Annotated in this window: 39 protein-coding genes and 2 pseudogenes; 20 read left to right on the plus strand and 21 right to left on the minus strand. The window is 67.4% G+C overall.

The features are described from left to right. From A5711_RS08495 to A5711_RS08515, 5 genes are all read right to left on the minus strand, one after another. On the minus strand, positions 1–1201 hold a 1201-nt coding region (locus A5711_RS08495; protein WP_231971987.1), incomplete at its 3' end, for a sigma 54-interacting transcriptional regulator. Positions 1202–1242: 41 nt separating this feature from the next. Further along, on the minus strand, positions 1243–2826 hold the full coding sequence (purH, locus tag A5711_RS08500) for a bifunctional phosphoribosylaminoimidazolecarboxamide formyltransferase/IMP cyclohydrolase (RefSeq protein WP_067945423.1): 1584 nt from the start codon (positions 2824–2826) through the stop codon (positions 1243–1245). Further along, positions 2823–3470 (minus strand): phosphoribosylglycinamide formyltransferase, encoded by a 648-nt coding sequence (gene purN, locus A5711_RS08505; RefSeq protein WP_067945425.1) that lies wholly within the window; start codon positions 3468–3470, stop codon positions 2823–2825. Before purN ends, purH begins: the two co-directional genes overlap by 4 nt. A 21-nt stretch (positions 3471–3491) precedes the next feature. Then, positions 3492–4865 (minus strand): DUF6350 family protein, encoded by a 1374-nt coding sequence (locus tag A5711_RS08510; RefSeq protein WP_082975683.1) that lies wholly within the window; start codon positions 4863–4865, stop codon positions 3492–3494. A gap of 39 nt (positions 4866–4904) precedes the next feature. Continuing rightward, on the minus strand, positions 4905–5789 hold the full coding sequence (locus A5711_RS08515; protein WP_067945491.1) for a DUF5336 domain-containing protein: 885 nt from the start codon (positions 5787–5789) through the stop codon (positions 4905–4907). Positions 5790–6034: 245 nt separating this feature from the next. Between A5711_RS08515 and A5711_RS08520 the strand changes: the two genes are divergently transcribed. Next, positions 6035–6883: an LLM class F420-dependent oxidoreductase gene (locus tag A5711_RS08520; protein ID WP_067945429.1), complete on the plus strand. Its 849-nt coding sequence runs from the start codon at positions 6035–6037 to the stop codon at positions 6881–6883. Positions 6884–6968: 85 nt separating this feature from the next. On the opposite strand, the gene A5711_RS08525 is transcribed toward A5711_RS08520, so the two are convergent. The 3 genes from A5711_RS08525 to sucC all read right to left on the minus strand — a co-directional run bounded on the left by A5711_RS08525 (position 6969) and on the right by sucC (position 10641). Further along, a complete protein-coding gene (locus A5711_RS08525) occupies positions 6969–8489 on the minus strand; it encodes an acetyl-CoA acetyltransferase (RefSeq protein WP_067945431.1) in 1521 nt (506 codons plus the stop codon). A 73-nt stretch (positions 8490–8562) separates the two neighbouring features. Next, positions 8563–9465: a succinate--CoA ligase subunit alpha gene (gene sucD / locus A5711_RS08530; RefSeq protein ID WP_067200182.1), complete on the minus strand. Its 903-nt coding sequence runs from the start codon at positions 9463–9465 to the stop codon at positions 8563–8565. Between the two features lie 12 nt (positions 9466–9477). Beyond that, entirely contained in the window at positions 9478–10641 is a 1164-nt protein-coding gene (gene sucC / locus A5711_RS08535; RefSeq protein ID WP_067945433.1) for an ADP-forming succinate--CoA ligase subunit beta, read from the minus strand. 323 nt (positions 10642–10964) lie between these two features. Here sucC and A5711_RS08540 point away from each other — a divergent pair, with 323 nt between their 5' ends. Both A5711_RS08540 and A5711_RS08545 read left to right on the plus strand, forming a co-directional pair. Beyond that, positions 10965–12011: a M23 family metallopeptidase gene (locus A5711_RS08540; protein WP_067945493.1), complete on the plus strand. Its 1047-nt coding sequence runs from the start codon at positions 10965–10967 to the stop codon at positions 12009–12011. A 1-nt stretch (position 12012) separates the two neighbouring features. Further along, complete coding sequence (locus A5711_RS08545; protein WP_067945435.1) at positions 12013–12579, plus strand: hypothetical protein; 567 nt, start codon at positions 12013–12015, stop codon at positions 12577–12579. A 114-nt stretch (positions 12580–12693) separates the two neighbouring features. On the opposite strand, the gene pcrA is transcribed toward A5711_RS08545, so the two are convergent. Continuing rightward, positions 12694–15027 (minus strand): DNA helicase PcrA, encoded by a 2334-nt coding sequence (pcrA, locus tag A5711_RS08550; protein WP_067945437.1) that lies wholly within the window; start codon positions 15025–15027, stop codon positions 12694–12696. Positions 15028–15584: 557 nt separating this feature from the next. Here pcrA and A5711_RS08555 point away from each other — a divergent pair. Continuing rightward, positions 15585–15917 (plus strand): chorismate mutase, encoded by a 333-nt coding sequence (locus tag A5711_RS08555; RefSeq protein WP_082953264.1) that lies wholly within the window; start codon positions 15585–15587, stop codon positions 15915–15917. Positions 15918–16063: 146 nt separating this feature from the next. Then, positions 16064–17728, plus strand: coding sequence for a glucose-6-phosphate isomerase (gene pgi, locus A5711_RS08560; protein WP_067945441.1), 1665 nt, complete (start codon positions 16064–16066; stop codon positions 17726–17728). On the opposite strand, the gene A5711_RS08565 is transcribed toward pgi, so the two are convergent. Continuing rightward, complete coding sequence (locus tag A5711_RS08565; protein ID WP_067945495.1) at positions 17729–18304, minus strand: TetR/AcrR family transcriptional regulator; 576 nt, start codon at positions 18302–18304, stop codon at positions 17729–17731. Between the two features lie 93 nt (positions 18305–18397). Here A5711_RS08565 and A5711_RS08570 point away from each other — a divergent pair, with 93 nt between their 5' ends. Continuing rightward, positions 18398–19717: an oxygenase MpaB family protein gene (locus tag A5711_RS08570; protein WP_067945443.1), complete on the plus strand. Its 1320-nt coding sequence runs from the start codon at positions 18398–18400 to the stop codon at positions 19715–19717. Position 19718: 1 nt separating this feature from the next. On the opposite strand, the gene A5711_RS08575 is transcribed toward A5711_RS08570, so the two are convergent. The 4 genes and pseudogenes from A5711_RS08575 to cobF all read right to left on the minus strand — a co-directional run bounded on the left by A5711_RS08575 (position 19719) and on the right by cobF (position 22122). After that, positions 19719–20468 (minus strand): SDR family oxidoreductase, encoded by a 750-nt coding sequence (locus A5711_RS08575; RefSeq protein WP_067945445.1) that lies wholly within the window; start codon positions 20466–20468, stop codon positions 19719–19721. Positions 20469–20509: 41 nt separating this feature from the next. After that, a complete protein-coding gene (locus A5711_RS27510; protein ID WP_231986929.1) occupies positions 20510–20977 on the minus strand; it encodes a zinc finger domain-containing protein in 468 nt (155 codons plus the stop codon). Positions 20978–21130: 153 nt separating this feature from the next. After that, a pseudogene (locus tag A5711_RS27515) lies at positions 21131–21373 on the minus strand (DNA-formamidopyrimidine glycosylase family protein); the annotation flags it as partial. Between the two features lie 5 nt (positions 21374–21378). After that, a complete protein-coding gene (gene cobF, locus A5711_RS08585) occupies positions 21379–22122 on the minus strand; it encodes a precorrin-6A synthase (deacetylating) (protein ID WP_067945450.1) in 744 nt (247 codons plus the stop codon). A 119-nt stretch (positions 22123–22241) separates the two neighbouring features. Here cobF and A5711_RS08590 point away from each other — a divergent pair, with 119 nt between their 5' ends. The 4 genes from A5711_RS08590 to A5711_RS08605 all read left to right on the plus strand — a co-directional run bounded on the left by A5711_RS08590 (position 22242) and on the right by A5711_RS08605 (position 26545). Further along, positions 22242–23150 (plus strand): diiron oxygenase, encoded by a 909-nt coding sequence (locus tag A5711_RS08590; RefSeq protein ID WP_067945451.1) that lies wholly within the window; start codon positions 22242–22244, stop codon positions 23148–23150. A gap of 242 nt (positions 23151–23392) precedes the next feature. Continuing rightward, a complete protein-coding gene (locus A5711_RS08595; RefSeq protein WP_231987444.1) occupies positions 23393–24379 on the plus strand; it encodes a DUF4873 domain-containing protein in 987 nt (328 codons plus the stop codon). A 445-nt stretch (positions 24380–24824) separates the two neighbouring features. Further along, complete coding sequence (locus A5711_RS08600; RefSeq protein ID WP_067945453.1) at positions 24825–25589, plus strand: STAS domain-containing protein; 765 nt, start codon at positions 24825–24827, stop codon at positions 25587–25589. Between the two features lie 89 nt (positions 25590–25678). After that, positions 25679–26545, plus strand: a complete 867-nt coding sequence (locus A5711_RS08605) for an LLM class flavin-dependent oxidoreductase (RefSeq protein ID WP_067945455.1) — start codon at positions 25679–25681, stop codon at positions 26543–26545. A gap of 7 nt (positions 26546–26552) precedes the next feature. On the opposite strand, the gene A5711_RS08610 is transcribed toward A5711_RS08605, so the two are convergent. After that, the gene (locus tag A5711_RS08610; RefSeq protein WP_067945457.1) at positions 26553–27359 is read right to left on the minus strand and encodes an enoyl-CoA hydratase/isomerase family protein; all 807 of its coding nucleotides are present in this window, start codon (positions 27357–27359) and stop codon (positions 26553–26555) included. A 74-nt stretch (positions 27360–27433) separates the two neighbouring features. Between A5711_RS08610 and A5711_RS08615 the strand changes: the two genes are divergently transcribed. Next, positions 27434–28351, plus strand: coding sequence for an SAM-dependent methyltransferase (locus tag A5711_RS08615; RefSeq protein WP_067945459.1), 918 nt, complete (start codon positions 27434–27436; stop codon positions 28349–28351). Here A5711_RS08615 and A5711_RS08620 read toward each other — a convergent pair. Both A5711_RS08620 and A5711_RS08625 read right to left on the minus strand, forming a co-directional pair. Beyond that, positions 28348–30285, minus strand: a complete 1938-nt coding sequence (locus tag A5711_RS08620) for a fumarylacetoacetate hydrolase family protein (protein ID WP_067945461.1) — start codon at positions 30283–30285, stop codon at positions 28348–28350. The two genes, A5711_RS08615 and A5711_RS08620, sit on opposite strands and share 4 nt — an antisense overlap. Continuing rightward, positions 30282–32540, minus strand: a complete 2259-nt coding sequence (locus A5711_RS08625; protein ID WP_231987443.1) for an ATP-dependent DNA ligase — start codon at positions 32538–32540, stop codon at positions 30282–30284. Before A5711_RS08625 ends, A5711_RS08620 begins: the two co-directional genes overlap by 4 nt. Before the next feature lie 136 nt (positions 32541–32676). On the opposite strand from A5711_RS08625, the gene A5711_RS08630 reads away from it, so the two are divergent. From A5711_RS08630 to A5711_RS08650, 5 genes are all read left to right on the plus strand, one after another. Further along, complete coding sequence (locus tag A5711_RS08630) at positions 32677–34185, plus strand: mannitol dehydrogenase family protein (RefSeq protein WP_197500936.1); 1509 nt, start codon at positions 32677–32679, stop codon at positions 34183–34185. Next, positions 34182–35039, plus strand: coding sequence for an HAD family phosphatase (locus A5711_RS08635; protein WP_067945467.1), 858 nt, complete (start codon positions 34182–34184; stop codon positions 35037–35039). Before A5711_RS08630 ends, A5711_RS08635 begins: the two co-directional genes overlap by 4 nt. Positions 35040–35109: 70 nt before the next feature. Further along, a complete protein-coding gene (locus A5711_RS08640; RefSeq protein ID WP_067945469.1) occupies positions 35110–36522 on the plus strand; it encodes a mannitol dehydrogenase family protein in 1413 nt (470 codons plus the stop codon). Continuing rightward, entirely contained in the window at positions 36519–37430 is a 912-nt protein-coding gene (locus tag A5711_RS08645) for a carbohydrate kinase (protein WP_067945470.1), read from the plus strand. Before A5711_RS08640 ends, A5711_RS08645 begins: the two co-directional genes overlap by 4 nt. A 90-nt stretch (positions 37431–37520) precedes the next feature. Then, positions 37521–38429: a Ku protein gene (locus A5711_RS08650; RefSeq protein ID WP_067945473.1), complete on the plus strand. Its 909-nt coding sequence runs from the start codon at positions 37521–37523 to the stop codon at positions 38427–38429. Between the two features lie 18 nt (positions 38430–38447). Here A5711_RS08650 and pstA read toward each other — a convergent pair whose 3' ends face one another. From pstA to pstS (A5711_RS08670), 4 genes are all read right to left on the minus strand, one after another. After that, complete coding sequence (gene pstA, locus A5711_RS08655) at positions 38448–39350, minus strand: phosphate ABC transporter permease PstA (protein WP_067945475.1); 903 nt, start codon at positions 39348–39350, stop codon at positions 38448–38450. Further along, a complete protein-coding gene (pstC, locus tag A5711_RS08660; RefSeq protein WP_067945477.1) occupies positions 39347–40345 on the minus strand; it encodes a phosphate ABC transporter permease subunit PstC in 999 nt (332 codons plus the stop codon). Before pstC ends, pstA begins: the two co-directional genes overlap by 4 nt. Positions 40346–40351: 6 nt before the next feature. Beyond that, on the minus strand, positions 40352–41464 hold the full coding sequence (gene pstS / locus A5711_RS08665) for a phosphate ABC transporter substrate-binding protein PstS (RefSeq protein WP_067945479.1): 1113 nt from the start codon (positions 41462–41464) through the stop codon (positions 40352–40354). A gap of 183 nt (positions 41465–41647) precedes the next feature. Next, positions 41648–42748, minus strand: a complete 1101-nt coding sequence (pstS, locus tag A5711_RS08670; RefSeq protein ID WP_067945481.1) for a phosphate ABC transporter substrate-binding protein PstS — start codon at positions 42746–42748, stop codon at positions 41648–41650. A 273-nt stretch (positions 42749–43021) separates the two neighbouring features. Between pstS (A5711_RS08670) and A5711_RS08675 the strand changes: the two genes are divergently transcribed. The 4 genes and pseudogenes from A5711_RS08675 to A5711_RS08690 form a co-directional block, all read left to right on the plus strand. Then, a complete protein-coding gene (locus tag A5711_RS08675; RefSeq protein WP_067945483.1) occupies positions 43022–43813 on the plus strand; it encodes an SDR family oxidoreductase in 792 nt (263 codons plus the stop codon). A gap of 24 nt (positions 43814–43837) precedes the next feature. After that, the gene (locus A5711_RS08680; RefSeq protein WP_067945485.1) at positions 43838–44914 is read left to right on the plus strand and encodes a diacylglycerol kinase; all 1077 of its coding nucleotides are present in this window, start codon (positions 43838–43840) and stop codon (positions 44912–44914) included. 99 nt (positions 44915–45013) lie between these two features. Further along, complete coding sequence (locus A5711_RS08685; RefSeq protein WP_369806088.1) at positions 45014–46270, plus strand: Nramp family divalent metal transporter; 1257 nt, start codon at positions 45014–45016, stop codon at positions 46268–46270. Next, a pseudogene (locus A5711_RS08690) lies at positions 46271–46666 on the plus strand (gamma-glutamylcyclotransferase family protein); the annotation flags it as partial. Positions 46667–46736 lie beyond the last annotated feature (70 nt).

Consider the following 46736-nt stretch of genomic DNA (forward strand, 5'->3'; position numbering starts at 1 on the left):
GCTCCGGGGTGTCGGCGCGGTTCGCGATCGCCGCGGCCGAAACCGTGGCGGCAGCCGCCCGGCACCGCGGCGCGGTGCTTGGCGAGACCGATCCGGTGGCCCGCGTGGTCGACCTCGGCACCGTGATCGACGTCCTGCGCGGCAAGCTGGAATTCGAGTCCGGTGAGGAAGGCCGCGAACAGGCCGTGCTCGAACACCTGCTGCGCCGCGCGACGGCCGACACCGCGCCGCGGTGCCGGGCGGCTGCCGCCACGGTTTCGGCCGCGGCGATCGCGAACCGCGCCGACACCCCGGAGCGTTGGTCGACGGAGTTGGACTCCCGCAGGTACCGGGCGAACCGGGCGATCACCTGCATCAGGTAGTCGGGCACCTGCGCGGACAGGTGCGCCTCCTGCACGATGACGCCAACCTCCGCCTCGAGCTCCAGCGGGTAGTGGGTGCGGATCTCCGCACCGAACCGGTCTTTGAGCGGGGTGATGATGCGGCCGCGGTTGGTGTAGTCCTCGGGGTTGGCGCTGGCGACCACCAACACGTCCAGCGGCAGGCGCAGCGTGTAGCCGCGGACCTGAATGTCGCGCTCCTCCATCACGTTGAGCATCGACACCTGGATGCGCTCGGCGAGGTCGGGAAGCTCGTTGACCGCGACGATCCCGCGGTGTGCGCGGGGGATCAGGCCGTAGGCAATGGTTTCCGGGTCCCCGAGGCTGCGACCCTCGGCAACCTTGATCGGGTCGATGTCGCCGACCAGGTCCGCGACGCTGGTGTCGGGCGTCGCCAGCTTCTCGGTGTAGCGCTCGCTGCGGTGCTTCCATTCGATCGGCAGGTCGTCGCCCAGAGTGGCGGCCTTGCGGATCGACTCCGGCGTGATCGGCGAGTAGGGATGCTCGCCCAGTTCCGCGCCGGCGATCACCGGCGTCCACTCGTCGAGCAGCCCGGTCAGCGCGCGCAGCAGCCGGGTCTTGCCCTGGCCACGTTCGCCGAGGAGCACGAAGTCATGCCCGGCGATGAGCGCCCGCTCCAGTTGGGGCAGGACGGTGTCCTCGAAACCCAGGATCCCCGGCCAGACAGCTTCACCTTCCGCGCCGTCGGCGAGCCGCGTCAGCAGGTTTTCCCGAATTTCCTGTTTGACTCCCCGTTCACGATGGCCGGCGGCACGCAGCTCGCCGACGGTGCGGGGCAGATTGCTGGGTGATGGCACCACTCCACGCTACGCGTTGCCCACTGGCCCCACGCGCTGAGCGTTCAGTGAGCGAAGTGGCGGGCCCCGGTGAGGTACAAGGTGACGCCGGCGCTGGCCGCCGCCGCGGTCACCTCGTCGTCACGCACCGACCCGCCCGGGTGCACGATCGCTTTCACCCCGGCGGCGGTCAGCGTCTCGAGTCCGTCGGGGAACGGAAAGAACGCGTCCGAGGCCGCGACCGCGCCGCGAACTCGATCGCCGCCTCGTTCGACGGCCAGCCGGGCCGCGTCCACCCGGTTCACCTGCCCCATCCCGACGCCGATGGTCGCGCCGCCGCCGGCGATCACGATGGCGTTCGACTTGACCGCCCGGCACGCCCGCCACGCGAAGACCAGATCGGTCAGCGTGGCCGGATCGGCCGGTGATCCCGTCGCCAGAGTCCAGTTCGCCGGGTTGTCACCGTGCGCGTCGAGCTCGTCACGTTGCTGCACCAGCAGCCCACCGCTGATCGGCCGCAGCTCGATGCCGCCGGTCAGCGGCTCGGAGGCCACCAGCACCCGGATGTTCTTCTTGCGCGTCAAGGCTTCCAAAGCCTCCGGCGCGTAGGCCGGCGCGATGATGACCTCGGTGAAGATGGTGCTCACATACTCGGCCATCTCGACGCTGACTTCGGTGTTGGCCGCGATGACGCCGCCGAAGGCGCTCAGCGGATCGCATTCGTGGGCTTTGCGGTGCGCGTCGGCCACCGATTCCGACGAGATGGCGATCCCACAGGGGTTGGCGTGCTTGATGATTGCGACGCAGGTCTGTTCGTGGTCGAAGGCGGCCCGCCAGGCCGCGTCCGCGTCGGTGAAGTTGTTGTACGACATCTCTTTTCCGTGCAGCTGCTCGGCTTGCGCCAACCCCGGCCAGGCGGCGGGGTCGCTGTAGAGCGCCGCCTGCTGGTGCGGGTTCTCGCCATAACGCAGCATCGTCGAGCGGCTCCAGCTGCGCCCCAGCCACTTGGGGAACGCCGTCGGCGGGTGCTCGGGCGCCAACGTCGACTCCATCCAGCCCGCGACGGCGATGTCGTATTCGGCGGTGTGCTGAAACGCCAGCGCCGCCAGCTTTTTGCGCTCGGCGAGGGTAAAGCCGCCGTGCCGCACCGCGGCGAGCACGCCGTCATAGCCGCGCGGATCGGTGATCACCGCCACGCTGGGATGGTTTTTCGCGGCCGCGCGGACCATCGACGGCCCCCCGATGTCGATCTGCTCGACGCATTCGTCGATGCTGGCGCCAGAGTCGACGGTCTCGCTGAACGGGTAGAGGTTGACGACGACGAGTTCGAAGGCGGCGACGCCGAGTTCCTCGAGCGCGGCGGCGTGCTCGGGTTTGCGGAGATCGGCCAGCAGGCCGGCATGCACCCGCGGATGCAACGTCTTGACCCGCCCGTCGAGCACCTCGGGAAAGCCGGTCAGCTCCTCCACCCGCGTGACCGGGATCCCTTTTTCGGCAATGGTCTTCGCCGTCGACCCGGTCGAGACGATCTCGACGCCCGCGTCGGCCAGCCCGCGGGCGAGTTCGACGAGCCCGGTCTTGTCGTAGACGCTGATCAACGCGCGCCGGATCGGCCTTTTCGCCGTCTCCGGCCATTCGTCGGTGGTCATCGCTTGGTCGCCTTTCGTCCGATCGTCGCTGTTCTTCCGACCAGGGTCAGGCCACCGGTCGCGATCTCGGCCACCACGTCCACCAGGAGCTTCCGTTCGGTGACCTTGATGCGTTCATGCAGGGACTCTTCGCTGTCACCGTCGAGCACCGGCACGGATTGCTGCGCCAGGATCGGCCCGGTGTCCGTTCCGGCATCCACCAGGTGCACCGTACAACCTGTGACCTTGACGCCGTAGGCCAACGCGTCGGCCACGCCGTGCGCGCCCGGAAACGCCGGCAACAAAGCGGGGTGGGTATTGATGATCCGGCCGTAGAAGCGCGAGAGGAACTGGGGCCCAAGTATTTTCATGAACCCCGCCGACACCACCAGATCGGGCGCGTGCGCGGCGGTGGCTTCGGTGACGGCCGCATCCCAGGCGGCGCGGTCGGGGTGATCGCCCAGCCGGGCGGTGAACGTCGGCAGCGATGCCCTCGCGGCGATCTCGGTGGCTAGACACTCGCGATCGGCACCGACCGCGACCACGCGGGCGGGGTAGTCGCCGACGGCGGCGTCGAGCAGCGAACTCAGCAGCGACCCGGTGCCCGATGCCAGTACCACCACTCGCGCCGGCGCACTTGGGGGCACATGGAGCGGTTCGGCCACAAGCAGAGAGCCTAGTGGGAGCTACTCGCCGGGCTCGCGGTCGGTCGCGGTCGGCTGCGCGTCGTCGGGGGGCGGGGTGGGGTCGTCGCCCACCGCCTCGGCGTCGTCGCCGACCAGCGCGTCGGGCGCGGCGAACTCGTCGGGATCGGCGGAATCCGGCGGCGGTTCGTCGTCCGCCTCGTCGAAAGCCCCGGCAAAGTCCGCCGGTTCTTCGGCCGCGGCGGGCGCGGGCTTGGGTCGCCGGGGCCGGGCCCGGACGCCGCCGCTCATCACCAGGGTGATTCCGCCGACGACCGAGAACCAGAAGAACACCCCGATGAGCAAGGCGCCCTGGTCGACGCCCACATCACCGAAGTTTCCCAGCCGGCCGCTGCCGCCGTATGCGAGCAGGGACATCGCCAACGCCCCCGCGACGGAGGCGACCAGAAGCTTGGCCGTCGCGGGAATCAGCGGGAGCGCACGGCGAGCGCACTGCTGCCCGACCGCCACCCCGGAGGACGCGCCGATGATGAGCAGGGCAACCCACACCGGGCCGAGCGGCGGGTGGGGGGCCGCGGCCAGGATCGGCAGGGCCGGAATGTCGCCGCCGAAGACGGTGAACGAACTGAACGTCGCGAAGCCGAGGTGGGCGCTGGACCCGACCGCCATCGCCGAGGTGCCGACGATGACGTTGGGCGCGTACAACATCGACAGCACCGTGAGGCTGAACTGCCCGAATATCGAATCGGTGATCCCGTAGAGGTCTTGCATCGTCGCCCAATGCACCACCAGCGACGCCGCCGTGACCAAGCCCGAAAGCCCGAGCAACGCCAGCACACCGGCCGACGCGGCGCGCAGGGCATCGGCCAGCCAAAACGGCAGCGACGACGCCGCCAACGCCCTTCGCCCCACCCGGGACCCCACACCGATCGCGGCGCCGACGGTGTGCACGACGAGGACGCTGGTGAACGCGCGCAGGGCGCTGGGCGTCTGCAGCTCGGTGATCACCGACGAGGCGTCGTGGATGACGGCCAGGGCGATCGCCGCGATCAGCAAGGGACCGCCCAGCGCCGACGCGACCACCCAGCGGACGACCAACCAGGAGGAATACGGAGAGGTCGCCCGCGCCGTGCTGCGCGCGGTCGCCCAGATCATGAGCAGCACCGGCAGCAGCGGCATCACGCCCAGTTCGCGGCCGCCGATCGAGATCGGCACCTGGTGCACGCCCAGCCACATGCTGGCGATCGCGCCCAGCGCGCCGGTCATGTCGCTGTTGGCGATCAACAACTGCAGCAGCGTGACCGCGGCGATGATGACCAAGGCCACCACCGCCGGGCCGAACGCGACGCGGACGAGGTCGCGCGCCTGGCGAGCGCCCGCTGGCCGGTTGTCCGCGCCTTCCGACACCCTTTTCACTCTTCGGCGTACGTCCCGACTAGGCGCGAGGGCGCACGGTTAGGAGGGTGCTGGACCAGACGGCGACGAGGGCGGCTGCTGCTCCTGGCCGTAGGGCGGCTGGCCCCCGCCCTGGTTGGAGTAGTTGGGCGCCGAGCCCTCGGAGCCCGAGCCGGCCGCGGGCGGCGGGCTGAAGCTGGGGAAACCGGTGGGCGGCGTGGACGGTCCTTGCTGCGCGGCCGCCTGGGGCCCGGATTGCGGCTGGGCACCGAAACCGCCGGTGGGAACCGCGCTTTGGGTCGGGGCCTGGCTGGCGGGGTAGCCGCCGTACTGCGACCCGTATCCGGGGTGCTGCGGCTGCTGCTGGCCGGGCTGGCCGTAGTAGGGCTGCTGGCCGTACTGCCCGTACTGGCCGTATTGGCCGTACTGGGCGTAGGGGTCGTACTTGGGCCGCGGCGCCGGCGCCGTGATGACGCCCGCCTCCAGCAGGACGACCACGACGGCGGCGATCGCCTGGAGCACGCTGCACGCGACCAGGGGCCACATCGCCCAGCCGATCGCGACGCCGGCCGGGAGGTTGATCGTCTCGGTGATGGCCAGCAGCGCACCGAGGACCGCGATGACCGCGACGACTCCGGTGTAGCTCTTGCCCTTGGGCAGCAGGCTCAGCCCCGCGAGCAGCGCGGCCAGCACCGCGACGATCACCGCCGTACCCGCGTCGCCGGCGCGTCCGCCGACGCCCGGGCCGAGGTCGGAGCCGATGGTGAACGTCGGCCCGAAGTTCAGCAGATACACCGCCAGGCCGAGCACGACCACCGCGATGTTCAGGTAGAGCGGGAGCTTGGTCGCGCCGTCGTCGTCCTTGGTGAACGACGGCGTGCCACCTGAGTAGGAGCCCCCGGGTGATGCGGGCTGATATCCGGGGCTACCGGGCGAGTAGGTCATGGCTCCTCCTGTTGCTTCCAGTGCCTTGAAGTGCCTCTGCGGGCGCCACAGTTGCGTCGCGACGCTGTGCTTGCGGGCGCGCCGTTCCATAAACGCCGTGCCCGGCGGTTGCGTTGCGACGCGATCGATCAACCACGCTAGCGCACTTCGGAACGCCGGTGCCGTGGCCACCGGCTTGGACGTCGATCCGTGCCGCCACGGCGGCGGCTTGCTCAGCGCAGGTAGAACACGTTCTAATTCTCTCCATGGATTACGGGCTTGTGCTTTTTACCAGCGACCGTGGCATCTCTCCGGCGTCGGCCGCGAAGCTTGCCGACGAACACGGCTTCACGACCTTCTACGTGCCAGAACACACTCACATCCCGATCAAGCGCGAGGCGGCGCACCCGACGACGGGCGACGCGTCGCTGCCCGACGACCGCTACATGCGGACGCTAGACCCATGGGTAAGCCTGGGCGCGGCGTGCGCCGTCACGTCACGGGTGCGGCTGTCCACCGCGGTGGCGCTGCCCGTCGAACACGACCCGATCACGCTGGCGAAAAGCATTGCCACCCTCGACCATTTGTCTGCCGGACGCGTCAGCCTCGGCGTCGGGTTCGGGTGGAACACCGACGAGCTCGCCGATCACGGCGTGCCGCCCGGGCGGCGCCGCACCATGCTGCGCGAATACATCGAAGCCATGCGGGAGCTGTGGACCAAGGAGGAAGCGGCCTACGACGGCGAGTTCGTCAAGTTCGGGCCCAGCTGGGCGTGGCCCAAGCCCGTGCAGCCGCACATTCCCGTGCTGGTCGGGGCGGCCGGTAACGAGAAGAACTTCAAGTGGATCGCCCGCAGCGCCGACGGCTGGATCACCACCCCGCGCGACTTCGACATCGACGAGCCGGTGAAGTTGCTGCAGGACACCTGGGCGGCTGCCGGCCGCGACGGCGCCCCGCAGATTGTCGCGCTGGACTTCAAGCCGATTCCCGAGAAGCTCGCCAAGTGGGCCGAACTCGGGGTGACCGAGGTGCTGTTCGGCCTCCCGGATCGATCCGAGGACGAGATCGCCGCCTACGTCGAGCGGCTGGCCGGCAAGCTGGCCGCTCTCGTTTAGCTTCGCGATCCGCGAGACATAAACCACGGCGGCCACCTGCGGCGTGTCGCGTGCGTGGTTTATGTGTCGCGGAAGAACCGGGCCGTCACGCCGGCGTGCAGCGGTTGCCGTAGTCGAAGGAGCGCACCCGCACCGAGTGCCCGAGCGGGTCGCCGTCGATGAGCAGCGCGACCAAGTCGTCGTCCTCGGTGGTGGACAGGAACCGGCTGCCGTCGTCGAGCCGGCCGACGATGATCCCGGTCGGGCGGCCGTCGTCGCGCCGCACCGTGTACGTCTCGACGGTGCCGACGCCGTCGGCGTGCTCGGTCACCGGAACGGTCGGCCAGCCGGCGACCTGCGCCTGCGCCTGGGCGCTGCGATCGGGCTTCCACTCCGCCGGAGCGGTGGAGTACACACCGACCGAGTACTTGCTCAGGATGCCGCCGTTGGCGCCCACGAGACCGAATTCACCTGGTGTGCTTCGCATTTGCGCGACGGTCTCGGCTACCGCATGCATCGAGTAATTGTTGCCGGCGCCGCCGAAGAACGGCAGCCCGCCGGTCAGGGTCAGGCCGCGCGGATCGTCGGGCGCGACGCCCATGCCGTCGCAGATGTTGAATACCGGCACCGGAAAGCAGCTGTACAGATCGAAGGTGGCGACATCGTCGATGCCGATGCCGGCCATGGCCAGCGCCTCGCGCACGGCCAACAGGTGCGACGGCGCATGCCCGAGATCGGGTCGCTCGAGCAGCGCCTGTTCCTCCAGATCGGCGTGGCCGTGCAGATAGACCCAGTTCTCCTCGGGCACTCCGAGGCGGCGCGCCGCCTCGACCGACATCAGTAGCGCGGCAGCGCCCTGGTTCACCTGGTCGCGGGCGACCATCAGCCGTGGGTAGGGCTCCGCGATCATCCGGTTGCGCTCGGTCACGGTGATCAGCTCATCGACCGTGCGTTCTACCGGTGCGGCGGCGAACGGATTGCTGGCCGCGATCTTCGTGAACGGCGCGAGCAGCTCGCCCATCCGCCGCCGGTATTCGACCGGTCCGAGCCCCGTCCCGGCGCGCCGGGCGTTTTCCAGCAACGCGTACTGGATCGGCGCGCTGGTCAGGCCGTGGCTGACGGTGTAGCGCGAGACCAGCTTCTCGATGCCCTGCCCGCGGTCCTCCAGATCACCGTCGACCGTCTCGGTGAAGTCGGGCTTGGCTTCGGCTTTGGCGAAGTAGCGCAACGTCGAGGTGGCGTCCGATCCGAACACCATCGCGACCTGAGAGCGGCCGGCCGCGATCTCCCCCGCTAGCTCGCTGATCAGGTGCTGCGGCCCCTGTCCCCCAACGATTTCGAGGATCGCGCGGGCGGGCGAAGCGCCGATGCGGTTGGCCACGGACCGGGGGTAGTTGTTGGACCGCCCGAGCGGGGCGTTGATAAAGCCCGAAATCTCGAACTGCCGGACGCCGGCCACGGTGTCGATGGCCGCGGCGACATCCTCGCCACCGCAGTCGTCGACGGCGGCCCGGGCCGCCGCGGCGGCCAGCTCGACCGGCGACATCGCGCGATAGTTCGGGTCGTCGACGCGTTCGGCGGCCTGCCCCACACCGACGACGACGGGGGTGTTCGGGTCGAGATTCATAGACCAACTATCTACCGCAGGTCCGTCTCCCGACCTAATCGGGGGGCCTCGCAGCTTGCGCCGCGATCGCGGACTACAGGCTCTGCAGGATCTCCCTGGCCAGCGCCGCGGTCTCCGACGGCGTCTTGCCCACCTTGACGCCGGCCGCCTCCAAGGCCTCCTTCTTGGCGGCCGCGGTGCCCGACGAGCCGGACACGATGGCGCCCGCGTGGCCCATCGTCTTGCCTTCGGGCGCAGTGAACCCCGCGACGTAGCCGACGACCGGCTTGGAGACGTTGGCCTTGATGTAGTCGGCCGCGCGCTCCTCCGCGTCGCCACCGATCTCACCGATCATCACGATGACCTTGGTGTCGGGGTCCTTCTCGAAGGCCTCGATGGCGTCGATGTGGGTGGTGCCGATGACCGGGTCCCCGCCGATGCCGATCGAGGTGGAGAACCCGAAATCGCGCAGCTCGTACATCATTTGGTAGGTCAGCGTGCCGGACTTGGACACCAGCCCGACGGGCCCGGGGCCGCTGATGTTCGCGGGGGTGATGCCGGCCAGCGCCTCGCCCGGGGTGATGATCCCCGGACAGTTCGGCCCGATGATGCGCGTCTTGTGACCCTTGTCCAGGTTGTAGGCCCACGCGTATGCGGTGTCCTGCACCGGAATTCCCTCGGTGATGACGACCAGCAGCGGGATCTCGGCGTCGATGGCCTCGATGATCGCGTCCTTGGCGAATTTCGGCGGCACGAAGACGACGGACACGTTGGCGCCGGTCTCCTTGATCGCTTCCGCGACCGTGCCGAACACCGGGAGCTCGACGTCCTTGCCGACGGGGTCGACGTGCGAGACGGTGGTGCCCGCCTTGCGGGCGTTCACCCCGCCCACCACCTGGGTGCCGGCCTTGAGCATGAGTGCGGTGTGCTTGGTGCCCTCGCCGCCGGTGATGCCCTGGACGATGACTTTGGAGTCCTTATTCAGGAAGATCGACATTGCTTGGCTCCCTTACTTGTTCGCCAGCTCGGCGGCTTTGTCGGCGCCGGCGTCCATGGTCTCGGCCTGGATCACCAGCGGGTGGTTGGCTTGGGCCAAGATGCGGCGGCCCTCGTCGACGTTGTTGCCGTCGAGCCGCACGACGAGCGGCTTGTTCGCCTCGTCACCGAGCATGTTCAGGGCCGTCACGATTCCGTTGGCGACTGCGTCGCACGAGGTGATGCCCCCGAACACGTTCACGAAGACGCTCTTGACCTGCTTATCGTTCAGGATGACGTCCAGCCCCGCGGCCATCACCTCGGCCGACGCGCCACCGCCGATGTCCAGGAAGTTGGCCGGCTTGACGCCGTTGTGCTTCTCGCCCGCGTACGCGACGACGTCGAGCGTGGACATCACCAGCCCGGCGCCGTTACCGATGATGCCGACCTCGCCGTCCAGCTTCACGTAGTTGAGGTCGTGCTCCTTGGCCTTCAGCTCCAGCGGGTCGGTGGAGGCGCGGTCTTCGAATTCCGCGTGCTCGGGGTGGCGGAAGTCGGCATTCGCGTCGAGCGTGATCTTGCCGTCCAGCGCCAGAATTTGGTCTTTCGGGTCGCGCACCAGCGGGTTGACCTCGACCAGCGTGGCGTCCTCGGCGACGAAGAGCTCCCACAGCTTGTTGATGGTCACCGCGGCCGCGTCGAGCACCTCGGCCGGCAAGTGGCCCTGCTCGGCGATGGAACGCGCGGTCTCCAGGTCGACCCCGTCGACGGCGTCCACCGGAACCTTGGCCAGCCGCTCGGGCTTGGTGGCGGCGACCTCCTCGATTTCCATGCCGCCCTCGACCGAGCACATGGCCAGGTAGGTCCGGTTGGCCCGATCCAGCAGGAAGGAGATGTAGTACTCCTCGGCGATGTCGCTGGCCTCGGCGACCAGCAGCTTCTTGACGACGTGACCCTTGATGTCGAGGCCGAGGATGTTCTTGGCGTGTTCGTAGGCGTCCTCGGGCGTCGCCGCGTATTTGACGCCACCGGCCTTGCCGCGGCCACCGACCTTCACCTGCGCCTTGACCATCACCGGGCGGCCGATTTCGGTGGCGATCTCCCGAGCGCCCTCGGCGGTGTCGGTCACCCGCCCCGGCGTAGTCGGTACGTTGTGCTTGGCGAACAATTCTTTTGCTTGATACTCGAAAAGGTCCATGGACTCTCTGTCTTCGCTCGACTCAACTACTAGGCCTCTTGATGGGCGGTGCCGCGTTCGGCAACTCGCACGGACGAACTGTATCGACCCTCCTACCGGCCTTAACCGGCGCGTCCGGCGATGTGGCACAGCTCACGGGATCCCGGCGTACCCGGTTCGTGACCCAAATCACAATTTCACTTGGATTGCGCGACGAGGTTGCCAGCTCCGCACGTCAGCGGATACCGTCCTAGGGTCCAGATAACGGTATGGTCACGATACGAGGACATTTCAGCTTGCCCCAGCATCGTTTGGCTCCTTCTACTGCTGAAACAGCAGGTGTGGTGCGGGTTGGTCGCGCGGCCGGCGGCCGAGGGATTGAGCCCCATCGCAACGAAGTCACCGAGATCCTCCCGCTCGACGGCTTCGACTTCGACGATCTGGATTGGCGCGACGACGCCAAAGACCTCGGCGACCTTGACTACAGCAACGACTCGACCTTCGACAACGAAGCCCAGGTCTTGCTGGCCCCCGAACTCGACGACCTGAACGACGCCGACGACCCGGCCCCGCTGTGGCTGGACGCCCCGGTCACCGAGGTGCTACCGCGGGTGGTCGTCAGGTCCGCAGCCGAGCTCCGCGTCGGTCGCGCGCACGACGTCGTCGGTGTCGCACGACGCGGCGGGCAGCATCGCAAGGAACCGACCAGCGCCGCCCGGGGCCGCCTGCTGATCTCGGCGATGGCCGCCGGCGCGGCCGCCGCGGCGGCCCACACCGCCACCAGCCATGCCGACACCCCCAAGACCGAGGCCGTGCTGACCGCGAACGCGTCGGCGCTCACCGGCGGATCGGGTGGCGCCAACACCGTTCGCGGCCCCCAGGTGGTCGCGCTCGAGCCGGCGGCGACCGCGGCCCTGCACAACCAGGAGTTCGCCAAGGGCGTCGCCTACGCCAACGATCGCGCCCAGCGCGAGGCGCGACTGCAGCAGCCGCTCTACGTGATGCCGACGAAGGGCATCTTCACCTCGAACTTCGGTTACCGCTGGGGGGTGCTGCATGCCGGCATCGACCTGGCCAACTCGATCGGCACACCGATCTACGCGGTGTCCGACGGTGTCGTCATCGACTCCGGGCCGGCCGCCGGCTATGGGGCGTTGGTCAAGCTCCGCCACGCCGACGGCACGGTCACGCTCTACGGCCACGTCAACACGACGCTGGTCAGCGTCGGCCAGCGCGTGATGGCCGGCGACCAGATCGCCACCATGGGCAACCGCGGTAATTCCACCGGCCCGCACCTGCATTTCGAGGTGCTCCAGGGCGGCACCGAACGGATCGACCCCGTTCCGTGGCTGGCTAAGCGGGGTCTTATGGTCGGTAACTACGCTGGTTGAGGTGACCGCGCCGAATCAACCATCTCCCGGTCCGCAGCCGCACGAGTCCACGTCGCCGTCGGACTCCAAGACGCGGATCATCCGCCGCGCACCCACTGGACCGGTCCCCATCGCACCGGAGTCCCCGACCAGCCTCATCGCTCCGCAGCCACCGCCCTACCCGGGCGCCGCTCGCGCGGGACGCCCGGCCACGTTGGGTGAGTCGAGCGGCCGGACGGCCGTCGCGGCCTGCGCTGTCAGCATCATCAGTGGGTGGGCCACGTCGGTGGTGGCGACCGACCTGATCGCAGGCTGGTGGCGGACCGACCGCTTGTTTTGCATCGCCGTCGCGTTTCTGACCCTGGTGTTCGCCATAACCACCGTTTCCGGCGTGGTCATGTTGCTGCAGCGCCGGCCTTTTGGGCGCTACCTCATCGTGGTCGGGGCCGTCGTCGCGGTGCTGACCTACCTTGGTGTGTTCATCGCCGGTGCGCGCGTCGCGTGGATAGTGCACCTGCTGCCGCTGCTGCCGATCGCCAGCGTGGTGCTGGCGATGCACCCGCGAACCAAACGCTGGCTGGACGCCTGACCCGCGCCGAAGCGGGTGCCGGCCCGGCGGCCAACCAGTAGGCGGCTTTCACATCCGATATCACCAGCGATATCAAAATCCCGAGTCGCCTAATGATCCGCAGCCGCCACGCGGTCAGAGCTTGCTGATCGGGGCGTGGTTGTGCATCAGCTTTACCCGTCCGGCGCTGCCGAAGTCGATGAGAGACATGGCCGACTCGCCGACGCCGGAGACCTCTTCGACGCGGCCGAGCCCGTACTTGTCGTGAGTCACCCGGTCGCCGGGCTCGAGCACCAGCAACGGGCGCTTTCCCGCGCCCGAGCGGGTCGGGGCCGCGCGCGGCGCACCGAACCGGCCGGCGCCGCTCACCGGCGCGCTGAACGACGGGGTCGGCGCGGTGCGCCGCCACTCGATGAGTTCCTGCGGAATCTCCCGCAGGAAGCGCGATTCCGGGTTGAGCATCGGCTGCCCCCAGGAGGACCGGACGATGGCCCTGCTGAGATACAGCCGCTGCCGGGCGCGGGTGATGCCGACGTAGGCCAGGCGCCGCTCTTCGGACAGTTCCATCGGGTCGTCCAGCGCCCGCATGTGCGGGAACATGCCGTCCTCCCAACCGGTGACGAACACCACCGGGAACTCCAGCCCCTTCGCGGTGTGCAGCGTCATCAAAGTGACCATGCCGGCGTCGTTCTCGGGGATCTCGTCGCTGTCGGAAACCAGCGAGACGCGCTCCAGGAATTCCGCGAGCACGCCGGTGTCCGGCACGTCTTCGTCCTCCGGGGCCTGCAGCGACTCGCCCAGCGCGGCGGCGTTTGCCCGGTCGGTGCTGAATTCGTGTGCCACACTGACGAGTTCGTTGAGGTTGTCCAAACGAGCCAGATCCTGCGGATCGGTGGAGGATTCCAGCTCACGCCGGTATCCGGTACGTTCGAGCACCGACTCGACCAGGTCGCCGAGGTCCTCGTCGAGCCGGCCCCTGAGCTCGTCGAGCAGCTCGACGAAACCGGCGATCGCCTTCTCCGCGCGCGAATTGAGCATCGGCACTTTGCCGTCGGCCGCGGCCACCAGCGCGTCGGCGAAACTCGCGCCGGTGTTCTCCGCGTACACCGCGACGCACGCCTCGGCCCGGTCCCCGATGCCCCGGCGCGGGGTGTTGAGGATGCGCCGCATGCTGACCGCGTCGCCGGGGTTGTCCAGCACCCGCAGATACGCGACGATGTCACGAATCTCTTTGCGCTCGTAAAACCGCACTCCCCCAACGACTTTGTAGGGGATGCCCGCGCGGATGAACACCTCTTCGAACGACCGCGACGAGTTGTTGGTGCGATAGAACACGGCCACGTCGTTATAGGTGATCTCACCACGGTCGGCGAGCGCGTCGATCTCCTCGGCCACAAACCGGGCCTCGTCATGCTCGTTGTCCGCGACGTAGCCGACGATCAATTCGCCGGCGCCGGCGTCGGTCCACAGCCGTTTGTCCCTGCGCCCGGAGTTGCGCGCGATCACCGAGTTGGCCGCCGACAAGATGTTCTGCGTGGAGCGGTAATTCTGTTCCAGCAGAATGGTTATCGCGTCCGGGTAGTCACGCTCGAAGTCCTCGATGTTGCGGATGGTGGCGCCGCGGAACGCATAGATCGACTGATCGGCGTCACCCACCACGCACAATTCGGCCGGCGGCACATCGTCGGGCGACCCCGTGGCGTCATGACCGACCAATTCCCGCACCAGCACGTATTGCGCATGGTTGGTGTCCTGATACTCGTCGACCAGGACATGCCGGAACCGCCTCCGGTAGTGCTGGGCGATCTGCGGGAAGGCCCGCAGCACCGCGACGGTCTCGCCGATCAGGTCGTCGAAGTCCAGGGCGTTGGCCGCGCGCAGCCGCCGCTGGTATTCGCCGTACACGGACGCCACCGTGCGCGTCAGGTCGTCGGAGTCGTCCGTCAGTTTCGCCACCGCCTCCGCGGGGTCGATCAGCTCGTTCTTCAGGTTGGAGATGGCGTTGGCCAGCAGCCGCGGCGAGTAGCGCTTGATGTCGAGCCCCATGTCGCGCCCGATCATCTGCAGCAGGCGGCGGGAATCGTCGGCGTCGTAGATCGAGAAGTTGGAATTGAGGCCTTCGATCAGCGACGCCTGGTTGCGCAGGATCCGCACACACGTCGAGTGGAAGGTGGACACCCACATGGCGCGGGCCCGGTTGCCGACCAGCCGCACCACCCGTTCGCGCATCTCGGCCGCGGCCTTATTGGTGAAGGTGATGGCCAGGATCTGGCCGACGCCCACGCCGCGCGCCGCGATCAGATAGGCGATGCGGCGCGTCAACACCGCGGTCTTGCCGGAGCCGGCCCCCGCCACGATCAGCAGCGGCGAGCCCTCGTGCACCACCGCCTGGCGCTGTTGCGGGTTGAGGCCTTCGAGCAACTGATCTGCTTCGGAGGCCAGGTTGGCATCGGCTGCGTACACACTCATGTTGGTCCAAACTTACCGCCGCCCACCGACGCAACGCGCCAAGGCGTGACACCAGGCTAGTGCCCCGGCCGTCCTCCGCCGGGCAAAAACGGGGCGGCGAAACGCGTGTTTCGCAAACAAAACGCGGCCCGATTTCAAATGGGGACTAATTAGACTCGAGTATAAAAGTCACGCATAATCAGCGCCCGAGTTTCCGTCGTCGTCAATCTCGCACAATCTTCCATAACACCCAATTTCACGCCGTGTTAATGGATTCCGTACCGGTAAGCAAACCCGGCCCGAACGTCGCCGCCACCGAACACCGGGCAGTCCCCCATGCGGACGTCGACTGAGTAATAGCCAGCTCACGAACGCCTTTTTGCGCGAGAACCGATTTTAGTGGCACACTCGTTTGGTGCTCAACGCGCAGTGCCGTCGGCGGCCTCGCACCCCCAACTGCCGCCGATTTTTCTACGGGTACCGGTTAGCGGTCCCCGTGGTCTAGCTGCTTTCGTCAGAGCCCCGTGGTCCGCTTCCTCAAGACCGGGGCTCGTCTCTTTTGTGAGGCCCGAAACCGGATGAGACCACAACCCCCCCATCCCGAGAATGCGGAGTCAGCAGAGATGAAGGTTGAGACGGTGGAAACCCCACAGACGGCCGCCGCCGAAGAGTTGAGTATCGACGATTTGCGCCGTGAGATCGACCGGCTGGACGCCGAGATCCTGGCCGCGGTGAAGCGGCGCACCGAGGTGTCTCAGGCGATCGGCAAGGTCCGGATGGCATCCGGCGGCACGCGCCTCGTGCACAGCCGCGAGATGAAGGTGATCGAGCGCTACAGCGAGCTCGGTCCCGACGGCAAGGACCTGGCGATCCTGTTGCTGAGGTTGGGCAGGGGCCGGCTCGGTCACTGAGGACGCCAGTCACGGCCCGCAGCGCCCGGCTTCGCCGCGCTTGCGACCGTCAGGGCCCGATGGTGACGGCCCGCAGCGCCCGGCTGCGCCGCGCTTGCGACCGTCACGCCTGGCTGGGTCGCTGCGCGTCCGATTAGGGTCGAAGTATGACCTCCGTGCAAAGCCTCCCCGACATCACCGCCACCCCAGCGTGGGACGCCCTGCGCAGGCATCACGACCAAATCGGCGCGACCCATCTGCGCCAGTTCTTCGACGAGGATCCCGACCGCGGCCGCGAGCTCACCGTCTCGGTCGGCGACCTCTACATCGACTACAGCAAACACCGCATCACCCGAGAGACGCTGCGGCTGCTGGTCGATCTGGCCCGGACGGCTAACCTCGAGGAGCGCCGCGACCAGATGTTCGCCGGCGCGCACATCAACGTCTCCGAGGACCGGGCCGTATTGCACACCGCGCTGCGACTGCCCCGGGACGCCGAACTGATCGTCGACGGCCACAACGTCGTCGAGGATGTGCACGCCGTGCTGGACCGGATGGGCGACTTCACTGACCGGTTACGCAGCGGTGAATGGACCGGGGCGACAGGGAAAAGAATCAGCACGGTGGTCAACATCGGCATCGGCGGATCGGATCTTGGCCCGGTGATGGTCTATCAGGCGCTGCGCCACTACGCCGACGCCGGGATCTCGGCCCGGTTCGTCTCCAACGTCGACCCGGCCGACCTCATCGCCACCCTGGCCGACTTGGACCCCGCCACAACGCTTTTCATCGTCGCTTCCAAAACGTTCTCCACGCTGGAAACCCTGACCAACGCGACCGCCGCCCGCCGTTGGCTCACCGACGCGCTCGGCGACGCCGCGGTGTCCAAGCATTTCGTGGCGGTCTCCACCAACAAGCGCCTGGTCGACGACTTCGGCATCAACACCGACAACATGTTCGGCTTCTGGGACTGGGTCGGGGGACGCTACTCCGTCGATTCCGCGATCGGCCTCTCGGTGATGGCCGCGATCGGCAAGGAGGCCTTCGCCGATTTCCTGTCCGGATTCCACATCGTGGACCGGCATTTCAAGACCGCCCCGTTAGAGTCCAACGCGCCGGCGCTGCTCGGGCTGATCGGGCTGTGGTACTCCAACTTCATGGGCGCCCAGTCGCGCGCGGTGCTGCCGTACTCCAACGACTTGGCGCGCTTCGCCGCCTACCTGCAACAGCTGACGATGGAATCGAACGGCAAGTCGACGCGCGCCGACGGCACCCCGGTCACCACCGACACCGGCGAAATCTTCTGGGGCGAGCCGGGAACCAACGGCCAGCATGCCTTCTACCAATTGCTGCATCAGGGCACCCGGCTGGTACCGGCCGACTTCATCGGCTTCAGCCAGCCTCTGGACGACCTGCCCACCGTCGAGGGCACCGGCAGCATGCACGACTTGCTGATGAGCAACTTCTTCGCCCAGACCCAGGTGCTGGCGTTCGGTAAGACCGCCGAGGAGATCGCCGCCGAAGGCACGCCGGCCGACATCGTGCCGCACAAGGTGATGCCCGGCAACCGCCCGTCGACCTCGATCCTGGCCGACCGGCTCACGCCGTCGGTGCTGGGCCAGTTGATCGCGCTCTACGAGCATCAGGTCTTCACCGAGGGCGTCATCTGGGGCATCGACTCGTTCGACCAGTGGGGCGTGGAGCTGGGCAAGACGCAGGCGAAGGCGCTGCTCCCGGTGATCACGTCCGACGGCTCGCCGGCGCCGCAGTCCGACAGCTCGACCGACGCGCTGGTGCGCCGCTACCGGACAGAACGCGGGCGCACCAGCTGATCACCCCGTGCGGCTCATGACGTCCGAGCCGAGCCGGCGCACGAAGGTGCGCAAGCGTTCCACGGTCGCGGTCTCTGGCTCACTGAGGTGCAGCTGCAGCAGTTCGCGTCCGGCGGCGTGCAGGATCCGCGCGGTGTATTCGGGATCGTGCACGTGCGGATTGATGCGCAGCAGCTCGGTGACGAAGAACTCCAGCACGACGGCCTGCGATTGAGCCAGCCGCGCATACAACTCCGGTGGCGCGCCCTGCGGCGGGAACAGGAACAGCCGCCACGTCGCCGGGTGCGCGTCGACCGCGGCCAGGACTCCGTCGAAAGCAACCACCAGCGACTGGTCGTCGGCGACGGCATCCAACCCGGAGACCGCCTCGGCGAACTGGGCGCCGGCCCGGGCCGCCTCACGGTCGATCAGCGCGACGAACAGTCCCGCCGGGTCGCCGAACAGCTGATAGATCAACGACCGATTGATGCCGGCCGCCTCGGCGATGCGGTTGGGTGTGGCCGCGTGAAACCCCTCGGCGTCGACGATCGAGTGCGTGACGTCGAGAATCTGCTCGCGCCGACCTTCGGCGGTCATGCGCCGCTTCGGGTTGCCCGCGCTCATGCTTGACAGCATAACTAACAACTTGTGAGTATTAACTCACGAACTGTTAGTTAATGGGAGGCAGCGATGGTCACGTACTACCCCGAACTCGCCGAGCGAGTCCGCAGCCAGCGCGAACTGCAGCCCGCCCTGTATGGAGACTTCGACTTCGACCGGCGGCCGGATCGTCTGGCCACGGAGCCCGACGTCGACTCGGCCCTGCCCGCCTGGATCGCCGATCGCGCCCCGATCCTGGAAGACGACCGCGTGGTCGAGTTGATGAGCACTGCCACCCTGCTCGGCGACGTCGTCGCCGATCCCTATGCGGCACTGATGGCTTCGCACAGCGTCGTTCAGCTGATCGACATGCTCAAGACGGCCTGCCGAGAGGGAATCGAGGCGGTGCCCGACGCGCCCCCCGAACTGGTTTCGTTCATCGCCGCCATGGAGGCCACCCCGGGATGGATCGACTTCGATCTGGTCCGCGAGGGCGCCCGCCAAGAGCGGATCCCCGCAGCGCTGCTGGCCCCCTTCATCACCCGGGGGGCCTTCATCGCGACCTTCACCAACACCTACGCCGCGCTGCCGATGGCGCTGACCGGCGCGCTCTCGGGCAAGCGGGCCGCCCGGCGGGTAAATGAGACCGCCAGTTTCTTCGCGGTCACCACCCTGCCCGGTGCGCTGGACCGTTTCGGCCCCGGTTTCGAGGCGGCCGCCATGGTCAGGCTGATGCATTCGATGGTCCGCTACAACGCCCTCAAGAAATCCGACAAGTGGGACGCCGCCGTGTACGGCATGCCCGTGCCACAGGTCGACCAGATGCCGGCCGGCATGATCGGCCAGTACCTGCTGGCCCGCAAGGCGCGTCAACAGGGCCGGACGGAGTTCACCGCCGAAGAGCGCGCCGTCGTCGAATTCGCCAGGTACCGCTGCTTTTTGCTCGGGCTGCCGGAAGAACTGCTGCCTTCGAAACCGGCCGACATCATCCACGTCATGCACGCACGCTCGGCACTGCTGCGCGATGGATTCGACAGCATCTGCCAAGACCTCGTCCGCGGCACGATGGCGGCCTACTTGCGCCCCGACACCACGCTGTTCGACCGTTGCGCCGAAGCGGTCGAAAAGAGTTTCAGCAAGCTCACTTTCGTTCGCACCTTCTGCAATGGAAACCGTGAGATCGCCGAGGCCATGGGCGTCTCAATGGGGCCGACGGACCTCGTGCGCGTCGCCCTCACCGCACCCTTCATCATCGGGCGGTTCACCGCCGTGAGCCACGCTAGCCGCATACCCGTGCTTCGGGACATCACCGACGCCTACGTGATCGGGCTCCTCAAGCTACGGCTGGCGACCTACGGCAAGCCCGAATTCACCAGCGACGCGGCGCATTACACGCCGGTGCCGCATTGAATCAGGCGAACCACTTGGTGAGCGGGGGCGGCAGCACCCGCATCACCTGCACCAGCGGCGCCCACGGCCACCAGGGCACGGCCGCCCGGCCGGGCTCACGCTCCATGGCGGCGACGAGCGCGTTGACGCCAGTCTCGTTGTCCACCATCAACATTGTGCTGTTCGACTTGGCCGTCATCTCCGACTCGATGTAGCCGGGCTCGATCACGGAAACCTTGATGGGCCCCTTGGCATATTCGGCGCGCAGCGATTCGCCCAGCGAACTCAGCCCGGCCTTGCTCGCGGCGTACGCGGCCTTGACGCCCGGCACTCCCTTGTTGCCGAGGACGGACGAGATGAGCACGAGGTGGCCCGAACCGGCGTTGTTGAACATCTCCAGCGCGGTCTCGATCTGCACCAGCGCGGACACCAGGTTGGTCTCGAGGGTCGCCTTGTTGGCCCACAGCTTGCCCGAGCCCAGCTTCGCGCCCTTGCCGATCCCGGCGTTGACGATGACGCGGTCGATACCGCCGAGTTCGTCGCTGAGTTCGCCGAACACCTTCGGCACCTGCTCGTGGTCGTTGACATCCAGCGCCGCCACAGCGATCTTGATGTCCGGATACTGTTGCGACAGTTCGGCTTTCAGCTCGTCCAGCCGGTCGGTGCGCCGGGCGCACAACGCCAGGTCGCGGCCCTTGGCGGCGAACGCTCGCGCCATGCCCGCGCCCAAGCCGGAACTGGCACCCGTGATGAGGATCTTCTGACGAGTCATCCGGGCAGCATATCGACAGGTGTCAAGTCGCGAGCCGTCGCCTACTTGAGCAGCCGTGACATCCGCCGGTCGGCCAGCACCTTGCCGCCGGTCTGGCATGTCGGACAGTATTGAAAAGACTTGTCCGCGAAGGAAACTTCACGCACGGTGTCCCCACACACCGGGCAGGGCAGGCCGGTGCGGGCATGCACCCGCAGTCCGGAGCGCTTCTCGCCTTTGAGCGTGGCCGCCCCCTGGCCCACGGACCGGCTCACCGCATCGCGCAGGACGGACACCATCGCGTCGTGCAGCGTGGCGAGCTGCTCATCGGTCAGCTTGCCCGCGGTCGCAAACGGGGAGATCTTCGCGACGTGCAGGATTTCGTCGCTGTACGCGTTGCCGATGCCCGCGATCACCTTCTGATCGGTGATGACCGTCTTGATCCGACCCGTATTGCCGGCCAACAGGCCGGCGAGGTCGTCGACGCTGAGCTCCAGCGCGTCGGGGCCGAGCGCGGCAATGCCGGGCACCGCCTGCGGATCGTCGACGAGCCACACGGCCAGCCGCTTCTGGGTGCCGGCCTCGGTCAGGTCAAAGCCCGGCGCCTCGCCGGGCGTACCCAGGTGCACGCGCAGCGCGATCGGACCCTTGCCGGGCCGGAGCGGCGCCGCGGCCAGCTTGTCCGACCACCGCAACCACCCCGCGCGCGACAGGTGGGTGATCAAGTACAGCTCCCCCGCCTGCAACCCGAGGTACTTGCCCCACCGGTGAGCCTCCGTCACGGGTTGTCCGTGCAGCGCGCTGAGCGGCGGGTCGAAGGTCTTGAGGACGGAGAGCGCGCCGACGTCGACGCGGCCGATCGTCAAGCCGACGGCGTGGCGGCGCAGATGGTCGGCCAGGGCTTCCACCTCGGGCAGTTCGGGCACGCCCTTCAGTCTGCCGGTCTGAGTAAATAGGTGTCCATGATCCAGCCGTGCCGCGCCCGGGCCTCGGCCCGCAGTTCCGCGACGTGGCTGGCGACCTCGCCGACGGTGCCCGCCACCAACAGCTCGTCGACGGTGCCCAGGTAGGCGCCCCACCAGATGTGGGTGTCGGGCGGGCACGTCCGAAAGGAGCACTCGGCGTCGAGCATCACGACCGCCGATCCGTGCAGGCCGTGCGCGCGCAACTTCCTGCCGGTGGTGATCAGGACCGGCTCCCCGACCTCGTTGAGCGGTATGCGGTGCCGGGCGGTCAGGGCCTGGACCGCGGTGATGCCCGGGATGACGTCGAAGGTGAACTCGAGCTCGTCCTTGATGGCTTCCAGGATGCGCAGCGTGCTGTCGTACAGCGACGGGTCGCCCCAGGCCAGGAAGGCGCCGACGCCGTCGCGGCCCAACTCGGCGGCGATGGCGCCCGCCCAGACCCGCGCCCGCGCCGCGTGCCAGTCCGAGACGGCCTCGCGGTAGTCGGCGTCGGCCGACCGTTTGGGGTCGGGCAGCTCGACGAAGCGGTAGCCGGGCTCGCGGATGAACCGGGCGCAGATCTCGCGCCGCAGCGCCACCAGGTCGCTTTTCGCCTCGCCTTTGTCCATCGCGAAGAACACCTGGGTGTCGTTGAGCGCCTCGATCGCCTGAACGGTCACGTAGGCGGGGTCGCCGGCGCCGACGCCGATGACGTGGATGTGCGGGCCCAAGAAACCCTCCTCGTTGCTTGCATCAGATTGCCGAATCGAAACCTTCAGGGCCTAGTCGGGACCAAAAGTACCCAGTACCATGGGTACCGTCTGAAGCACCCAATGAAGGGACGCCAGCGATGACCACCACTGCGGTCAAGTCGAGCGGGCCGAGTCGTGAGGAGTTCTCCGACCGCCTGCTCAGGGGCTCGGTCAGGAAGTCCTACGAACCGATCGTCGACATCGACTGGGACGCCCCGCTGGATCCGGACAAGTTCTACCTGCCGCCGCGGCTGGTGTCGCTTTACGGCACCCCGATGTGGGACGAGATGACCCGCGAGCAACAGATCGAGCTGTCGCGCCAGGAGCTGGTCAACACGCTGTCGGCCGGGATCTGGTTCGAGAACATGCTCAATCAAGCGTTGCTGCGCACGATCCTGCACGAGGACCCCACGAGCCGGTCGACCCATTACAAGCTGACCGAGCTGGGCGACGAGACCCGTCACATGGTCATGTTCGGCAAGGCCATCGAGCGCATCGGCGCAAAGCCGGTGCGGCCGCGGCTGTTTCATCGGATGATCATCAACGCGCTTCCGCTGGCGTTCCAGCGCGGCTCGATGTTGTGGGTGGCGGCGCTGATCGGTGAAGAGATCTTCGATTCCCTGCAGCGGCAGATGATGGACGACCCGGAGCTGCAGCCGATCATCCAGCGCCTCATGCGGATTCACGTCACCGAGGAAGCGCGCCACATCCAGTTCGCCCGCGACGGCGCCCGCAAACGCGTGGCCGAAATGCCCCGGATGAACCGCTGGTTCATGGCCAACATCAACGGGCTGGGCGGCTACTTCTTCAACTACCTGTTCAGCAACCCGGTCCCCTACGCGCGCACGGGCCTGGACCCGAAGCGGGCGCGACGAGTCGCCCGGACCAGCCCGCATCGGCGTGAGATGCAGGTGGCCGGTTTCGCCCCGCTGGCGGCGTTCCTCTCCGAGGTGGGTCTGCTGGGTCCCATCGCCCGCCGCGGCTGGAAGCGCAGCAGGTTTCTGTGACGCGGCCGCGCGGCCCCGGTGAGCCCCGCCGTCCCGTGGCCATCTTGGGTGCGCACGCCGGCGCGAGCGCGGCATTGCCGGCCGCCGGCGTCACCGACTGCGTGGTTCTGGATGGGCCGGCGTCGGCGGTTCAGGCAAGATTCGACGACGTCACGGATAGCTGGCTGCTGACGACGGCCGCGGGCGAGGATGTGCGGGCGCGTGCCGTCATCGCCGCCGACGGGGCACCCTTTGCGCCCTGGTTGCCGGACATCGCGGGCCGCGATCAGTTTCTGGGCGTGTCGTTTCACGCGGCCGCCTGGGACCCCGACTTCGATCCGTCCGGCAAGCGCATCGCGGTGGTCGGCACCGACACCGCCGCCTGTCACCACCTCCGCCGGCTGGTCGAGGCGGCGGCGTCGGTCACCGTCTTCGCCCACTCGCCCCGCCGCGTGGTCACCGAGCTCCCGTCGTGGCCGACGCGGGCCACACGCTGGCTGCGTCACCGCACCCGGCCAACCGACGCGCGTCCTCGGGTCACGCTGGCCGGGTCGGCGATCGAGGCGGTGACCGCTTATGGCATCCGCACCGGGGATGGCATCGAGCACCGCGTCGATGCCATCGTCTACGGCACCGGCTTCTCGGTCCGCGAGGAGCCGGCCGATCGCACGCTGATCGGTGCCGGCGGGCTGACCATCCGGCAGGCCTGGCGCGACGGCATGGAGCCCTTCTACGGCGTGGCGGTTCGCGGCTTCCCCAATTACTTCTTCATCACCGGGCCCGACGTGGAAGCGCAGGGCCGGTACGTCGCCGACTGCCTGCGGATGATGGAGCGCACGGGCAGCACCCGCATCGAGGTGCGCGCCAGCAGCCTGGGGGTGTTCAACGAGCGAGCCCAGCTCACACCCGACCAGGCTCCCCCGGTGGCGTCCGCCTTCGACCTTTCGGCCAGCGCGCCCGATCGCGGCGACACCTATGACGGCGCGGCGATGCTGGAAATCGGTGGCGCCAGCCATCCGGTGCGGGTCCGGCTCACCGGCCACCTCGACCCGATCGACGGCCGCTACCACTGGCAGGGAACGCTGTTCGGTTCGCCGTCGCGGCCGCTGCCCGAGCAGGCGCTTAGGCAAGCGCGGACCGCGACGTTGACCGTGGGCGCGCGCAGCGCCGCCGCGCGGATCGTCGAACAAACGCCGTGGGGGACGCACTCGGTCGCCGGGGTGGGCGCACCGCCGTACGTGCCAACCTGACCCGCGGCTTTTGCCTGCTCATCGCCTGATTTCGGGTCGCATTTTCGCGTTTGGGCGCCGCCCGAAGGTGGTAATCCGTCGGGATGCGCGTGCTGCGCAGCGAATTCGAACATCGTGTTCGGCGCGGTAGAGGCGGGGGCCTCGAGCGGGTGGGGACTAGCACGCGCCTCACCTATACCGGGCCGCCCGTGGCGTGCGCCCGGGCCGCGGCCCCAGCGGACCGTGCTTTCTGGCGGCGTCCGCGCCGGTCAACCCGAATTAGACTTTTGCCGCTGAGGGCGGATACTCAAGCAGTTGGCCCGGCCGCAATTCGAGGAGCAGCGATGGAACCGGACGACAGGACCCAGCTGAACAGCCGGACTGCGACGTCGCCTGCGTTCCGGATCCCGCCGGTAGCCCGTGCGCCCCGCCACCCTCGGCCGGCGAACGCGAAGGGTTTCCGGTGGTGAGCTCGGTAGCCGAGTCCTCCAGCTCGCTGGCCGTCGCGACGCGCACGGATGAATCGGTGGCGATTTTGACCGTCGACGGTGTGCTCGACACGACCAACTCCTCGGCGTTGCGCGACCACATCCTGCAGGCCACGCTGGCCGAGCCCGCGGCCGTCATCGTCAACATCTCCGCGCTCAAGGTGCTCGCCGAATTGGCGTGGTCGACCTTCATCGGCGCGCACTGGCAGGTTCGCGGCAACCCCAACGTGCCGATCGTGCTGGTATGCGCGCACCGCGGGACACGCGAGGCGATCACCCGCAGCGGCGTCGCCTACTTCATGCCGGTCTACTCGACCGAGAAGGCGGCGATGAAGGCGCTCGGTCAGCAGAGCCGGCGTGCCGTGCGCCGCGCCGACGCCCAGCTGCCCGCCGACCTGACCAGCCTGCGCGAATCGCGTCGCCTGGTCCGCGAATGGCTCACCGCCTGGTCGCAGTCCACACTCATCCCGGTCGCGTTGGTGGTGGTCAACGTGTTCGTCGAGAACGTGCTAGAACACACCGCGAGCTTCCCCGTGATGCGCATCGAGAGCCATGGCGCGACGGCCACCATCGCGGTGTCCGACGGCAGCCACGCGCCGGCCGTGCGGCTGCCGTCGCCGGCGAACGGCATTGACGTGTCCGGCTTGGCGATCGTCGACGCGTTGTCCCGCACATGGGGCAGCACGCCCACCGCGGCCGGCAAGACGGTGTGGGCGGTCATCGGGCCAGAGAACCAGCTCTGACGCCTTATTGTGCTGGGAACCCGGGCACGGGTAGAACTAGAACACGTTCTAATCTCGTGTGACGACCCGTTTCCAGGAAGGCAGATGACGTGCGGTTCACCTACGCGGAGGCGATGACCGACTACAGGTATTACATCCCGCTGGCCCAGGCGGCCGAGGCGGCCGGGTACCACGCCATGACCATCGCCGACAGCATCGCCTATCCCTTCGAGTCGGACTCGAAGTACCCGTACACGCCCGACGGCGATCGCGAGTTCCTGGATGGCAAGGAGTTCATCGAAACCTTCGTCCTGACAGCGGCATTGGGGGCGGTCACGACGAAGCTGCACTTCAACTTCTTCGTCCTCAAGCTGCCCATCCGGCCGCCGGCGCTGGTAGCCAAGCAGATCGGTTCGCTGGCCGCACTGACCAACAACCGGGTGGGCTTCGGTGTCGGCACCAGCCCGTGGCCGGAGGACTACGAACTGCTGGGCGTCCCGTTCGCCAGGCGCGGCAAGCGCATGGACGAATGCATCGAAATCATCCAGGGGCTCACCAGCGGTGACTACTTCGAATTCCACGGCGAGTTCTACGACATCCCGAAGACCAAGATGACACCCGCCCCCACCCAGCCGATCCCGGTGCTGATCGGCGGGCATGCCGACGCCGCGCTGCGCCGCGCGGCCCGGCTGGACGGCTGGATGCACGGCGGCGGTGACCCGGAAGAACTCGACGCGCTCATCGCCAAGCTCAAGCGGTATCGCGAAGAAGCCGGCAAGACCGGGCCGTTCCAGATCCACGTCATCTCGGCCGACGCGTACACCGTCGACGGGATCAAACGGCTCGAAGACAAGGGCGTCACCGACGCCATCGTCGGGTTCCGCATCCCCTACATCAAGGGAAAGGACACCGAGCCGCTGGAGAACAAGATCCGCAACCTCGAGATGTTCGCCGAGAACGTCATCGCGAAGGTCTAGCCAGCGGTCACAGCGGATCCCACTTCGGAGCCCGCTTCTCCCGGTGCGCCTTGGCCGCCTCGGACGGGTTGTTGGTGAAACCGGTCAGGATCTGGGTGCGGTTCTCGATCTCGATGGCATGCCGCAGGCTTGGCGCGTCCAGTGCCGCGTTGAGCCCGATCTTGGTCTGCCATACGCCGTAGGCGTTGTTCTCGGCGATCGACCGGGCGACCTTCAGCGCGGCCGCCATCAGCTCGTCGGGGGCCACGACCTCGTGTACCAGCCTGATGCGGTAGGCCTCGGCCGCGTCGATGATGCGGCCAGTCAGCATGAGTTCGCGCGCCACTCCCGCGCCGACGATCTTCGGCAGCAGATAACTGGTGCCCATATCCATCGACGAGAAGCCCGCCTTGATGAACGCCGAGGAGAACCTGGCCGCATCGGAAGCAACACGGATGTCGGACACCAGCGTGAACGCCAGCCCTCCCCCGACGGCCACGCCGTTGACGGCGGCGATCACCGGGATGGGCAGCTCATAAATACGGATGAACAGCTCGGCCAAGCGGACCTGGGAGTCGTAGTTGACCTTGAACGGCGGGGTCGACGGCCTGGGCTTGGTCCACGGCTCTCCGGTGCCGCTCAGGTCGGCCCCGGCGCAGAATCCGCGTCCGGCGCCGGTCAGGATCGCGGCCCGGAAGTCGCCGCCGCCGAGGACGTCCAAGGCTCGGTCCACGCCGTCGATCAGGGATCCGTCGATGGCGTTGAGGCGCTCGGGCCGGTTCAGGGTGATGCGGGCGATGCCGCCTTCGAGGGTTTCCAATTCCACTGCGGGCATACGGGAACCGTAAGCGACGCGATATTCACCGACGGGGCATACCGTAGTTTGGCCGCCACATCGAAGGAGAAACCATGGCACGAACCGAAGGTGACAGCTGGGACCTCGCCAACAGCGTGGGAGCGACGGCCACCATGGTCGCCGCCGCCAGGGCCGCCGCGAGCAAGCGTCCGCAGCCGGTCGTCACCGATGACTTCGCCGAGCCGCTGGTGCGTGCCGTCGGATTGGATGTGTTCACCAAGCTGGCCAGCGGCGAACTGGATTCCGGGGAGCTCGAGCAGAGCGTCGGGTTTCCTCGGATGGTCGACACGTTCGCCGCCCGCGCCCGATACTTCGATGACTATTTCGCGGCGGCCGGCCAAGCAGGGCTGCTGCAGGTGGTGATCGTGGCTTCGGGACTGGATTCCCGCGCCTACCGGCTGCGCTGGCCGATCGGGACGACGGTGTACGAGATCGATCAGCCCGAGGTGATCGCGTTCAAGGCGGCGACGATGTCCGAGATCGGGGCGGCGCCCACCGTCAAGCTTCGCGAGGTGGGGATCGATCTGCGCGACGACTGGCCGGCGGCGCTACAGGAGGCGGGTTTCGATCCGGCCCATCCGACGGCCTGGCTCGCCGAGGGCGTGCTCATCGGATGGCTCCCGCCCGAGGCCGAGGTCCGGCTGCTGGACTCCATCATCCCGCTGTCCGCCGAGGGCAGCAGGTTCGCCGCCGACTACGGAACGGTGACCGGGACGTCGCCTGAGGCCCAGCAACAAGCCGGGCACATGAACGAAGGCTGGCGACGGTGGGGGCTCGACATGGACCTGAGCAAGTTGGCGTACCCGGGCGAGCACACCGACGTCGCCGCCCATCTGCATGAGAACGGTTGGGACACCACCGAATCCCGGCTCACCGACCTGTTCTCCGCTGCCGGGCTGCCGGAGTTGGGCCAGGCTGAAGAGCAGGTACCGGCCACCACGATCAAATTCGTCCGGGCCGTGCGGCTTTAGCCCCGCTTGGCCAGCCACTCGGCCTGCATCACCAGCAGGGCCATGACCTCCAGCTGCGGGGTGTCGGGGTCGAGTTCGCGGTACCGCTGGTAGACGTTGACGACCACGCGCTCCGCATCCAGCCAAGTCGCATACTCACCGAGGTCGATGGTGTCCGCCGCGTCGGACCACGACAACCGCCGGCGGTAGGCGGCCTCAGTTTGTTCGGAAACGTGCGCGAGATACCCACGGACTGCGCGGATTCCGTCCGGGTCGCTGACGGGGCCATGGCCGGGTACCACTGTCGGCGCGTCGAGCGCGATCATCGCGTCGCACGCGGCGATCCAGTTGGCGATCGGGCCGGCCCACACGATCGGGGTGCAGCCGATGAACAGCAGGTCGCCACCGAAGAGGACCCCCGCGTCGGGCGCGTGAACCACCGAATCCGCGGCGGTATGCGCGGGCCCCAGGTTCAGCAGGTCGATGCGCCGCCCGCCCACCTCGATGGTCAGCTCCCGGTCGAACGTTTGATCCGCGTTGCGCACCGTGATGCCGCTGAAGTCGAAGTGCCCGAAGCGGTCTCGCGTGTAGGGGGTGGCGACCGGGCCGAGGTTCGCGGTCTGCGCCATCGCCAGCATCTCGGGCGCCATCCCGTGCGCGATCTCGTCGGCGGTGCCCCGCGCGGCGATGATCCGCACCGAGGCGTCGAGCAGTTGATTGCCGTGGGTGTGGTCACCGTTCGAGTGGGTGATCAGCGCGTCGGTGATGGGTGCCGACGAGGTGATATCCCGCATCGCGGTGAGCATTTCGCGGGTCAGCGCCAGGTCGAACAGGGTGTCGACGAGCAGGGACGCCCCATCGCCGGCCACCAGTCCGGCGTTGCTCCACCCGTAGCCGCCGTCGGGCAGCGTCCACGCCCACACCCGGTCGGCGACCTCGTGCAGGCCACGGGTGTAGGGCACCTTCGCGGGCGCCCGGTTCACCCGCCGCGGGGCTGGCGCCGCGTCCGGATTGGGCCGGGCCGCCAGGGGATGCGGCGCGCCGCTGGCGCGCACGGTTTGCCGGGTCTCGCCGAGCCCCTGGACCTGAAGCGTGACGACGTCGCCGTCGTGCAGCCAGCCGGGGAACGACTCCAGCGCTGTCGGGTTCAGGTGCTCGACCAGCGTGCAGGTCGGCACCGTGCCGGAGCCGATGACGTCACCGGGGACGAGCGTCACGCCGCGCGAGGCGTAGGAGATGACTTCGCCGAAGGTCCAATCCATTTGGGCGGTCGACCCCGACCCGATCACGGCACCGTTGACCAGGGCGGTCACCCTCAGGTCGAGCCTGCCGTCCCGGCGGTACGGCTCGAGCTCGTCGGGCGTCACCAGGTACGGGCCCAGCGTGACGCCGCTGTCTTTGCCCTTGCCCTGCCCGATCCTGAGTTGGCTTTCCATTTGCTGCAGGTCACGCGCCGACCAGTCGTTGAAGATGGTGTAACCGATGATGGCGCGTTCGGCTTCCTCGACCGAGAGGTCCCGTCCACCGGTCCCGATGACCGCGGCGATCTCCAATTCGAAGTCCTGCCAAGCACTTCCGGGCGCGGTGGGGGCGTCGTCGTAGGGTCCCAAAACCGTTGCCGGGCAGGCGAAGTAGAAAGCCGGTATGCGATACCAGGTGTCAGCGAGCGTTCGCCCGGCGCCCAGCGCGGCCTGGCAGTTGCGCATGTGGTCCAGAAAGCACAGCGAGTCACGGATGGACGGCGGCCGTGGGATCGGGGCCAAGAGCCGCGCCGCGCCCAGGGGCACGGTGGCCGCCGGCGCGCGCAGCGCCTCCTCGCCGGCGGCGCGCAACCCTTCGGCGCCACGGCCGATCAGACCGAGCAGCGTCACGCCGGCGGGCATCGCGTGGATGGCGTCACCGGACAGCACCCCGGTGCGTTCGCCGTCGGCGTCAAGGTAGGTCACCCATTTCATTCGCGCACCACCTCACTCGGTTCCTTGTCCGGACGCAGTCCGCGCCAGCTCGATTGACGCAACCGGTCGTCGGGGGTCCACTCGCTGTAGCGCACCTCGCCCACCAGCACCGGCTCGACGTAGGTCACGCCCCTGGCCTCGCTGCGGGGAAGCGGTGGGGTGAAGGGGGATTGGTCGGTGTGCAGCGGCGCCAGGGTCTTCTTCAAGTTCGCCAGGTCACGTTCGGTGAACCCGGTGCCGACCCGCCCGGCGAAGTGCAGGCCACCGTCGGTGGGAATGCCCATCAGCAGTGAGCCGATGCCGCTGCTGCGGCCACCCTCCCCGGCCTTCCAGCCGCCGATCACGACTTCCTGAGTGTTCCAGTGCTTGTCCTTGATCCAGGATGCCGAGCGTCGGCCCGGCTGATAGGTGGAGTCGCGCTTCTTGGCGACCACACCCTCCCAGCCGTGCTTGCCCGAGTGCTCCAGCGCCTGTTTCCCATCGCCCGGCAACAACTCGGGCACGATGAGGTCACTGCCACTCGCGAGTGTTTCCAACAACTTTCGGCGGTCCTGGTAGCGAGCCCTCAGCAGCGAACTGCCATCGAGATACAGCACATCGAACGCCCAGAATTCCACTCGGCTCCCGCGGCCGCGGTTCTGCATCGCGTGAAAGCTCGGCACCCCGGCGGCGTCCAAGACGACGGCCTCGCCGTCCAGCACCACGTGATGATCGGCGAGATCTGCCGCGAGCGAACGTAATTGCGGATATTCGTTGGTGACCTCGCGACCGCGCCGGGACCGCACCCGCAGGACACCGTGGTCGATTTCGACCAGCAGCCGGTAGCCGTCCCATTTACCTTCGAACGCCCACTGACTCGCCTTGCACGAATTCACCGAGCCGTGGGTGGCGAGCATGGGTGCGATCCCGTCGAAGTCGAAGACCTTCTGGTCTTTCATCCGGTGCGCCAGCCACTGGTCGCCCCTGGTTTGGATCAGCGCGTAGCGGCCGGAAACCTTGCTACCGCGCAGATTGACGATGACCTCGTTCTCGAGGAACTTCTCCGCCTCGTAGGTCCCGGAGTCCCAGATGATCACCTTTCCCGCCCCGTATTCCCCTTTGGGGATGTTGCCCTCGAAGGTCGCGTACTCCAGCGGATGATCCTCGGTGTGCACCGCCAGGTGGTTCACCGATGTGGTTTCGGGCAGGTTCTTCGGCACCGCCCACGACACCAGCACGCCGTCGCGCTCCAGCCGGAAGTCGTAGTGCAGCCGGCGGGCATGGTGCTCCTGGATGACGAAGGAATTGCCTTGGCCCGTGGCCGGTTTCGTCCGGGGGACGGGTTCCGGCGTTTTCGACGCGTCGCGCATGCTGCGGTACTTGGTCAGCCGATCCGCGACGGCAACGTCGTTGTCCAGTGTCGCCAGCAGATCCCCGTCGCGCGCCACCCGGTCCAGCACCTCGTCGTAGCGCAATTGACGCAGCGACGCCGGGGTGGCGAGCTCTTCCCACGTGCGCGGCGCCGCGACCGTGGGATGTTCGCGCCCGCGCAACGAATACGGCGCGATGGTCGTCTTCGCCCCGTTGTTCTGGCTCCAGTCCAGGAACACCTTTCCCGCCCGCAGGCTCCGGGTCATGGTCGACGTGACCAGCTTGGGCATCGACTTTTCCAGTTGCTGGGCAACCCGTTTCGCCAGCACCGTCGCCCCCTTGCTGCTCACCGGCTCCGCCAGCTGTGCGTAGAGGTGCAGGCCTTTGCTGCCGCTGGTGAGCGGAAACAGGGTCAACCCGATTCCGCCGATGAGATCGCGCACGGCATGGGCCACCTCGGCGAGCTGAGCCATGGTCACGCCCTCACCGGGGTCGAGGTCGAACACCAATCGGGTGGCCGGACCGGGCTTCAGCTCTTCGGCTTTGCTTCGGGTCCACTCCGCGACGAACCGCCACTGCGGCACGTGCACTTCCAGCGCGGCCTGTTGCGCGATCCAGGCCAGCCCTTCGGGGCTGTCGATGATCGGATACGTCGTGGTTCCGGACCGGTGCGTGACGCTCGCGCGCGGCAGCCAGTCCGGCGCCGACGAGGCCAGTTGCTTCTCGAAGAACGAATCCTGTTCGACGCCATTGGGCCAGCGCTTGCGGGTGGCCGGGCGCCCCGCGATGTGCGGGATCATCACCTCGGCGATCCGGGTGTAGTAGTCGAAGACGTCCCGCTTGGTGGTGCCGGTGGCGGGGTAGAGCACCTTGTCGGCGTTGGTGAGCTTCACCCGCGGTGCCATGAGAGTCAACTTACGCGCCTGAGCAGCGATCATGGCTTCCCACCACGGATTATGTCTCAAACGTAAATTTCTGTGACATCGATTACGAAGGCGTTAGACCCGCGGGCACGTCGGGCACGGGATACCGATGCGCATAATGTCCCGGCGTCCAGAAGGCGGCGTCCCCCTCAGCAATGCCACCCTGCAACTGCACTCCCAGCGAATCGCGATACCCACCTACGAAAGGTCGGCACTGCAACGCGGTGTCGTTCACATCGGCGCGGGCAATTTCCACCGCGCACATCAGGCCGTTTACTTCGACGACCTTGCCCGCTCAGGCATTTCGCATCGGTGGGGCGTTACCGGCGTCAGCCTGCACTCCCCCGGCGCCAAAGACTTGCTGTCGGCGCAGGACGGCCTCTACACCGTCGTGCAACGCGGCCATGACGGCCAGACCGCCCGCGTGGTCGGATCGATCGGCTCCGTCCACTACGCACCGAATGACGGCGCGGCGGTCCGCGCCGCTCTGGCCGACCCCCAAACCCGAATCGTCAGCCTGACCATCACCGACAACGGCTACTTCCTGGACCCGGTCACCGACGAGTTCGACGCGAACCACCCTGACGTGCGCGCCGACCTGGTCGCGTCCGACGGCTACGCCACCGCGTGGGGATATCTCGCCGAAGCTCTCGATCGGCGCCGCCGCGCGGGCTTGGCGCCGTTCACCGTGCTCTGCTGCGACAACATTCCCGGCGACACCCGGCCGGCGAGAACCGCGCTGGTGTCGTTCGCCGCGTGCAAGGATCCGGGGCTTGCCCGCTGGATCGAAAGGCATGTCGCGTTCCCGTCGACCATGGTCGATCGCATCACCCCGCAAACCTCGACGTCCGAGCGCGAATTCGTCGAGCAGACGTTCGGCGTGGCCGACAGGTGTCCGGTGGTGACCGAGCCGTATCGCCAATGGGTGATCGAGGATTCGTTCAGCAACGGGCGGCCGCCGCTCGAGGAGGTCGGTGCCGAATTCGTTGCCGATGTCAGCGACCACAAGCTGATCAAGACGCGCCTGCTCAACGGAACCCATATCGCGCTCGCGTGCCTGGCCACGCTGGCCGGTTACCAGCGCACCGACGAAGCGATGCGCGACCGCGTCATCTTCGATTACGTCGAGAGGCTGCTGCGCGACGAAATTCAGCCGCTGCTGCCCGCAGTCCCCGGGATGAACACCCCGGAATACCGCGCCACCCTGCTCGATCGCCTCGGCAACCCCCGCATGAGCGACCAATTGTCGCGGCTGGCCCGGCGGGGAACCAGCAAAATCACCTCGTTCGTGCTGCCCTCCCTGCACGAGGCGATTGCGCAAGGTAGACCCCACACGCTGCTGATGTTGGCCGTTGCAGGATGGGCCCGGTATATGCGCGGCCACGACCTCATGGGCCGCAAGCTGCGCCTCGAAGACTCGCAGGCGATACCGGTGGCTAAGTTGGCCAACATGGCAGGCAACAACCCCGATCCGCTGCTGCGGCATGCGATGTTCGCCGAGCTGCGAGCGGTTCCCGGCTTTGCGGACCGCCTCGGCGAGATGATTGCGCAGATCGACACGCGCGGCGTGGTGCCCACGCTGCGCGACGCGATGCGCAACGACGCGCGAGAGCTGGTGGCACGATGACCGACGGGCTGACCTTCGTGCGCACCTTCGACCCGGCACCGATCACGACTTTGCTGTGCGATGCCGATGACAACCTGTTCGCTTCTGAGCGGCCGGCGTTCGAGGCGTCGACCGAGGTCATGAATCGTTTCCTGGCCAGGTTCGGGGTGACGGCTCCGCTCGACTCCGAGGAGTTGCGTAAGCGGGCCGTAGGGAAGAACTTTCGCGCCATGGCGCTGGGCCTGGCGGTCGAGTGCCAACTACCGCTCGACCCGGCGTTGGCCGACGGCCTCCCCGCGGCGGTGGTCGCCTCAGCCGGTGAGATGGCGAGCGGCAACGCGTTGTCCGCCGACGAACTCGAGCAGTGGGTGCGCGAAGAGCGCGAACGGGTCACCGCTCATCTGGCGGTCACCCTGACCCCCGACCCGCATGTGCTGCAACCGCTGCGAGACCTCGCACCGCACTACGCGCTGGCGGCCGTCAGCTCCAGCGCCACCAAGCGTCTGCGCGCCTGCTTCGCGGCCACCGGCATCGACTCGCTGATACCGGAGGCCGTGACTTTCAGCGCGGAGGATTCACTTCCGGTGCCGACAAGCAAACCCGACCCGGCGGTGTACCTACATTCCGGCGAGGTATTGGGCGTCGCAGCGGAGCAAGGGTTGGCGATCGAAGATTCCGTGGCCGGGGTGAGCTCCGCGGTCGCAGCCGGCTTCGCCACCGTAGGCAACCTGATGTTCGTGTTGCCCGACGAACGGGATTCCCGCCGAAAGGAATTGATTGATGCCGGCGCAGTCGCGATCACCGATTCCTGGCGTGCGCTTGCCGATGTCCTGCTGTTGTCGGCCGTGCCGGCCGGGGGTTCCCACCTCGCGTAGGACATCTACCGTCGAGAGGCGCCACGAGCCCGGTGACAGTCCGGGCCGTGGCCCGGTGAGGAGTTGCCCAATGGTGGCTAGCGCGATCAACCTGAACAATGCGTCGCTTCCAGAACTGCCGATCGAGGCGCCGAACTATGACCGCGGCAGCGTGACCGTCGGCATCGCGCACATCGGCGCCGGTCATTTCCACCGGGCGCATCAGGCTGCGTACCTCAACCTGCTGATGCAGCAGGGCCTGGCGCACGACTGGGGCATCTGCGGCGTAGGGGTGATGCCCGCCGACTGGACCATGCGCGACGTTCTCAACGGCCAGGACGGGCTGTACACGTTGATCTTGGAGAATCCCAACGGGAGTCGGGATGCCCAAGTCATCGGGTCGATCGTTGACTACCGCTACGCTCCGGACGATCCGGAATCAGCGTTAGAGGTGCTCGCCGCGGCGTCGACCCGGATCATCTCGCTGACCATCACCGAAGGTGGGTACCGCGACCCCGATGGGCCTGCGTTCGCGCTGATCACCGAGGCGCTCGCCCGGCGGCGCGATCGGGGAGTCCCCGCGCCGACGGTGGTCTCCTGCGACAACATCGAGAGCAACGGCGAAGTCGCCAGGCGCACCGTGCTCGCCAGTGCCGAACGCAGAGATCCCGCGTTGGCCGAGTGGGTGGCCGAACACGCCCGGTTCCCTAGTTCGATGGTTGACCGCATTACTCCGGCAACGACTTTGGAGATGGCCGCGGAGGTGCGGCGTGACTTCGGCGTCGATGACCGGTGGCCGGTGGTTGCCGAACCCTTCACCGCCTGGGTGATCGAGGACGACTTCGCCGATGGCCGCCCGCCGCTGGAGCAAGCGGGGGTGCTGATGGTCGACGACGTGCGCCCGTACGAGCTGATGAAGCTGCGGCTGCTCAACGCGGGGCATCAGTGCTTGGCCTACTTCGCTCATCTGTGCGGCTTCCAGTTCGTCCACGAGGCGGCGCGCGATCCCCTGTTCGCCGAATTCCTGCTCTCGTACTTCGACACCGAGGCCATCCCCACCCTGCCCCCGGTGCCGGGAATCGACCTGCACGAATTCGGCCGCACGCTGGTCGAACGGTTCGCTAACCCGGCCGTGCGCGACACCGTCGCGCGCATCTGCGCCTACTCGTCGGACCGGATCCCGAAATGGCTGTTTCCCGTCATCTGCGACAACCTGGCCACCGGCGGGCCGGTTCAACTGGCCGCCGCGGCGGCGGCCAGCTGGGCGCGCTACGCCGAGGGCACCGACGAATGGGGTAAGCCTTACGAGGTGGTGGACCAGCTCGCGGATTCGCTCATCCCGATCGCCCGGTCGCAACACCAGAATCCCACCGCGTTCGTCGAGGTGACCGCCGTGTTCTGCGATCTGGCCCACCAACCGAGGTTTGTCGAGGCGTATTGCTGGGCGCTGGATTCGTTGCACGCCAAGGGAGCTCGGGCGACTCTGGAGGCCCTGGTGCGATGACGCGCGGGCTGGTGATCGGCGAGTCGCTGATCGACATCGTCGACGGCCACGAGCACGTCGGCGGCAGTCCGCTCAACGTCGCCGTCGGACTCGCCCGGCTGGGCCGCGAGGTCGACTTCCTGACCCACATCGCCGACGACCCATATGGCCGGCGCATCGTCGACTACGTGAAAACTGCTGGCGCACAGCTAGTCCCGGGCAGCATTGCGGCTACCCGGACACCGACTGCGGTCGCGACTCTCGCCCAGGACGGTTCGGCAGACTACGTGTTCGATCTGGACTGGCGGCTCTCCGGCACACCGGAAGTTCCGCCACCGCTGTTCGTCCATACCGGGTCCATCGCCGCCGTGCGGGAGCCGGGCTGCCTGGCCGTTGCGGCGTTGATCGAGACCTACCGCCTCTCGGCTACGGTCACCTTCGACCCCAACGTGCGGCCGTCGCTGATCGACGACCCGGCCTCGGCGCGTGCCCGCATCGCACGCCTGGTGGAGCTCAGCGACGTCGTCAAGGTCAGCGACGAGGACCTGCGCTGGATCGACCCCGATCACGAACCGGAGCAGACCGCCCGAAGCTGGCTGGCGTCGGGGCCGGCGATCGTCGTGGTGACGATGGGCGCCCGCGGCTCGCTGGCCGTGTGCTCGGCCGGCGAGGCACGCGCGGCCGCCAGGCCGGTCCGGGTGGTGGACACCGTCGGCGCCGGTGACGCCTTCGCGGTGGGCCTGCTCGATGCGCTCTGGGGCATGAACTTATTGGGCGCCGACCGCCGGGCCGCCCTGCGCAACATCCCGATCAACGTCCTCGCGGAAGCGCTCGAGGCGGCCGGCCTTTCGTCCGCCGTGACCGTGGGCCGCGCTGGGGCAGACCTCCCCTCTCGCGCCGACCTGCGGGCCAAGGCAAACGGGCCGTAGCTTCTCGGCAGGCCTCGATGCGGTCACGAGCTGCGGCGCAACGGCCCCGCGTCCTGTTAGCCGGCGAACAGTATGGGCATACTGACTTACATGCGCTCCATCTGGAAGGGCTCGATCGCGTTCGGGCTGGTCAACGTCCCGGTCAAGGTGTACAGCGCCACCCAGGACCACGACATCAAGTTCCATCAGGTGCACGCCAAGGACAACGGCCGCATCCGATACCAACGCGTTTGCGAGGTGGACGGCGAGGTCGTCGAATACCGCGACATCGCCCGGGCGTTCGAATCCGACGATGGGCAGATGGTCATCATCACCGACGACGACATCTCCACCCTGCCCGAAGAACGCAGCCGCGAGATCGAGGTATTGGAGTTCGTTCCCGCCGAAGAGGTCGACCCCATGTTGTTCGACCGTAGCTACTTCCTGGAGCCGGATTCCAAGTCGTCGAAATCCTATGTGTTGCTGGCAAAGACGCTCGCCGAGACCGATCGGATGGCGATCGTGCACTTTACGCTGCGCAATAAGACGCGGCTGGCGGCGTTGCGGGTCAAGGACTTCGGCAAGCGCGACGTGATGATGGTGCACACCCTGCTGTGGCCCGACGAAATCCGCGACCCCGACTTCCCGGTGCTGGACAAGGAAGTCGAGATCAAGCCGGCGGAGCTCAAGATGGCCGGTCAGGTGGTGGAGTCGATGGCCGAAGACTTCAATCCGGACCGCTACCACGACACCTACCAGGAGCAGCTCCAGGAGCTCATCGACGCGAAACTCGAAGGCGGCGAAGCCTTTACCACCGAGGAGCAACCCAAGGAACTCGACGAGACCGAGGACGTCTCCGACCTGCTGGCCAAGCTGGAAGCTAGCGTGAAGGCGCGCTCCGGAAACGGTAAGGCTCCCGCGAAGAAGGCACCCGCCAAAAAGACCGCCGCCAAAAAGACGGCCGCGAAGAAGGCACCGGCGAAGAAGGCTCCCGCCAAGAAGGCCGCGTCGAAATCCTGACGCGCAGCCGCCGCGTGGTCAGCGCCGGCGGGTCGCCAGGAACCGGGTCGCCGCCGCGATCAGGTTGATCACCGCGACGATGATGATCAGGCTGAGCGCCGCGCCCCAGATGCGCAGGAAACCGGCCCGCTCGGGATTGGTGAGTTCGGTGTAGATCAGCAGCGGGAGCGAGGCCATGTTGCCGTGGAAGATGTCGACGTTGATCGACCGGCTGTAGCCGACGAGCACCAGCACCGGGGCGGTTTCGCCGACGACCCGCGCGACGGACAGCAAGACACCGGACACGATGCCGGGCATCGCGATCGGGAACACGATCCGCATGATGGTCTTCCACTTGGGAACCCCGAGCGCGTAGCTGGCTTCGCGCAGATCGTCGGGCACCAACCTCAGCATTTCCTCGGCGGACCGCACCACCACCGGCAGCATCAACAAGACCAGCGCCAGCGACACGGCGAACGAGCTCTGCTGGAATCCCAGGGTGGCGATCCAGAGGCTGAAGATGAACAAGGCCGCAACGATAGAGGGCACCCCGGCGAGCACGTCGACCATGAACGTCGTCAGCCGCACCAGCCGGCCGGAGCCGTATTCCACCAGGAAGACGGCTGTCATGAGGCCCAGCGGCACGGACAGCAGGGCGGCGACGCCGGCCTGTACGACGGTTCCGTACAGCGCGTGATAGATGCCGCCGGCGAACTGCTCCGGCAGGATGCCGTGCAGCGAGTGGGTCCACCAACCCGTTCGGGTGACCGCGTACCAACCCCGGGCCACCACCACCGACAGCACCCAGACAAGCGGCACCAGCGCGATGAGGAACGAGGCGACGAAGAAAATGGTCGCGGCGCTGTTCGTGAGCCGGCGCCGCACGCTGACGGGCCGGAACGCCTGGGTTTTGACCGGCCGGTCGAACACGCTGGCCGTCATCCGTTGACCTTCCCGCCGGCGATGGCGCGCGCGAGCGCGTTGACAACGAACGTCAAGACGAACAACGCGAATCCCGCGGCGATGTAGGCCCCGGTAGGCAACGGTTCACTGAATTCTGCTGCCGCGGAGGCGATCTTCGAGGCAAACGTGTAGCCGCCGTCGAACAGCGACCAATTTCCCGGGCGTGCGGCGGAGCGCAAAATGATCAGGACCGCCACCGTCTCGCCGAGCGCCCGGCCCAGCCCCAACATGGACGCCGCGATGACGCCGCTGCGGCCGAATGGCAGCACGGTCATCCGCACCACCTCCCACTTGGTGGCCCCCAGCGCTTGCGCGGCTTCCATCTGGATGTGCGGAGTCTGCCGGAACACTTCCCGGGAGACCGACGTGATGATCGGCAGGATCATCGCCGAGAGCACGATGCCCGCGGTGAAGATGGTGCCGCCGCCGGCCAGCGAGACATTGCCCTGCTTGAACAGGAAGAACCAGCCCAGGTGGCGATTGAGGAACGCCGCGACCGGCTCGATCCTGGGCGCCAGCACGAAGATGCCCCACAACCCGAAGATGATCGAGGGCACCGCGGCCAGCAGGTCGACGATCGCCCCGAACGGGCGGGCCAGCCGCTTGGGCGCGTATTGGGTGAGGAATACCGCGATCCCGACCGCGACCGGCACCGCCACCACCAGCGCGGTGACCGAACTGAGCACCGTGACCATCAAGAGGTCACGGATGCCGAACGCCAGCTTCCCCGGGTCGGTGGTGCTGAACTGGGCGCTGGTGAAGAAGTTCGCGTGGTTGACGCGCAACGACGGAACCGCACGTATCAGCAGGAACACCGCGATCAGCAGGATCGCGACCACGATCGTCGACCCGGCAGCGGCAGCCGTCAGCTTGAACAGCCGGTCGCCCCGCCGACCTGATGGCGCGCCCAGCGCCTTGAGCTCAGGCTTTTTCGGAGTCGACGGGCTGGCTACCGCTCCTCGGGTCACGACCACCTCAAATCACGTGATGGCGTTGATCGAAGCCGACAGTCTGGACTTGAACGAATCCGGAATGGGGATGTACCCATTGTCGGCCAGGCCACTCTGCCCCGCACCGATCGTACTTTGCAGGAACGCCTTCACCGCTGTGCCGACCTGCGAATCGGGATACTTCGAGCAAACGATCTCATACGTCGCCAGCACGATCGGGTACGACCCGGGTTGGGTCGGCTTGTAGAAGGAGAGCGTGTCGAGCACCAGGTCGTTGCCCTGCCCGCTGATCTTGGCGCCGGAAATCGTCTTGCCGACCGAATCGGAGCTGATCGCGACCGCGTCGGGACCGGCAGAGGTGACGACCTTGGCCATGTCCAGCTTCTGCGCCTGAGCGAACGACCACTCGTTGTAGGTGATGGATCCCTCGGTGGCCTTGATCGCCGCCGACGTGCCGTCGTTGCCCTTGGCCCCCTCACCGACCCCGCCCTTGAACGTCTTTCCGGCGCCCTTGCCCCACGCGCCGTTGGAGGCGGCGTCGAGGTACTTCTGGAAGTTGTCCGTGGTGCCGGATTCGTCGTTGCGGAACACCACGTGAATCGGCTCGGCGGGCAAAGTGACACCGGAGTTGAGCGCCGCGATGGCCGGGTCGTTCCACGTCGTGATGGCGCCGTTGAAGATCTTCGCCGCCGTCGGGCCGTCGAGGCTCAGCGAACTCAGGCCCTTGACGTTGTAGGTGATGGCGATGGGGCCGAACACCACCGGCAGATTCCATGCCGGTGAGCCGCAACGCTGCTGCGCCGCCGCGTACTCCTTGGCAGCAAGTGGCGAGTCCGATCCGCCGAAATCGGTTTGGTTGCCGTTGAATTCACTGATTCCCGCGCCGGAGCCATTGGCCGTGTAGTTCAGCGTCTGACCCGGGCAGGCCTGCTCGAAGGCGTTGACGAAGCGCGTCATCGCGTTGGCCTGGGCGGTCGACCCGCTGGCCTTCAAGGTCTTCTTTCCGCCGCAGGCGACCTTGCCCGACGACGAACCGCTCGTGGCGCTTCCGCCACCGGCGTTGTTATCGCTTCCGCAGCCCGACAACGCCAGCGCACCAGCGGTCACGACGCTCATCGCGACACCGAATCGGTTGAGTTTCAAGTCACTTCCTAACGGTAGGGATGAAACATGATTGCCGACGTTCTTCTAGCCGCTGTCCGGCGACCAGCGTCTCGCGCAGCAACGAAGCTAACAGCAAGAAGGTTAACGTTGGGCAAATTGCTGTCGGCCGATTGTCGCTGGCTAGGACGGCTTGCGGGCGGCCGCGCACAAATGCGGGAAGGCTCACGAAATGGCGTCGATCGCCGCCGACAACCGCGACTTGAAGGACTCCGGAACGGGAATGTAGCCGTTGTCGGCTAAGCCGTTCTGTCCCGCACCGACGGTGCTCTGCAGGAAAGCCTTCACAGCAGCGGCGACCTGGGGATCCGGATACTTCGAGCAGACGATCTCATATGTGGCGAGCACGATCGGATACGAGCCGGGCTGGGTCGGCTTGTAGAAGGAGAAGGTGTCGACGACCAAGTCGTTGCCCTCCTCGACGAAGTCGGCACCGGCGATCGTCTTGCCGACCGAGGCGGCGCTGATCGCCACGGCATCCGGGCCGGCCGATGTGACGATCTTGGCCATGTTGAGTTTTTGCGCCTGGGCGAACGACCACTCGTTGTAAGCGATGGACCCCTCGGTGGCCCTGACCGCCGCCGACGTGCCGTCGTTGCCCCTGGCCCCCTCACCGACGCCGCCGTTGAACGTCTTTCCGATGCCCTTGTCCCAGGCGCCGTTGGCTGCCGAGTCCAGGTACTTCTGGAAATTGTCTGTCGTGCCGGACTGGTCGTTGCGGAAGATCACCCGAATCGGCTCGGCGGGGAACGCGACGCCGGGGTTCAACGCCTGAATCGCCGGATCGTTCCAGGACGTGATGGCGCCCTTGAACACTTTCGCGGCCGTAGGGCCGTCCAGATTCAGCGAAGTCACACCCGTGACGTTGTAGGTGACCGCGATCGGCCCGAACACCACAGGCAAATTCCACGCCGGTGAACCGCAGCGCTGCCGCGCCGCGAAGTATTCGATGGGGGCCAACGCCGAGTCCGACCCGGCGAAATCCGTTTGATTTCCTGTGAATTCGCCGATCCCCGCTCCGGAGCCGTTGGGCGTGTAGTTCAGCGTCTGGCCGGGGCAGGCCTGCTCGAATGCCTTGATGAAGCGGGTCATCGCGTTGGCCTGGGCGGTCGACCCGCTGGCCTTCAGCGTCTTCTTCCCGCCGCAGCTCACCTTGCCGGGCGGCGTGCCCGGCCCCGCGCCGTTGTCATTGCTTCCGCAGCCCGACAACGCCAGGGCGACGGCTGTCATGGCACTTAGCGCGGCGCCAAATCGATTCAGCCCCAATACGATCCTCGTCGGAAAAGGTCAAACATGATCGCCACCATTCAATAGCCACGCCGACCAAACGGTCAGCACTAAGGCTAGCGCCGGCCGTATGTTCTCGCAGTGGACGCGAGACGCGGCGAGGCCCACCCGTTGCGACGGCCCGGAAGCGAGCGCGGGGCGTTACATCGTCCCGTGGATATGCAAAAGTAGAACCTGTTCCAGAAATGCCGCATCCGAGACGGCGAGGCTTGCTACCGTTTCGGCTGACAACTTGGGCGAAGAGAGGCCGCAATGATCCTTGACAGATTTCGTCTCGACGACAAAGTCGCCGTCATCACCGGTGCCGGTCGTGGCCTCGGGGCGGCTATCGCGCTGGCTTTCGCCGAAGCCGGCGCGGACGTCCTGATCGCCTCGCGAACGGAATCGCAACTAGAAGGCGTCGCCGAACAGGTCCGCGCGGCCGGCCGTCGGGCGCACATCGTCGCCGCCGACCTGGCCCACCCCGAGGTGACCGCGCAGCTGGCGGGCCAGGCAGTCGAGGCCTTCGGGAAACTAGACATCGTCGTCAACAACGTCGGCGGCACCATGCCCAATACGCTGCTGACCACCTCGACGAAGGACCTCAAGGACGCGTTCACCTTCAACGTCGCCACCGCCCACGCGCTGACCGTCGCGGCGGTACCCCTTATGCTCGAGCACTCCGGGGGCGGCAGCGTCATCAACATCACCTCCACCATGGGCAGGCTGGCCGGACGCGGCTTCGCCGCCTACGGCACCGCCAAGGCCGCACTGTCCCACTACACCCGGCTGACCGCCCTGGACCTGTGCCCACGCATCCGGGTCAATGCGATCGCACCGGGATCGATCCTCACCTCCGCGCTGGACGTCGTCGCGTCCAACGACGAGTTGCGCGCGCCGATGGAGAAGGCCACGCCCATGCGCCGACTCGGTGATCCCGTCGACATCGCCGCTGCCGCAGTCTATTTGGCGTCTGACGCGGGTAGCTTCCTGACCGGCAAGACGCTGGAGGTCGATGGCGGCCTCACCTACCCCAACCTCGACATCCCCGTCCCGGATCTGTGACCCCCGACCGCTAAGGAGCCCGCCATGGGAATCCCCGTCGTTCAACTGGGCACCGGCAATGTCGGCGTCCACGCGCTGCGAGCGCTCATCACCAATCCCGAGTTCGAGCTCAGGGGCGTCTGGGTGTCCTCGGACGCCAAGGCCGGCAAGGACGCGGCGGAGCTTGCCGGGCTTCCCGATTCGACCGGCGTGCTGGCCAGCACCGACCTGGACGCAGTGCTCGCCACCGGACCGCAGTGCGCCGTCTACAACGCGCTCGCAGACAACCGGTTGCCCGAGGCGCTGGAGGACTATCGGCGCGTCCTGGCCGCCGGCATCAACATCGTCGGCAGTGGCCCGGTCTTCTTACAGTATCCGTGGCAGGTGATTCCCGAGGAGCTGATCAAGCCCATCGAAGACGCTGCGCGCGAAGGGAATTCGAGCGTGTACGTCAACGGGATCGATCCCGGCTTCGCCAACGACCTGCTGCCGCTGGCGCTGGCCGGCACCTGTCAGAACATCCAGCAGATTCGCTGCATGGAGATCGTCGACTACGCCACCTATGACAGCGCCGCGGTCATGTTCGACGTGATGGGCTTCGGGAAGCCGCTGGACGACATCCCCATGCTGCTGCAGCCCGGCGTGCTCAGCCTCGCCTGGGGATCGGTGGTTCGCCAGCTGGCGGCCGGCCTGGGGATTTCGCTCGACTCGGTCGCGCAGGAGTACGTGCGCGTGCCGGCGCCGGAGGACTTCGACATCGCGTCCGGGCACATCCCCAAGGGCAGCGCCGCGGCGCTGCGGTTCGAGGTGTTCGGCCTGGTCAACGGCGACCCCGTCGTCGTCCTCGAACACGTCACCCGGCTGCGCGAGGATCTGTGCCCGGACTGGCCGCAGCCCGCCCAGCACGGCGGGTCCTACCGCATCGAGATCACCGGCGAACCCTCCTACGCGATGGATGTCTGCCTGAGCAGCCGCAAGGGTGACCACAACCACGCCGGGCTGGTGGCCACCGCGATGCGGGTGGTCAACGCGATCCCCGCGGTGGTGGCCGCCCCGCCGGGGATCGTGACGACGCTGGACCTGCCCCTGATCACCGGCAAGGGCCTTTACCTGCCGGGCTGATCGGGCGGCGCGGGATGAAGCGCGCCTTCGAACCGCTCCTGCCCGAATGGTGGGTGGCCTCCGGGTCCGCCTGGAGTCTTCGGCTAACCTCACTTTCTTATTCGGACGTGTGAATCGAGGGGCCGACACTTGACGCGGAGCAGCCAGGACTCGCTGAAAAGCAGTTGGTATCTGCTCGGCCCTGCCTTCGTCGCCGCGATCGCCTATGTCGATCCGGGAAACGTCGCGGCCAACGTCAGCTCCGGCGCGAAGTTCGGTTACCTGCTGCTGTGGGTCATCGTGGTGGCCAATGCGCTGGCCGGGCTGGTGCAGTACCTGTCCGCCAAGCTCGGCCTGGTCACCGGCCGGTCGTTACCCGCGGCCATCGGCAAGCGAATGAGTCGTCCGGTCCGGCTGGTCTACTGGGTTCAGGCCGAGCTGGTGGCGATCGCTACCGATATGGCCGAAATCGTCGGCGGGGCAATCGCTTTGCGGATCCTGTTCGATTTGCCGCTGCTGGCCGGCGGCGTCATCACCGGGGTGGTCTCCCTGCTGTTGCTGGCGATCCAGGACCGGCGCGGGCAGATCATCTTCGAGCGCGTCATCACCGGACTGCTGCTCGTCATCGCCATCGGCTTCGCGGCCAGCTTCTTCGTGAAGACGCCTCCGCCGGACGCCGTGCTGGGCGGGCTGTTGCCGAGATTCCAGGGCACCGAAAGCGTGCTGCTGGCAGCCGCCATCCTGGGCGCCACCGTGATGCCGCACGCCGTGTACATGCATTCCGGGCTGGTCCTCGATCGACACGGGCATCCCGCTGAGGGCGCCGAGCGACGCCTGCTGCTGCGGGTCACCCGGCTGGATGTCGTCCTGGCGATGGCCGTCGCGGGAACGGTAAACGCGGCGATGCTGCTGGTCGCCGCGATCAACCTGCAGCACCGCGACATCAACGCGTCCATCGAGGGCGCCTACTCCGCGATTCACCACACCCTCGGCGCGGCCATCGCGGTGCTGTTCGCGATCGGGTTGCTGGCGTCCGGGCTGGCGTCGTCGTCGGTGGGCGCCTACGCCGGCGCCATGATCATGCAGGGGCTGCTGCACCGCAGGATCCCGATGCTGGTGCGCCGGGTGGTGACCATATGTCCGGCGCTGGTGATCCTCGCGGTCGGGTTCGACCCCACCCGGGCGCTGGTGCTGTCCCAGGTGGTGCTGTCGTTCGGGATACCGTTTGCGGTTCTTCCGCTGGTGAAGCTGACCAGCGACCGCGATCTGATGGGCAGCGACACCAATCATCCCGTCACGACGGTTGTTGGCTGGGCGGTCGGCGTAATGATTAGTCTGCTTAACGTGATGCTCATCTGGCTGACGGTGACCGGCTAAATGCCGGCCCGCCGGCACGCCTACTTCGCATACGGGTCGAACCTGTGCGTCAGGCAGATGGCGCTGCGGTGTCCGGACGCCGCCGATCCGCGGCCGGCGGTGCTGTCCGATCACGACTGGCTGATCAACCAGCGCGGCGTGGCCACGGTCGAACCGTGCGCCGGCACTCAGGTACATGGCGTGGTCTGGCAGATCTCCGATGGCGACCTCGCGACGCTGGACAGCGCCGAGGGTGTGCCGGTGCGCTACCGGCGAGACCGGCTGACCGTGCACACCGACGGCGGGCCGTCGCCGGCCTGGGTGTACATCGACCATCGCGTGACACCGGGCCCGCCCCGACCGGGCTACCTGCCCAAGATCATCGACGGCGCCGTACAGCACGGGTTGCCGCAGCGCTGAAAGCGATTGCGGCGCAGCGCCCGACGCCGGCATCCGGCGAGGCCAGTGCGAGGGGTCCCAGCGCCGC

This window comes from Mycobacterium sp. E2238 (genome assembly GCF_001672665.1).
Lineage (GTDB): Bacteria > Actinomycetota > Actinomycetes > Mycobacteriales > Mycobacteriaceae > Mycobacterium.

Excerpts from the sequence above, each read along its gene's own strand:
- A5711_RS08615 (WP_067945459.1), top strand. The coding sequence starts at position 27,434 with ATGGCACGAACCGAAGGTGACAGCTGGGACCTCGCCAACAGCGTGGGA.
- A5711_RS08635 (WP_067945467.1), top strand. The coding sequence starts at position 34,182 with ATGACCGACGGGCTGACCTTCGTGCGCACCTTCGACCCGGCACCGATC.
- A5711_RS08565 (WP_067945495.1), bottom strand. The coding sequence starts at position 18,304 with ATGACCGCCGAAGGTCGGCGCGAGCAGATTCTCGACGTCACGCACTCG.
- A5711_RS08620 (WP_067945461.1), bottom strand. The coding sequence starts at position 30,285 with ATGAAATGGGTGACCTACCTTGACGCCGACGGCGAACGCACCGGGGTG.
- A5711_RS08640 (WP_067945469.1), top strand. The coding sequence starts at position 35,110 with ATGGTGGCTAGCGCGATCAACCTGAACAATGCGTCGCTTCCAGAACTG.
- pcrA (WP_067945437.1), bottom strand. The coding sequence starts at position 15,027 with ATGAGTGTGTACGCAGCCGATGCCAACCTGGCCTCCGAAGCAGATCAG.
- A5711_RS08680 (WP_067945485.1), top strand. The coding sequence starts at position 43,838 with ATGGGAATCCCCGTCGTTCAACTGGGCACCGGCAATGTCGGCGTCCAC.
- A5711_RS08575 (WP_067945445.1), bottom strand. The coding sequence starts at position 20,468 with ATGACTCGTCAGAAGATCCTCATCACGGGTGCCAGTTCCGGCTTGGGC.
- sucD (WP_067200182.1), bottom strand. The coding sequence starts at position 9,465 with ATGTCGATCTTCCTGAATAAGGACTCCAAAGTCATCGTCCAGGGCATC.
- A5711_RS08645 (WP_067945470.1), top strand. The coding sequence starts at position 36,519 with ATGACGCGCGGGCTGGTGATCGGCGAGTCGCTGATCGACATCGTCGAC.
- A5711_RS08555 (WP_082953264.1), top strand. The coding sequence starts at position 15,585 with ATGAGACCACAACCCCCCCATCCCGAGAATGCGGAGTCAGCAGAGATG.
- A5711_RS08675 (WP_067945483.1), top strand. The coding sequence starts at position 43,022 with ATGATCCTTGACAGATTTCGTCTCGACGACAAAGTCGCCGTCATCACC.
- A5711_RS08650 (WP_067945473.1), top strand. The coding sequence starts at position 37,521 with ATGCGCTCCATCTGGAAGGGCTCGATCGCGTTCGGGCTGGTCAACGTC.
- A5711_RS08590 (WP_067945451.1), top strand. The coding sequence starts at position 22,242 with ATGACCACCACTGCGGTCAAGTCGAGCGGGCCGAGTCGTGAGGAGTTC.
- A5711_RS08515 (WP_067945491.1), bottom strand. The coding sequence starts at position 5,789 with ATGACCTACTCGCCCGGTAGCCCCGGATATCAGCCCGCATCACCCGGG.
- pgi (WP_067945441.1), top strand. The coding sequence starts at position 16,064 with ATGACCTCCGTGCAAAGCCTCCCCGACATCACCGCCACCCCAGCGTGG.
- A5711_RS08570 (WP_067945443.1), top strand. The coding sequence starts at position 18,398 with ATGGTCACGTACTACCCCGAACTCGCCGAGCGAGTCCGCAGCCAGCGC.
- sucC (WP_067945433.1), bottom strand. The coding sequence starts at position 10,641 with ATGGACCTTTTCGAGTATCAAGCAAAAGAATTGTTCGCCAAGCACAAC.
- pstA (WP_067945475.1), bottom strand. The coding sequence starts at position 39,350 with ATGACGGCCAGCGTGTTCGACCGGCCGGTCAAAACCCAGGCGTTCCGG.
- A5711_RS08520 (WP_067945429.1), top strand. The coding sequence starts at position 6,035 with ATGGATTACGGGCTTGTGCTTTTTACCAGCGACCGTGGCATCTCTCCG.
- A5711_RS08610 (WP_067945457.1), bottom strand. The coding sequence starts at position 27,359 with ATGCCCGCAGTGGAATTGGAAACCCTCGAAGGCGGCATCGCCCGCATC.
- A5711_RS08625 (WP_231987443.1), bottom strand. The coding sequence starts at position 32,540 with ATGGCACCGCGGGTGAAGCTCACCAACGCCGACAAGGTGCTCTACCCC.
- purH (WP_067945423.1), bottom strand. The coding sequence starts at position 2,826 with ATGACCACCGACGAATGGCCGGAGACGGCGAAAAGGCCGATCCGGCGC.
- A5711_RS08525 (WP_067945431.1), bottom strand. The coding sequence starts at position 8,489 with ATGAATCTCGACCCGAACACCCCCGTCGTCGTCGGTGTGGGGCAGGCC.
- A5711_RS08630 (WP_197500936.1), top strand. The coding sequence starts at position 32,677 with ATGTCCCGGCGTCCAGAAGGCGGCGTCCCCCTCAGCAATGCCACCCTG.